The following is a 57671-nucleotide window of genomic DNA, read 5'->3' as shown; positions in this document are numbered from 1 at the left end:
ATTGAATCGTTGCCTCTCCTGATTAAAATCCTGTACCGCATCATACACAGCGGTGGCAATATCATGATCAATTAAATTTGCTTTCTGCTGGTCGAAGACATTAATCAATTCAATGTAGTTAATACCGAAATATCCTAATGCATTGGCTGTTCCCCAGTTCTCGTGTTGACCACCTAATTTAAAAATAACGCCCTCATTGGCAAAAAAATCAATACTTTTTGCCAATTCCGGTACATTAATCATTGTGTGATCCCAATCTACTAATACCATACAATACTCTCCTAACATGATTTTCGTTCGTTAATTTTCCTTTTTACTGAGTACGCGACCTTCATTTACTTATGATCAGAAACCACCCAATAGTTATCTTTATTATGTGCTGCTAAATATTTTTGGAACGATTTCGACTGGTAGGCTTTCTTAACGTCAAGCGTCCATTGTTTATTAGCATTTTCTTTATTTATCACAGCAACTAACTGGTAATCACTACGAATATTTTCAGCCAATATTATTTTTCGTGTCGAAATTTTTGCGTTATAAGCAACGGAACCAGGCAAAATAATATAATCAAAATCTTTAATTGTACGTGGAATAGTTGACGAATCTAATTCTGTTATTTTTAAATGATACTTATTAGTCGCAATGTCTTGAGTTGTTGCATGAATCGCTACAGTCCCTGTTTTAAGTGTGATCCACCCAGCTTTGACAAGCAGATTATAGGCACGAGCTGCGTTAGCCGGATCGTTTGGAATGGCAATACGGTCACCAGAACTAATTGCGTTTAGTGATTTTTTATTTCCTGAATAAATACCTGTGGGAACTGTTGGTATCTTAGTCAATCCAACTAAATGTGCGTTTTTCTCCTGATTAAAATTATTAAGATAGGCAGTATGCTGATCAACGTTCAGATCAATTTGATTATCACTCAAAGCAATATCTGCATTGAGTAAATTACTAAACGATTTGTTGACAACATGGTAGCCCTGTTTTTCAAGAATGGGTTTTATCCCCTTGATAAATAATTCACTGTAAGGACCCGGAGAGCTGCCTAACTTAATCGTTTTTTTCGTGCCAGTCGTTGGCGAATTTGAAGATTTATTTGATAACAAGCCAACCACAGCTAGTATAATCAAGATAACAATCACGGTTAGTGTCACTGTTTTATTTTTTTTCATAGCAATTTACCTACTTACTTGATTTAATAATATTTTCAACATCAGAAAAACAAAAAAAGTCCCATATTTCTTGTAAAAAACACAAGAAATATGGGACGAAAAAGTCGCGTTACCACCCAAATTTTATAAAGTATTACTACTTTATACTTAACAGGTACGTCTGAAGAGATACCCTAACGCAGTAACGGGCGCACCCGAGTGGCATTTACTAGACAGCTCATACCACTATTCACTCCAAGACCATTTTCAAATTCATTGTAATGCTAACTTTCACCACGTATTAGCTCTCTTAAATTACGTATTAAATTTTACTTATCTTTTCAACGTTTTTAATCATTTTATTATATATCTATCATTTTATCTTGTCAATGATAAATAATTTTAATATTACTCACATGAATGAATATTGATCCTACTATCATACGTTAACGTTAAATCGTCTGACTTTGTTGACGACTTTGTATTTGCAGCGTTTCACCACCTATGATGACACGATCACAAACATTTAAAAACAAACCATGTTCAACAACACCAACTTGGCTTTCAAAATACTCGGCTAGTGCATATGGATTATTAATTGTTTGCATATGACAGTCAATAATGTAGTGTCCTGCATCAGTAATAACAGGCTGATTATCATCTGGGCGTCGTCGTAATTTGGGAAATAAGCCTTTATCAGCAAATTGACGTATCAGCTGCCCGCTGCCATAAGGGATTACTTCAACAGGTAGCGGAAATGAACCTAAAGTATCGTGTACTTTACTACTATCGACAATCCAGATGTTTTCTCGTGAATTTTTGGCAACAATTTTTTCCATTAGTAGCGCGGCGCCACCACCTTTGATACCATTCAGATAAGTATCCACCTCATCAGCGCCATCAACAGTCACATCAATATGATCAACTTCATCAATATCAACAATAGGAATATTGAGTTCGGCACAACGTTGACTAGTTAATTTGGAGGTTGTCACACCAATAATGCGGTGTTCTGATTGTGCTAAAGCTTCTAAAAAATAAGCTACTGTGGATCCAGTTCCTAACCCTACTATCATATCTGATTGAATATACTGCATTGCAGCTTCTGCTGCTTGTTTTTTTTGCAAATTTTTTGTATTCATAACAAATTCCTCACTCAGCAACGCTATTTTCTTGCAAACCAGCATCAACTTCTGCCTTTGTTGGGATGGAAACCAGAGCGCCAGGACGACTAACTGTTAATGAACTTGCAAAACAACTCCGTTTAATAATCGATGGCAAATCAGACATGTCTTTAGTTATATTGGCGGCTACTGTACCGATAAATGTATCACCAGCAGCAGTTGTATCAACGGCCTCAACTTTAAAAATTGGTACCTGCCCACTTTGATTGTTAACATTGTAGTAGACACCTTCTCCGCCAAGCGTCACAATCGTATGTGACATACCCAAACGTTGCAATTTTTCTGTTAGCTGATCCAATGCTTGTCGATCTGTTGTCGGTGTCACATCTGCTAGCGCTGCTGCTTCGGTTTCATTTGGGATCAACAAATCGGTTGTTGACATAATTTCGGTGCTCAAATGTTTTGTTACTGGCGCTGGATTCAAAATAGTTAAGGCGTCAACTTCGCGCGCAATGGCGAAAGCCTTTGCCACTGCATCAGGTGGTACTTCAAGCTGTGCGACAACAACATCGGCTTGCGCGATCGCTGTATGAGCTTGCGCAATATCATCAGCATTCAAAGCCATATTGGCCCCACCAAATACCATAATCGTATTGTGCCCATCTGTTTCTAACATAATCGTCGCAGAACCAGTGGGTTGATTTTTTGTAAAGATGTAGTCTGTTTTAATGCCTTCATCTATCAATAACTGTTTAAATGCACGACCACGATCATCATTACCAACAGCACCGATGAAAGTCACATCCGCTCCTTGACGAGCAGCTGCGACAGCTTGATTCGCCCCTTTGCCACCAAAAGTACTTGCTTGATTATTCACCGCAAGCGTCTCACCACGTTTTGGTAATCGATCAATCATTTGAATGGTATCTATATTGAGACTTCCAATAATCACAACTTTATTTTTCATGTCAAACACTCCTTAATATATAAAATGAGGTTAAACGTTTTACTAATAAGGGTCGAGTTTATTCTACGTCGTTTAGAAAAAAAAGTCAAGAAAAAGCAATGTCATATGTTGACATTGCTTTTATTGTTTAACTGGACCGGTTGATTCTCGAACAACCAATTTAACATCAAAAAAGGCAGTTTGAAAGGGTAAATTGGGATGATCCAAGCGTCTGAGTATCATATTAAGCGCGGAACGACCAATTTCTAACACAGGCTGAGCTACGGTGGTTAACGTTGGAATCATAAATTCTGCATAATCTGTATCATCGTAACCAACAACTGATATATCCACTGGTACATTCACATTTTGATAGGCTAATCCGCGCAATACTCCGATTGCCATTTCATCGTTTAATACAAAAGTAGCCGTGGCTTGACTTTGTATTAATTGATGGACTGCTGCTAATCCACCATGTTTTGACAATGTTGAGGTTATAATAGTAGTAGGCGCTAGATTAGCTGTAGAAAGTGTATCCAAAAAGCCAGCCCGCCGTTGTCTCATATTATCCGTTAATTTATTTGGTAGAATTAAGGCGATTTTTCGATGTCCCAAAGATAACAGATGGCTCGCCACCAGGCTGCCACCTGTAAATTCGTTCGTCTGCACCATGTCTTGCGCATTAATATCAGCATTTTGATCAAGTACCAGATAAGGAATATGTCGTTTCTTCAAAAAATCATTTACTTCTGTACGATTTGGGATGGGTCTACCAAATATTAGCGCCTGCACACCACGCGCAACAAGTGAATAAATCGCGCTCTGCAAATTTTCATCGGTTGATCCAAGAAAGACAAGGTTAACATTGTCCGGCGCGTTATCTTGCATACTTTGAATAACATCTGCGAAAAATGGCATACGAAAAGATGGTACAATAATACCGATTAGACGATTTCTTGTACCTTTAAGGTTACGCGCCGCACTGTTGGGCACATACCCGAGGTCATCACGTGCTTGTAACACCTTTTCGATTGTATGGTCTGAAAACCGCTGCCCTTTATTATTTAAAATTTGGGAAACCGCAGCGATAGAAACATCTGCTTTTTTAGCAACATCTTTAATTGAAGTTTTACGCATGAAATCTATTCCTTGTCGTAATGGTATACTTTAATATATCTATTGTACCTTAAAAAATATCTGGAAGCGCTTTCAATTCATAAAAAAATATGGTACGCTATCTTATGGTTAAACGTTTTACTCATCAAATCTTCTGTTTACAGAGAGGAAAAAATTATGTTTTTATTTGCTAATGTACTTGGTATCTTTGTGTTCATTGCTATTGCAGCCTTGTTCTCAAGAGATAAGAAAAATATCCAATGGCGGTCTGTCGGTATTGTCTTAGTCATTGAATTGGCTTTGGCTTGGTTCTTTACCCAGTTCAAGGCTGGGCAACTTGCCGTTCAAGGCGCAGCTGATGGGTTCAATTGGCTCGTATCGGTTGCATCTCAGGGAATCGCATTTGCGTTACCTGAATGGTTAACATCAAATAATGGTGGTCCAAACTTTGTCACTTCTGCCTTGTTACCCATTCTACTTGTTGTCCCTCTGTTCGATATTTTGACATATATTGGCGTCTTGCCTTGGTTAATTAAGTGGATTGGTAAAGGACTTGCCTTTGTGACTGGTCAACCAAAATTCGAAGCATTTTTCTCCATTGAAATGATGTTTCTTGGTAATACTGAAGTATTAGCTGTATCTAAATCACAATTAGATCATATGTCTGCAAGCCGAAACTTTACCCTAGCCATGATGTCCATGAGCTGCGTCACGTCAGCAATCATCGGTTCATATACCCAAATGGTTCCTGGCAAGTATGTTTTGACAGCTATCCCACTCAATATTTTAGGCGCAATCATTATTACTTCTATTTTAAACCCTAACAAAGTAGCACCGGCAGATGATGTTATTGTTAACATTAACGAAAAAGGCACTAAAAAAGAACCATTCTTCTCATTCTTAGGCGACTCAATCCTTGGTGCTGGTAAGTTGATATTAATTATCACTGCAACAGTTATTGCCTTTGTTTCCTTAGCTGCCCTGATCAACCAACTCTTTAGCCTCACTGGCTTACACTGGTTGACCCTTGAAAATATCTTTGGCGTGATCATGTTCCCATTTGCTTGGTTCCTTGGTTTCAATGTCGATGATGCCTTTAAATTAGCACAATTCATGGGCACAAAATTAGTTACTAATGAATTCGTTGTCATGGGTGAAGTATCAAAATCAATCATGGCTGGTAAAGGTTTATTTGCAAATGAACATGCCCGTATTGTACTCACTGTCTTCTTAACTAGTTTTGCTAACTTTGGTACAATTGGTATGATCATCGGTGCTTTCAAAGGCTTGGTCGATAAGGAAAAGAATGATTACATTAGTTCACGCGTTCCCTACATGTTGTTGTCAGGTATCTTAGTATCCTTGTTATCAGCAGCAACTGCTGGCTTGTTCGTGTGGTAAGCAATATAATTACTATTTAGAGAGGTATGAACATGACTCCGATTATTTTAGATATGGATCCAGGCATTGATGATGCAGTTGCGCTGTCAATTGCATTGACTAATTCGGCGATTGATATCAAACTACTAACAAGTGTTGCTGGCAATGTTTCTGTTGATAAAACAACTACTAATCTTTTAAAACTCACAACATTTTTTAAACAACCCCAATTACCGGTAGCACGTGGGGCTGCCGCACCACTAAAAAAAGCATTCGCAGATGCCTCATACATTCATGGTGCATCAGGTATGCCTGGTTATGAATTCCCAGAAATCACGGCAAAACCTCTCACAACTGATGCAGTTAGTGCTATGGCAAAAGTATTATCAGAAGCGCCTGAACCAATGACGATCGTTGCGACTGGTTCTTACACCAATATTGCTTTATTAATTCAAACACATCCCGATTTGCTTAAAAAAATCAAAGAATTTGTTTTGATGGGTGGGTCTTTGTCTGGTGGTAATGTCTCATCAGTCGCAGAGTTTAACGTTTTTACAGACCCAGACGCTGCTAGTATCGTTTTTAAAAGTGGTGTCCCCATTGTCATGATTGGTCTTGATGTGACATTAAAAGCTTTGTTATCTTTAGAAACGATTGATGCCGTTGCTGATATTGGTGAAGCCGGTAATATGCTTCATAAATTAATGACGGCCTATGGTGATAGCGAGCCAGGCGGCAAACCAATGCACGATGTCAATACGATTTGCTATTTACTCAAACCAGAATTTTATACAACAAAAGATTACTGGATCGATATTATCACTGATGGCCCAGCTGCTGGCGCGACCATCGCAGATACACAAAATCGCTGGTCAAACGGTAAAACGAACACAAAAGTAGCCATTAATATTGATGCAAACGCATTTGAAAAATGGTTTGTTGCACAAATTCCAGTGATGAATCACTATCGGGAAGGAGCAGTATAGTATGGCCGCAACAAAGATGATTTTAGATTTAGATACTGGTGTTGATGATGCACTTGCTTTAGCATTGGCAATATGTGACCCCCGAGTTGATTTAATTGGCGTGATTGCTTCGTATGGTAACACACTTGTCGAGACTGCCGCTCAAAACACACTCAACTTATTACAGTTACTTGGTGCGACTGATGTCCCTGTTTACTTAGGGGCATCACATTCATCTACAACTGATCACTTTGATGTCATGCCAATATCTCAAGCTATTCACGGTGATCAGGGTGTTGGTAATCTATTATTAACTACTGCAACGCGCAAAGTTGAGACAACAAATGGTATACAATTTCTAGTTGACATGGCACACAAATATCAAGACGAATTAATTTATGTGCCGACCGGTCCTTTGACAAATATGGCCAAAGCTCTAGAAATCGACCCGGAAATTGCCCACTTAATTGGTAACACAACATTAATGGGTGGTGCACTGACAGTTCCTGGCAACGTGACGCCTTTTACCGAGGCCAACATTAACCAAGATCCTCAAGCAGCAGACAAAGTCTTCACAACACAAGAAAATTTAACCATGGTTGGTTTAGATGTCACGCTACGTACTCTGTTAACCAAAAAAGACACACAGCTATGGCGTGAATTAGGCACAAAGGCTGGTACTGCATATGCGGATTTAATGGATTTTTATATCGAAGCCTATGATCGCTTAGACATCGATCATCGTGGTGCGGCCTTGCACGATCCGTTAGCCGTTGCTGTGGCTATTGATCCCAGCTATGTCGTCACGATTCCATTGAATATGCGTGTGACTTATGACAAGGATACACATGATTATGGCCGCACAATTGGTGACCGCCAACGATTACTAGACCCAACAACCACAAATGTTGCTGTTGGCGTCAACGCTAAACGCTTTGTCCGTGATTTTATGGACTTTATGATTTCCGTGTTAAAAGCTTAGTCTATAAAAAATGCGTATTTATCAGTAATTTGATAAATACGCATTTTTTTGTGTGGCAAACTTTGACTTTAATATCATACAATCATTAAAACCGTAGAATTTCATGTTTTATCTTGAATTCTGCTCTAGAAATAAAGTCGTTCGGAATTTCCGTATAGGAACAGAATATAATTCATAAAATATAACTTTATTTTAATTGGCTGAGTTGTACTTTTGAATACCTTTTTGCCACATGACATAGGAGACAGTAAATAAGAAAATACTGATACAGACCAAAGGTATTAATAACTGAAAAACACTAGTTGTTGTTTGTAAGTGTGTGCTCCTATACTGAAATTCCGAACGACTTTATTTCTAGGGCAGAATCCGAGATAATAGCGTATAGGAGTTTTTATGAAAAAATATACCCCAGAATTCAAATCTTCAATTGTCACCTTGTACAACCAAGGTCGTTCGGCTAATTCATTGGCCAATGACTACCACTTAGCTATCCAAACTGTCACGGGTTGGGTTAAAAAAGCTGAAGTCATTGGGACAGATGATCAGGGGCAACCGGTCACTCGCGCGCAATTTAATACCCTGCAAAAGGAAAACAATCGTCTCAAAGAAGAAAATGAGATATTAAAATTAGCGGCCGTTTTGCTAGGCGAACATCACAAGTAACGCGTAAGACCCATCTACCAGTCATTCAAAACCTTTTAAGAAGAGACTTTAAGCTAGTCACGGTGCTGAAAATGTTGGCTATTCCAAAAAGTACCTACTTTGATTGGACACATTATCATGAGCCGACTCGTCAACGTGAAGATATTATTTTGACAGAGTTATTGCTTGAAATTTGGCAGAAAAACTATCGTGTTTATGGCGCACCACGCTTGCAAATCGCCTTAGCTGACTTGCAGTTACACCATGGCATTAGACGTATTAGACGTTTGATGAAAGCAGCTGATATTTATTCTGTGATGGTCAAACGCTTCAAACAGCCAACAACAACAGTTGATTACAAACAACGACCAAATTTGATCAAACAGCTCACGTCAGTGAATGCTTGGAGTATGGACATTACTTATTTAAAATTAACTGATGGGCAATGGGGGTATCTTGCGTCCGTTTTGGATCTAACTAGCCACAAAATTTTGGCTCATCAAATCAGTGCTACGATGGACACAAAGTTAGTGGTATCAACATTACAAAGGGCTTTATCGCAACACGCTAAACCAGATTATTTGCACACCGATATGGGCAGTCAATTTACCAGTTTTGGCTTTGAACAAATATTACAGCAACAAGGTATTGCACATTCTTATTAAAAATTAGGGCATCCATATGACAATGCCAAAATTGAGAGTTTTCATTCACTTTTAAAACGAGAAATGATTTATCAATTCCGATTTGCCTCGCTGGCACATTTAATTTTAGCTGTTTCAAACTATTTAGACTGGTACAATGACGAACGTATCAGTGTGGTCCATCGCAAAATGCAAGTCGCTTAACCGAACGGCCCTAGAGAAAAAAGAGTCCGAACTATTGACTTAGGAGCACATCTGATGTTTCCATTTTTTTTGAAATATAATTAATATTACTATTTTTCAAAAATTCCTGGGCTAATTTAATAGCATGTTCTAAGTCGTATTCTCTCTCTGTATACATGTCATCTCCTAAAATAAAAAATAACTCGATCAAAGTTTTATTACCTTGAACGCGTTATTAAAAAATTAGCCTTCAGCAGAACTTAATTCTTGACTGTTTAGAATCGAATTAAGTTGATTTGTTGATTGAGTCATAAAATCTTGTAAAGAAAAATTTTCTAATGACTGCAGTGGTCTATTAGTTATTTCTGATCTAGAGCTTCCCATATTGAAATACCGCCTATATTTTATTTTCAATCACAAAACGTCTTTTATGATTAAACTTAATTTACTACTCCGGCTGATTAATGTCAATAAAATTAGTATTAATATAAAAAGATTATATAAAAATAAGTTAATTTGTCATTTTTATTCAAAATAACTTATTTACAGATTACCATTTTTTTGTTCAAATATGTTAAAAGATGGGATAGTTTAAATCAAAATCAGTGTATCATAAAAAATCAAACTTTAGATTGTCAGATGAACAGGATTTAGTTAGATTGTAGATTAGCTAATATCGTAACCAATATGCATAACACGAAAATTTTAGATTTTTAAATAAAATTAAGCAGAAACAGTGCAAAAAACTTACAAGTATCTTGCACTTTTTTCAATCCTTGATATAATATGCAACTTAATGAGGTTAAAAATATTCAGACATCACTACCACCATACGGCCGCAAGTTGGAAAAATAGTTCAATTATTTGGAGCAACTTAACTTTAATTGTTACAAAATTAAAGTTCTCCTAAATCAATAGTTCGAATTCTTTCTTGCTACAGTTGGCATTAGGCTGCTAGTCATTTACGACGCACAACAATGCTATCGTGAACATATTTTATGCCACTTTATACGACAGCGTATAAAGGATTAATAACATTGAAAGTACAATCATACTTATCCATGCGCTATTGAGCGACACCGAGTTAGCAATTGTTAGGAAAATAAGTTGTCCAATAGGCACACTAAGTGTTACCAATGTATTCATAAATCCGGCAATTTGTCCTAATTGTTTTTCCGCAACACTGGTCATGACATATGTGCTGACACGTGGACTAATTTTGCCAAGTGTATAACCAATACCAAAAAAACTCATGACGATCACATAAATACTTGGAGATAAAACAAGGTTTAAGCTAAGTAATGTTAAAAATAGTAGTAAAATGATGATCAACATATTCAATTTGATTCTTTTTAAAAAATCATTAGTGAAAAAAGATCCTGAAACAAGTCCAATTGCTAACATCGTGTTAACAATTGATAATGAAAAACCATAATTTTTGATATAAATGCTGGGATATTGTAATAATGTTAAGCTGATGAGCCCATCAATAGAGCCTACTAATAAATTCAGTAAGGTAAATAAAAATAAAATGTGCAACAATTTTTTATTAGTTTGAATAATGCGTCTATTGATCTGCATAGATGACCAAAAGCGCGCTTCTGGCAACGTAGAAGTCGCGTTCTGATGGCTGGTAACCTTCAGTTTTTGATTAAACTGCCGGCGAGAAACAATTAAAATGATACCACTTATTAAAAATAATAACGCATTAAATAACGAAAAGTACAAAAAATGATTATCTAAAAAGGTTAATAAGGTGACACCAATGACCTGACCAATCACATTAACCAAAGACATGACGGAAACTTGCAACGAACGCGCAGCGAGTAAATCTTGTGACGCTACAATATGTTTTATAATAGGCAGCGCCGCCAATGACGTCAGGCCACTTAGTAAATCGCTGGCGACATTGATAAAAATGATAAACGAAAACAGCAACCAATCATTGGTTGTTAACCCAAATAAGATCGTTAAAATACTATACAATATGGCTTGAATAATGCGCGTTAAAATCATTAACCGCAACTTATCATGTGCCTTATCAGCAATATATCCTAGCCCAATTTGTAAAATAGTCGGTAAAGTATTAGCGATGACAACAACAGTGGTTGCCAGTTTAGGATTACTTGTTTGTGATGCGTAAACAAGTAATGCGATATTAAAAAATGCTGCCCCAAGTAATTCGATAAATTGGGACAGTGTGAGACGACGTAATAGCTTATTCGTTCGTAATAGTAACATGATTGAGTTCCTCTGTTTTCTTATATCTTCTTAGTTTAAGTGATATAATTGAATAACTCTCAATAACCGGCATATATGACAGATAAGCGTAAATACAAAATGACAATTGAAGAAACTTTTCATCAACTACGAACATCAAAAAAATTGACCCTCACAGCATTGGCTGACCAAAATGCTTCTGCTTCATTCATAGGCAAATTTGAAAAACATGAAACGAATATGTCTGTTTCACGCTTTTTTAAACTATTAGAAAAAATGCATGTCAGCCAAGCTGAATTTGAATTTCTACTTCAAGAAAATCAAGGCACTTATTTGACGCGCCGCATTCATCTTATCAATGATCAACCCCTAACGTTACAGTCATTAGCGTATTTTCGTGACATCGTCGAAAAAGATCGAAACAATGATTTGGACAATCAGGCCTCTCAATTTTTGGTGATATTAGCGGATGGCTTAGCATTATTACTAACTCATAACGTTAAAAAATGGCCTGATAGTCAGCTATCGGCACAAGCTAAACCTATACAAAATTATTTACTTAGTGTCGACATTTGGGGCATTTATGAACTGCAGCTATTCATCTTATTCTCATTTATGCTACCAGTTGATATTTTATATTTATTAACAAAAGTGGCCATCAAACGTGTCCGTTCATACGAAAATTCATTGTTAAACATTCAAACCCACTTAATGCGTGTCATTTGGACAGCCTTTTCCACACTTGTATACGAGGATCTTTCAGCTGCTCATCAATTATTAGACATGGCGGACACCTATTTGATAGATCATATAGATGTGACTGAAAAAATCACATTAATGTTTAATAAAGGATGGTATGACATTGAAGCCGGACACATTGAAAAAGGCGAACAACGCGCTCGCACAGCAATAAACATATATCATTCATTAGGCTACAACAAAAAGGCGTCTAATTTAGAACGACAATTAGCACACCACATAAAAAGACAAGAAGAAAAAAAGCAAGGTTACAAACCTGATGGTGAAGTGAACCCAATAACTTGGACAGAATAGAAAATCTGTTCAGAAAGTTATTGGGTTTTCTTATGTCAAAATATTCAAATGAATTTAAACTAATGGTCGTTAAGGAATGGCTGTCTGGCGGGACTATGGGAACACCTGCTTTAGCTAAAAAGTACACTATATCATCACCTGCGTTACTTGCACAATGGCGCGATGAGTATCTGATAACTGGTTCAATTGGTTCTAAAAACAACAAATTCTATTCACCAGACTTCAAAATAACCGTACTTAATTACCTTAAAACTCATTCCCTCTCTGAGGCGGCATGCCATTTTGCCATCTTTCCAAGCACAACGATTGCTAATTGGTTGAGAGCCTATCGTATTTTCGGTTATACTGGGTTAAAACCTAAACCGAAAGGCAGACCACCAACTATGGGACGCAAACGCATTCATCCACTCACACCCGCACAACAAGAACTCGCTGACTTGAAGCAAGAAAACTATCAACTCAAGATGAAAGTAGCGATCTTAGAAAAATTAAAAGCCTTAGTGGATCAACGAACCGAGAAAAACAAACGGCAGTAGCGTCACTAAGGCGGACTAAATTATTCAAATTAAATGATCTATTGACGCTGATTCACTTAAAACGTAGCACGTATTATTATTTAGAAGCACATCCAATCAGTACGTCATCAGATGATAAACTAGCAGTAGTCATCCGCCAAATCAAATCACCACAATTTCAAACGGAATATGGTTATCGTCGGGTGACAATCTTGTTACATGATCAAGGTTATTTAATTAATCATAAACGCGTGCTTCGCATTATGCGGCAAAACGCTTTATTGAGTACCACTTATAATACGCGTAAGCGTCGCTACAATTCTTATCGTGGTACTGTGGGACGTGTTGCCGAACGTGTCATCAAACGTGACTTTCAAGCTGAATCACCTTATCAAAACATCGTGGCGCCATTATTCATAGCGATCAAGGTTTTCATTATCAAACGCCAATGTTCATCAACACGTTGAAAGATTTTGGTATGACGCAAAGCATGAGCCGCAAATCAACACCAGTCGATAATGCACCAATGGAGAGCTTTTTCCATATTTTGAAAGCTAATATCGTGCATCATAAACAATACGCATCATTTCATGATTTCAAAGTTGTCGTTGATGCCTTTATTAATTATTACAACAATCATCGTATCAAACAAAAACTCAATGGCCTGTCGCCGGTTCAATATCGGCAACTCACCACTGAGTATGTTAGTTAATTCTATTTTGTCTAAGTTTTTGGGTTCACTTCAATGGCTCACGAGTGATTTCACTTTATATTTAATTTTCTTTCCCCAAAGGCGACAAACGAGCCAAAATCCCTGCTAATGTCCGAATGATCCCAGCCAGCATAATAACTATAAACATTGAGTTCCCCCAGCTTAATAACAAACCACCAAACCAGGAACCTACTGGAATCGAAGCGTAAGAAATCATACGTGTGACCGAAATTACCCGACCCAGTATCTCTTTTGGCACAGTCCGTTGTCGCAAAGTAAAGTATGTTATGACATTGATCGTTCCAAAAAAGCTCATTAACCCTAAAATGACGCCAATATAAAGATAATTTGTATTCAACAGCAATAATAATGTGCTCAAACCAGCCAATATTGTACTTGACGACAATAACATACCTGCCTTATAGTGCATAACAACAGGCCCAGCGAAGATACTGGCCATAAGTGATCCAACGCCACCAATTGCCATCGCCAGCGTTGCATCAACTAGTCGATATTTCAATATCTTAGTCATATAAAAAATAAAATTTGCTTCAAACATATTCAAAGCTAAGTTAGTCATTAAAAACATCATTGCACCACTCAAAATAACACGGTGATGGTAACTGTACCTGGCCCCCTCAATCATATCAAGCCATAATTTTCGCATGATATGTTGACTACGTGGGGTGTTTTTTTGTTGTGGCAAGCAACACAAAATCAAAACTGCTAACATGAAAGAAAACGTATCAATCCATAATGCATTAATACCACCAATCAACATCACTATTGCCCCGCCAGCTAATGGTCCCATGATGGATAATGTGTTCTCAATCGTCTGAAGCGTTGCATTAGTTTTTACAAAATGTTCTGACACGGTAATTTCTGGAATAATACTTTGAAAACTGGGATGGATTAAAGGATCAACAGATGCCAAAACAAACACTGCAGCATATAATAAATAAAAATTAAGTGGCGTAACGCTGAGTACTATAATTAAAAATAAGCTAGCAAAGACAGCGAAAGTATTGCCTAATATCAAAATTTGTTTTTTGGGGTAGTTATCTGCCAAACTCCCACCAATTAATGACAATAATATCCAAGGTATAAAAGTAATTCCAAAGATAGTCGCTGCATGATACGGCGATTCTGTTCTTTGTAAAATAATAATAGGCAGGGCAAGACGATATAACCAATCACCAACAGACGAGACAAGAAAGCTCAGCCATAAATAATGAAAATTCTTTTGATTTGCCAATGTTAACCCTCACTTTTCTGATACCTGATTATTTTCAATATCATCTATGATAAACTCAATGTAAGACAACAATTAGAAAATGTGCATATAGGTTAAATAATGACTGAAATTGGCGAAGTATTTAGAATATTTAGAACTGGTAAAAACATAACGCTAAAAGAAGCAAGTAGAAATATTGTCTCCTATCCCTTCTTATCCAAATTCGAACGGGGCTTAACAGATATTTCATTCACCCATTTACTCGAACTATTAGATAGGATCAATGTACAACTATCTGAATTTGAATTTCTATATCAAAAGTACAACGCCAATAATAATGATTTATTGCCTAGCTTTCAAAAAGCCTATCAAACTGGTGATACAACAACATTAAAAAATCATTTGAGAATTTGGCAACATAAACCAGGGTCATTTGCCAAATTACAAGTCATTCAAATAAAAATGATGCTCGCGACATTAAATGTCGCGAGCATCAACCATGACGAATTATTAGTTCTTGAAGCTTATTTTAAAAATATCCGTAATTGGACTTTTTTTGAGCTATATCTATTTGGACACGCAATTCCCTTCCTTGAAGAAAAATTCATGTTTAATCTTTTTCAAGAATTGCATCAAAAGGGTATCTTATATGATAACCTTCGTTATGATAATTTTTCAATGCTATTTTACATTTACAATAACATGATTTTGTTTATGTTAGACCATAATCATCTTGAAACGGCTGATCTATTGATTCAAAAACTAACCGTTTACTTCAGGCAACAAGAAAAAGATTATTATCATCGTGCACGCTTGTTTAACCTTCAAGGTTTAGCATTATATTTACACGGTAAAAAGAATTTGGGGCTAACTTTGATTCAAAAATCAAATCTAATATCTCATCTCTCAGAACAATCATCAACATTTATGAACAACGAGAAAAATTATTTATCACACTATTTAACTGCCAATGAGTTAGTGCAAGTTTTTGATTTTTCGATCGTTTTACCAATAGATGAAACCAACAATACTAACGGAAAACAAGGTTTATAAATTTTTAGGATCAAATGTTTCATCAATCACACTATTGGGGGCTAACTTTTTTAATGTTTTTAAACTCATCTTTAGTGTGCTTGTGCCACTGGTCATAAATGGTTTGATCACCTTACTAGATAAATCATTTACTTGTAAAAATCCTCGCATAGCATGCGCCATATCCATCCCAAACATCGGATATCCTAAATAAATGACATCGTCTGCTAGCACATCAGCCGGTGCTTTTTTGACTGACGGAATCGTCTGTGTGGCAATCTCTCGGCTAATTCTTGGTATGGCTTGTATGGTCTTGCTGGGATAAGGTTCCACCGGTTCAATAGCATACAATTGATCGCCAGTTTTTTTAGCAATCTGCTCTGCAACTTTCTTAGTATGCCCACCTTGTGAAAAATAAATAATCATACTGACCCTCCAAAATTTTCTTTGCCCTTTTACGCAATGCTTGTAACCCACTAATTATACTAAACGTTCGTCCACTGAGATACAAGGACAAGGTGATAATCAACTTAAAAAGTCTTCTCACAATTGAAACCTTTTAAAATTCTAAATGACATACCGTTTGTTCATGATACACATCATATAACGCTTCTACCTAATTAGAAACCGCTTTCTATTGCAAAAATTACTACTAAGAAATATGTTAGATATGTGATATACAAATTTATTATACACTGGAGATAATCAAATGACATTTGCTCAAATCATTAAAACGAAACGCCAAGAGTTAAACATAACACAATCCGAACTTGCCGAAAAACTTTTTGTTTCCAACAAAACAATTTCTAACTGGGAAACAGGGAAAACCATGCCTGATTTAGACAATGTTCTTTATATAGCTAAAACATTGCGTATTTCATTGGATAAACTATTATTAGAAGATAATCATATGATTGACCACGTGAAACATATTCAAGAAATAAGAGCGACTAGAAAAATGACGTGGGTTGCCTCCATCACTAATATCATTTTTTTCCTCATGTTTTCAACCCAATCCTTTTTTGGGCAATTACCCGTTCCGTTTCTTGTAATGATGTTAATTGGTGCCTGGGCAAATATATGGGTTTTGTTTCACTTTTTGTCTAAGACAGATTCACTCGAAGATAGAGCGCTAAGTATGATTAAAGTGACTAATAATAAAGCACTCGTTGTCACAGTAGTTCTTGCTGTGATAGCATTAATTAGTGCAATATTAGTACGCTAATGTTATTGTTTTGATGTTCATTTAATCCATTGGGTTTATTATAAACACATAATCAATTACTTGGTTATACCATTTTCTCCCTCATTTTTCATAATAAAGTATCCTCCCTTAAAATAAAAGGCCACCTTACTCCCAAAGGTGGCCTTTTATTGTCGTGTTACTGATAGTCGTATAGGTACATTATGTTATACTAGATTAACTCATTATTTACAAAGGCGTATTCGCATGTTAAAACTCAGACCAATGGGAACTAATCACTTTCAAAAATATTTAAATTTTGCAGTCAATGACTATGCCATAGAAAAAATTGCAGCCGGCACTTGGACCCCTGAAACTGCGCAAAAAAATGCGCAATTAGCTTATGATCGGTTATTACCAAATGGTCTTGAAACACCAAACAATTTTCTTTACTCAATTTTCAATGATTCAGAAATCATCGGCTATATCTGGTTCGGCACTGACAATGAAAATTCATCCATAGCGTTTATCTTTGATTTTGAAATTTATAAAGTTTATCAAAACAGAGGCTTCGGTTCAAAAACGCTCGATCTTGTTTCACGTGAAACAAAAAATATGGGATACACGTCATTAGGGTTACATGTTTTTGGTAGCAATAGTCGCGCTATGCACGTTTATCAAAAAAGCGGTTTCAACATCACAGACATCAACATGCAGAAGAAACTCTGATGTACAAAAGGTGCCAATACAGTGAGGCAAAATCTCACTGTATTGGCACCTTTTATACGATTTTTTAACCACTTACCTTACCGCATACGTCTCTTTCACAAAACACTTAATAGCTGTTATTAATTCAACAACAGAGGGCGACATGACTTTACTTTTATTTATCACTAATACAATTTGCCGTGTCAACGACTGATGAAAAGGGTAAATAGCCACATCCCCTTTGATTTTTTTCAACGCTAGTTCTGGTAAAATTCCAAATCCAATACCGGCTTCAACCATCGCAATAATCGACTGGTCATCAATTGAAAAATTGATTGAGTTGATCGTCACATCATAATTGTCCAAAACTGACTTTGTTGCCCGGTCATAATCTATTTTTTGCAAAATAAACTTCTGATTAGCAATATCGTGTTGCGTAATCGTTTGTTTATTTTGAGGTATAAAATCAGCAGGCGTCACGCAAAATATTGGATCCGCGATTAATGGAAATATCGTTAAATTATCCGTCACTGGTAATGTTGTGAAACCAACATCAATCTCTCCAGTTTTAACCTGTTTACTGATTTCTTCAAAACTATCCTGAACAATCGATACCTCAATGTCAGGATATTGTTTCGAAAAAGTACTTAAAATATTTGGGAGCCAATTGACACAGACACTGCTAAAAGCCCCTATTTTTATTGAACCTGAACGTAGCCCGTTAATATTCTGACTCATCTGAATTAAATCAGCTTCATCATTCAATATTTGTTGAATAACCGGCAAAACTAACGCCCCATCACGCGTCAATTTTATGCCAGAACGATTACGTATGAGTAACGGAAACCCTAATTGTGCTTCCAGTTGATTAATTGAATGGCTAACAGCACTGGCTGTCACATTAAGCACTTGAGACGCCTGATAAAATGACTGATAACGGACAACTGTGGCAAATACTTGATAAGAAAACGTCAATTTAATACCCCCTTAGAATACTTTTTTTCATGTAAAAATGAAAAAGATTAGTTTTATTTATTATACAAGATAATTTACTATAGAACATAGTGACTAGGAGGGAAAATCATCATGACAGAAAAACCACAACTATCTCGTACATTATCTGGGCGTCATATCAATATGATTGCATTAGGCGGTACAATTGGCACCGGACTTTTTTTGGGTGCTGGTGACTCCATTCAAAAAGCTGGTCCGGCTATTTTATTAATTTATATTATCACAGGCTTTTTCGTATTTTCCATGATGCGCGCCTTGGGGGAACTCTTATTAACTGATCATAATCAAACTGTTTTCATCGGCTTTATCAAAAAATACTTAGGTGATCGCGCTGGTTTTATTATGGGTTGGACTTACTGGCTGGGTTGGATTATTATTGCAATGGCTGAATTAACTGCTATTGGTAAGTACATGCAGTTTTGGTTACCACAAACACCTGCTTGGTTATGGGAATTACTATTTCTTGGTGTACTCTATAGTATGAATATTATCGCTGTTAAAGCCTTTGGCGAAACAGAATTTTGGTTTGCTTTAATTAAGATTATCGCAATTGTCGCAATGATCTTAATCGGTATAATCATGGTCGTTTTTCATATACGTAGTGAAGCTGGTATGACCCAATTATCAACTTTATGGCAACATGGTTTGATTGCAAATCATGGTCACAACTTATTAGCAGCTTTTCAAATGGCATTTTTCGCATTTTTAGGCGTTGAATTTGTCGGTATCACAGCTGCCGAAACAAAAGATCCTTTGAAAACAATTCCAAAATCAATCAACTCGATTATTATCCGTATTCTTATTTTTTATATTGGTGCTTTATTAGCCATCATGACGATCCAACCTTGGACAAACTATAGCGCTAACACGTCACCTTTTGTTCAAGTCTTCTCTGGTATAGGTATCCCCGCAGCTGCAGGAATTATCAATTTTGTTATTTTGACGGCAGCTGCCTCATCACTAAATAGTGCCCTGTTTACAACTGGACGCATGATTTTTTCATTATCACCAAAAAACAGTTTTTTTAGTCAATTAAATAGCCATTATATTCCAATGCGTGGTATCAATCTATCAACCGCTTTGATTGCTACTGTCATTGGTTTGAATTATATCTTTCCAGAGGATGCATTCAGTATGGTAACCGCAACTGCTTCGGCTACTTTTATTGTCATTTACATCTCTCTTTTGATCACACATATTCAATATCGCAAATCAGATCATTTTATCAACGGTCAAAAAAAATTCTTGATGCCGTTTGCACCATTTTCAAATTACTTGACTATCGTATTTATGGCAGGTGTATTCCTGATATTGCTACTCTCGCCTGCTACAATGATGACCACCATACTATCAATCATTTGGTTTGTTGTTCTGTTTATAATTAGTCTGTATAAAGTACGTGTACAGTAATAGAATAAAGTCTTACAACGTAAAATTCCTCAACTCACGAATTGTGAGTTGAGGAATTTGTTCATTATTCTCCAGAATAATAAACATAATACACCTGATTCCCTAAATAGCTTAATTTATTTTCGTTATTTTTATATGAAAATTGTTCTAATTCTTCCATAGCATCATTTGCCTGACTATGTAAGCATAAATACTGTCGTATTTAAGTCTATTACTGATCATATTTATGCCATAACACATAGTATTGAATATCAGGGATAATCAATGCACAAGCAACCCAACCATTTAGAACATAAAACAGCATTGCCATTGACAAACTATCCATACCCCATAAGATACTTAATAGTAGCCACAATGCTATAACTAGCAGAGAAAAAGTACTAATGAGTGCACTATCTAATAACGTATTTAACTTTGCCTCATACCAGTATTTAAACCAACAATTCTTCTAGTCCTTTTCAAGACTAATATGCTGCTAATTAGAGACTTTTTGTGACCTAATAAGTTAAAAAAATTATTATATATTTAATCACTGATTAGTGGTATAATTAAAATTATTATTTATATTATAAAATAGAAAAAGAGCGAAAGAGCTACGTTTTAAAAACTTATCCAAAATTTAGTAGAGTAAATGAGCCGTCTAAAGTCTACTTTGTCTGGGATGGGTCTAGGTGTCCTCGGAACAATGATTAGTGCTGGTCTAGACTTTGCACTAGATTACACGAGCCCTAGTACGATGCTAGCTAAATTCTTCGATTCCCACAATAAGAAAAAGAATGGTGGTAATGTAATATGAAATTTGTCATAACAATGATAATCAGTGCCATAGTGATGTTCCTGATTGATTTCAACAAAGAGTCTCTCCCTAATCACTCAATGGGGATATTCTACTTCATATTTATAGTTATTATTGGTTATTGCGTATTTAAATTGATAGACAACAAGCAACGCTTGGATTGATCCAAACGGTAGCGGTTATTATTTTGGCGATGGTCCTTTCGATGTCCCTGATCAAAATGGCCATCATCAGTGGATTGATCCGGAAAAAGCTGGCTGGACTAAGACGCCAGATGATGATATAAACGAAGGCTACGATAATGCTGGTAATTAACTTGTTCCAGTATTGTTTAAAAAGCCTCAAGCTAACAGTTTGTTAGTTTGAGGCTTTTATATCTTTTCAGTTGTGCGCTCTTTTACGGATTATGATAATCTCATATGAACGGTAAAAAAGTACCACAATCCCTATTTCAAAAAAATATGATGACATAAAAAAGGTAAACAGGGACTGTCTTTGTAACACATTTCCTGCTTACCTTTTTTCTTACAATTCACCATGTTTTTTACCGATAATAACATGTTTAACATGATTCTTTGTAGAATCAATAACATTTAAAATATGAGGATCATCTAACTGATAGAAATTACGTTTACCAACTCTTTCAGAATTGATAAGTTGGTGTGCCTTTAGAATTGCTAATTGATGTGATACTTGTGGTTGTGACAATTGCAGTTTCTCCACAATATCATTAACACTTAGTGGGTGATTTTCTAACAAGACTAAAATGTTTAAACGCGTGGGATTACTTAACAATTTAAAGATACGTGCCATTTCGTCTTGCCAAATATTGTCTGAATTTTCATTCATATGTTGACTCCTTTATATGTTAATGTTAACATATGTTTATATTAATATATGTTAAGTATATCATGAAAGAAGAAAAGCTATGCAGAATATACCACTAGTAACAATGTTATTTATTGGAGTCAACCTAGATTTTTTTGTTATTCTATTATTTTTATTACAAAAATATAGTTTTAAGGAAACGTTACTAGGATACGAATTAGGCATGCTTTTTGTTTTTGGTGTCAGTGCGCTTGCTGGACAACTCATTCAAAGCTTTATACCAGAATGGGGTATTGGGTTCCTTGGTTTAATTCCAATATATATGGGAATTAAGGGTGAAGCAGACGATGATGAGGAAACAACAAGTCACTCACGCAAAGGTATCATTGCTGTTTTACTCATGTATCTGGTCAGTTGCGGTGCAGATAACATAGCTGTTTATGTCCCTGTTTTAGCCACGATGCCCAGCACTAGTATTATTATAACCATGATTTATTTTATTATTTTAACAGTGATTTCCCTAACACTTGCCTACTTTTTTGGTCAATTACCAATCATCAAAAATATTTTTGAACGTTGGGGTGCACCATTAAGCCGAATAATATACATTTTAATCGGTTTGTTCGTTATGATTGATACTGGACTCATTAAACATGTTATTCAATTAGTTTAACGCTTAATAATAGACGACAATTTATTTTCATATCAAGCAGTAATCAGTACAAGTCATGCCAGAAAAAACGTTCAAATTGATAAACTCTCACTATCAATTTGAACGTTTTTATAGTTTCAATAAGCTTATATTATCTTAATATATCAATCAAATTCTTATTACTTGCTGTTTTAGCTGGTAATATACCAAATACTAACCCAACAATAGTTGATGTACCAAAAGCTAATAGGAAAGTTGATATAGAAACACTAGCCTTAAATGGCAGGAAGGCAGAGACGCCCATTGCCACACCAAGACCTGCAAGGTAACCAATCATGCCGCCGCTCAAGGTCAACATCACAGCCTCTATCAAAAACTGCCATAAAATTTGCTTCTGTGATGCACCAACCGCCATACGAATCCCAATTTCTTGTGTTCGTTCACTAACAGCAATATACATCATATTCATGACACCAATTCCCGCAATAAACAGTGAGATACTCGCCACTGCAACAATAAAGTACGTAATCCCTTTAATCACAGTGCTAACACCTTTGAGCATCGCAGCCATATCAAAAAAATCATACGAGCCAGCATTATGTTGCGAGCCACTGCTATTCAATTGATCAGCAATTTTTTGCGTTTCTTTGGATACATTAGCGCCGGCAACAAACGTTAATTTTAGTGTATTAGCTGATACGTCAGCGTTATTCGCCTCAAATACTTGTCGTGGCACAACCACATTGTAAGTATTATAGCTACCGCGTGACGCGTCATTACTAATAATACCTACAATCGTATAGGTTGTGCCATTGATCTCAATACCAGCATTTATCGCATTACTGGTAGTTTTATAACCTTTTTTAGCAATAGATTGGCTAACAAGCGCCACTGGATTACTAACTAATACATCTTGTTTACTAATACCATGGCCTGTTACTAAATGGTCATCATTCGTACTTTGGCTCAAATAAATAGCTGGTGAAATATTCTTACCATTCACAGACCCACGTGCTGATAACATCCCTTGATCATCTGACTGTATCTTGGCTTTAGTCACTTGCTTATTTTCACGAATACGATTCAAATCATCATCCTTGAAGCCAGCAATGATGTTCTCACCTTTCGGTGAAAAATTAATTTCCGTGGATTGCTCCCCACTGGTGCTGGCTTGCAAATTTTTCATCATTGCTACACGAGCACCATCCCCCAATGCCAAAATGGTGATAACTGAGGCAATACCAATGATAATGCCAATCATTGTTAATATACTACGCCGTTTATTGGACAATAATGATCGGAATGCACTAACAAATAATTCACGTGTTTGCATGGCGCACCTCCTCATCACTCTGTATACGACCATCTAAAATCTTAATTAATCGATTGGTTTGTCGTGCTACTTGTTCATCGTGCGTGACCATGATTACAGTTGTCCCACGATCATTCAAATTTTTAAATAGCGCCATAATTTCTGCAGATGTCGCTGAATCTAATGCCCCTGTGGGCTCATCAGCAACTAAAAAGTTAGGCGCTGTGACAATAGCTCTCGCGATAGCCACACGTTGCTGTTGTCCACCAGATAAATTTTTTGGCAATTTTTTGTAACTGTCAGGTAGGCCAACTTGTGTCAGCACCTCAGTAACACGAGAAACAATATCTCGTCGCTTCATACCAGCATACAATAATGGTAATCCAACATTTTCACCAACGCTTTGATTTGTAATTAATTTAAAATTTTGAAATATAAAACCAACTGATTGATTTCGTAACTGTGCGTGTTGCTTGCGTTTCAGATCACTTACCTTAACATTGTTGAACATATAATTACCATCAAAATGCTGATCTAAAAACCCTATAATATTAATTAAAGTTGATTTACCTGAACCAGATGGTCCCATAATCGCTACAAACTCACCAGCTTGAATGTTCAAATTAATGTCATGTAACACTTGATAATCATCATTACCTTGACGATAACTTTTACTAATCGCTGACAAATTAATCATTAATCGCCTCACCATTTTTCAAATGACTGTCTGGGTTAAGAACAACTTTTTCATTCTTTGTGATCCCTGATTTAACAAAATAGCTTGTGCCTGATTTAGTCACATCAGCATTGATACGACTAGCTTTACCATCAATTATCTTATAGATATTCCCCTTATAAACAGCAGAACTTGGTACTTTGAGATCATTTTGTGGCACTTTCACTTTCACACTTTGACCATATAAAAAGTCTCCTGACACATTAGCTGAGAAAGGATAATAGGTTGTGCCCTTACTTTCATCTGCAGGTATCTGTTCAATTTTGTTAATTTCTGTTGTTTGGTTTGGTGTCCCATCAATACCACTCACTGTAACCTTGTCGCCACTATGAATTTTATTATAGTCATACTCTGATATTGTTGCTTGTAAAATCTTTTGTACGGCATTCATAGTTAATGAAGGTATGCCATCTTTTGTATTATTATCCACGGAAACAATGCCATCAAAAGGTGCTGTCACATTCACATTAAGTTTATTTTGTAACTCAACTAGCTTATTCTGCGCATCTTGAGCGTCTGCGTTGGCATCAGTCACCGCTTGTTGTGCCTGGGCAACACCATCTTTTAACGTTGCTTTCGATTCTGGATAAGCTTGATTATAGCTCTGTTGTGCGCTTTTTAGTGCACTTGCAGCACTATTCACCGCACGATTTGATTTAGAAATCATATCGTTTTGATTATCAATGGCTTCTTGCATGTCTGTATTCGTTACAGTCAGCAAAATATCGCCACTTTTGACATTTTGACCGTTATTAACATTAATTTGTTGTAGCTTACCAGTTGGTATATTCAATGTTTGTGTCTTGCTAGCAATGACTTTACCTGACATTGATAAGTCAGGGGATGTCGTTACTGTGTAAGTCTGATAGCCTGCTTTTACTGTTGCTTCTGACTTGTGTGTCATTTTCTGATACATTGTCACCCCAGTCACTGCTAATAAAGCAACAGCGACAACACTGCCTGTAACAATTAAAGTGACTTTAGTTCGTCGTTTCATACTACTCCCCTCAATACTTGTGAATTCAGTTTGTTATGCTTTAAGCAATGCGCCAGATACAACGATCAACGCAACAGTCAGTACAACCATAATTACAATATAAATGATTTGTGTGCGTTTTGTAATCACTTTTTCTTGACGTAAAAGTAATGTGTAAATCACTGCACTAACCACAGCATTAATAATTGAAGCCACTGTGTTGCCTGACTTGTATAGGCTCAGTACAGTCACTAAAAAGATATTAACGATAGCAAATGGTAACCCACTAATAGCTGTTGCGTACCATGATGTTAGAAACGAAACAGACTGCCTGTCTTCTTGTCCCAGTTGTGACAACCAAATAAATAATTTATTAAACAATGCGCCTACGATTACACTAACGATACCAGACACAATTGCTGTGATCATCATAAGTTGTGATGCGTGTTCGTCTACTTTAACACCATTAACTTCTGTCACACCAAGTGTGCTCATCACGCCAATACCCATCATAACCAATGTTCCGACAATGGCAATGATTACTTTGTTCTTCTTACTCATTTCTTTTCCCCTTTGTAATACGTTCGTCAAAAAACCAATAGTAATATTATATCAATGTTTACTGTAAATTTATAGCTAAAGTGGCTACAAAGACGAGATATTGTGATTTTATATGCAAAATTTAAATATTTTAATATTCCCATAATCAAGACAACTGCAAATTTTTAATATATTAACATCATTGTGCCTGCCTGATTATTAAAGTAAAAAATGTACCCTCAAGCTTGTTAAACTTGTGGATACATTTTTACGCATGGGATTTTTTTCTGTATATCAAATTAACAACTCTTACTACCAAGGTAATCAAAGTGCTTGCTTATCAAAAAAACCTGATATTATAATACAAACCAAAAAACCAATTACTACGGTTTAACTGTTTCAAAAGAATTTTGCCATCATCTGATAATTTGCCATAAAGCGACAACTTTTGAAGTTCGTTGGTCATTGCCGTCATTTCACGATATGGTAATACTTTTGGCTCATTCAGACTATTAATCATACCTGAAATAACTTTTTTTTCATCATGATTTAGGTTTGGATGGTTTTCTAGAAAGTTTCGTAAATATTTTCGTTTATCAGTTATTTTGAACATATTTTTTCCTTTAACTTTTAATGTCATGGCACGTATTGTCCCCGCAGCCATCTGTCATATGTTTTCTGCTACCCATCAACCATGACATTAACCGTATGATTTGACATACCATTCGACACCTTAACAATAATAACATTATTAACATCTGTAAACACTTTTGACTCTAGCTTCTGATAAAATGCTTTAAACTCAACCACCCAGTGAGATCTGCACCACTTCAACTTACCAATATCAAAATGTAAAAATGTAAGATTTTACAGAAAATAGTGTACTTTTTTCTGTAACTTGATTATTATGAATAATGACCTAAAAATTTAAAACTTAAGGATGAACTAAAAGGCATGATTTACTTGGACATTGCAATAAATTTGTTTCCAAAACCTAATACTAGTGTTCATTATCCCATCACTTCAATTAAATTTAGTTCGTGGAATACGTTTAAAAAATATATTCAACTGCAATATCATATAACGAGAATTTTTTTGAGAAAGGTCATTCTCAATGGAAAATAGTGCAATATATTTAATACTCTTTGCTGTTTTATCAGCGTTATTACAGTGATTGACCGCTATCAGATGGGCTATCGTAAAAGTTCTGTTATGGTTGTCAATTTTTATAATAACCTGTTAAGCATGTTGTTGGTCACCGGTCTATTGGGAATTGTTGTTGCGCGATATGGCTTTGGATTATCATTCACGCCATTGTTAATGTTTCGTTTATTAATTTATGCCGGACTAGTTCAGGCTGTAGCATATGGCTACAGTGCTATCTTTAAAAAAGTAACAGTCATGGAATCTGTGTTGTTGAGTAAATTAACAGATTTTATTATTCCACTAGGTATTTTTGCAACAACTTGGTATTTTAACTGGCATTCATATATTATCTCCATTGTATCAACCTTGTTAGTCATTTGGTTATTTTATTCAACGACTCAAAAATCAACCAATAACAGTCAAACATTATTTAAGTATTTTTGGTTGATTGGTCCCGTTTTAGTTATTCAGGCTGCAATATCACCGTGGTTAGTGACCGACATTAAAACGACTCACGCATTAATTATTTTTACTATTTTAACAATCTATTTACGATTTTTAATCACATCAATTGCCCTTTTACGTAGCAAAAAATATCTACCTGGCGGTAAAAGTAAAGTTTCAAAACATATTTTAATGTTGTACAGTATGAGAGCGATACTAACAATTGTTGCTCAATTATCTTTCACATTAGCAACGTCAAGTAAAAATTCAAGTATTGCTTGGATTTTCTTGAATATGACATCATTATTTAGCGTTGTCATCTCAGGCGTTGTGTTGCAAGAAAAAGTTCGACTACGAGAGTTTTTGGTTCTGATTATAATCGTATGCTTAGGTATACTCACTAGCTTTATATGAATGATCTATTTTATAAAAATCAAAAAGATGGCACAACTTATCATGAAATTGTGCCATCTTTTTGTTACCTGAAATTTATTTTTTGACTATAGTTAACTTCTTATGTGCAACATACCGATTATAAATATTATTACCAATTAACGCACTGATTGTGATCAAGCATCCAATAATCTCAAAAGCTGAAACCTTGTAGCCATTGATAATTGTGATAACAAATGCCACAATTGGCACTAAGTTCATAAATAAAATACCGTTTATTGCACCAATCACCCGATTACCCATATTCCAAGCAAATACTGCAATAACCCCAGCTAACGTAATCATATATATTAACGCATTTTGAACACCGCTCACTTGGGTCATTGTTGATACTTTTAACCAACCTGCTGCTGTCGCCACAACTAAGACAACAATCACTGAACAGACCCCTAAAATTGCGGTTAGCGTCGAGTAACGTAAAATCGACCACTCCGGGAAATCCGCACCACCAGCAGTATATATCACCCAGCATAAAGCGCCAAGTAAGATAAATACGACTGCCAACAGCGTATGATGTCCTGATATTAAGACACTAATATGCCCTTTAGTCACAACCATAAATACGCCAATTGCTGCGATAACCATTGAAATAAGTGATGCTACAGTTGGTTTTGCGCCGCGATATAGCCAACCTACTAAAACACCCAGCAATGGTTGAATAGCCATCATGACAGAGGCAATAATTGAACCGGATTGTCCCGCAAGCTGTTGTCCTAAGAACACAAGAAAACTAAATCCTGCAAAGGCTGCTGTCCCAAACACCCAAAGTTTAATGGCATGCCCTTCTGTTTTGAATGCTTTGGGGCCTTCCACAATAATCAGAATAATTGCAAAAATGATAGCAACACTCCCATAACGTAATAATGTAAAATAAAATGGATCCATAATTTTTAATGCTGGTGCCATGACTGGAAACATACCACCCCAAGACAACACTGCTATTAAACACAAAATTAAGCCGTACACATATTTCTTAGACATATTTTAAACCCTCCTAGGTTTGATTATTAACATCTCAACAACCTTGTTAAAAGTTTATCATTGTCCCTTGCAAAGCGGAATAAATGATTTATACTAAGGGCTATAACGTTATGGCATATGTTGCTAATGTTTTCTCAGGGGGAAGAAATTTATGATAACTGACACTTCTTTTAATATAGAACTGTTATACGTTTTAGTGGCTGTCAATGATGCCCACAGTATCAATAAAAGTAGTGACACTTTAAGGATGACGCAACCAGCTATTAGTAAAAAAATTAAGCAACTCGAAACCTATTATGGCAAACAACTTTTTTTAAGAAGTGCTCAAGGTATGACTTTAACTTCGGCCGGACAAAATCTCTATTTAGAAACCAAAAAATTAATCCAACAATTCGAAAACATGCATGCCTTAATGACTGAATCTCAAGTGTCCCTAGCTGATTTAAAATTGGGCTCTTTAGACAGTATTGCTTCCAATATGTATCCCAATTTTTTTAGTCACTATTTATCTGACCTGAAAGAAGTCACCTTGACTAATAAGATTTATGAACTCATTACACCATTTAATTCAGGTCAATTAGATGCTATTTTAATTGACCACGAGTTTAGTAAAGAAGTTACTGGTCAATTCGAAGACATACAATTATTTGAAGAACCGTATTATTTAGTCTATTCACAAAAAAATAAGGATCTAGTCACTCTCAACAGGCCGACACTAGATCCGACACGTTTAGCAATGAAACAGCTGGCCGAACCCTTCACCAGAACTGTCTCCCTGTTTACACGTGACAAGGCCACGCGTCAATTAATCCATGAGATGTTAATCAAATCCTAACGTCAAAGTCATCCCTTTGGGAGGCTTTTTTTATATCATAAAACAAATTACTTTGACAACCACAGTAATTTGTTTTATGATATAGTTAGAATCCATAGAAAGGTGATAAAATGGCTATTTCTAAAGAGCTAATTCGTGGTCATACTGACACGATTATACTAAATATTCTTAGCCAAGGTGATTCCTATGGCTATCAAGTTTCTAAATCTATTCGTCTGCTAAGCCATCAGCAATATGAACTGAATGAAGCCACACTATACACAGCGTTTCGGCGTTTAGAAAAAGGTGGTGCCATCGCAAGTTATTGGGGTGACGAAACACAGGGAGCACGGCGTAAATATTATAAAATTACAGCGTCTGGCCAACAACAATTAATAACCGCCTTACAGGAATGGGAGTTTGCGAAGGATGTTATTAGTCAGCTGATTACTGGCAATATGCATGAAGGAGTATCACTATGACATCAATTGAAATGGAAATACGCACACGTTTAGACATTATTTTTTCAAAGTACACGCCAAACGCGCAACTGACCGAATTTAAGGAAGAGCTGATTGCTGATCTCATGGAAGCCTATCAGGATTTTGCTAAGCAAGATAAGTCTCACGATGAGGCACTTGACGATGCTTTTGATCAGCTAGGTGATATTGATGTTGTCCTGCGTGATTTAAGCCAAACAAATCGTACTGACGAGGCAACTCACAATGACGAACCCAAAAAGGCGCCTTTTATTGATATTTCAGATGACGGTTTCCATATTGGTAACTTACATATTGATGGTCAAGGTGTTCGCTTAGGGGATGATATCGTTATTGATGGGAAACATGACAAAGTTCAATTTGGTGATTGGCTACATGTCGATCATGACGGTGCACGTGTTGGTAAAAAATATTACAAGTTCGATGATGATACCAATATTAACCAATCTCACTTTGACGACACAGTTGATGATGTCAAAGTACCAAGTTGGGCTGCTGCTCACCATAATGCTCAAATTCCTATTAGTGACAAACAATTTGTTTTTGATTATCACGATGCCATCGTGAATTTCTATACCAATGATAAAACAGATTTAATAACTGTCGATGAATATTTTAACCGAGACAATGCGCGTTATTTTGCACATATTGAAGAAAATGATGATCGTGTCCTCATTTCACAAGGCGATCATCCCCTATTGTTCCACGTTAGAACACGAATCAATATTGGCTTTCCAAAAAACTTTGATACTGGTCATATTACAAGTATTAACCACAGCGGTCGCGTCATAGCACAAAACTTAACCCTTGACACATTTAATCTCATCATTCACTCTGGCGGGTTTGAAGGTCAGCAAATTAAAGCTAAAAACGCATCTTGGGAAGTCCACTCAGGCACCATCAAAGCGGACAAACTCACATTTGATAAAGCTGAAATATTTGATAAATCCGGCAACGTCAAGTTAAAAAATGCCACAATCCCTCACGCCAAAATCAGTGCGACATCTGGTTCTGTTCAAGTTGATCATTTTATTGGTGGTGGGCAATTCAGTGCTAATTCTGGTTTCTTGCGGTTACGTATCGATGAACTAACTGATGATTTGAAATTGCACGCACATTCGAGTTCACTTCGCGTTACTGCACCAGAAACACAACATTTTAATTTTGATTTATCTTCTAACAGTGGCATCGTCACAGTGGAGCGTCATAATAATATTCATTATGATAAAAACACACCCAGCTACAAACGCGGATTCTATGGTACGAATCCTAAGTTCACAATTGATGCTAATGCCAATTCTGGTACAATTAAGGTGTATTAAAGCACCATCACAACCGAAAACACAATAGAAAGGAGCTCATTTGATATGAAAGAAAACTACCACCATATTCACACAGCACATGGTATGCAAGCATATGGTGTTGGTATGATGCTTGCTGCTGGTATTGAATTTGCAACCTCTCACGACTGGTTTTCAACATTCTGGCATGCACTGCTCAGCTGGGCGTCAATTGGTTACTACATTGCAAATACACTACAACATATCATTAAATAAGGAGCATTTATCATGACAAAAAAGAAAGCATTTACACGTTCACGTGACAACCGTATGATTGGCGGTGTCATCGGTGGTATATCTGATTATTTTGGGTGGGATGCCACTATCGTCCGAATCATATTTGTCCTCATTTCAATTTTTTCAGCAGCGTTTCCTGGCACATTAGTTTATATTTTGGCTTGGATCATCATTCCTGATGCACCAAGAAAAACACACTATTATTCAAATAGTGCGCCCAAAGATGTCACGCCTGATGATGATTATGATCGCCCTTAATAGTAAAAAGGCACGCAATTTCGTATAACATAGTATCCCACAATTAAGGCGGTACATTATGTTTAGCTATCTAGCATCTCTCATCACTAATAAAAAAGGTTTATCATAAAAAACGATGATTTATTATAGTCATCGTTTTTTTTGATATCAATGATAGTTACATCGCATTAATCTTATTCTTCTTCTGTTTCATCAGAATTTGCGCGATCTAATAATTCAGTGACTTGTTCAATTTGTGTGTCGTTTAACGGTGTTTCACGTGAAACATTCTGAGTTGTTTCATCAGAAACGATCTCTTCATGGTCTACTTTTGCTAGTGTTGCAACCGTGGCGCCATCTTCTAAACGAATTAAACGCACACCCAATGTTGCTCGACCAGTTTGACTGACAGATGAGGCAGTGAAACGAATCATCACGCCTTGTGTCGTCGTTACCATAATGTCCTCATCACCGTGAATAATTGTCATACCAGCTAACACACCATTTTTTTCAGTAATATTAACCGTTTTAATGCCTTTACCACCACGACCCTTTATTGGATACTCGCTTACTGGTGTTTGCTTACCATAGCCTTTTTCTGTAATAACTAATACATTATCATTGAGGTTCACAACATCTGACCCAATAACAACATCCCCATCACGCAATCGAATACCACGCACACCTGCTGCGGAACGACCCATGATACGCACATCTTTTTCAGTGAATCTAACTGAATAACCGTCTTTGGTTGCAATCAGAATACTTTGTGTGCCGTCTGTGATTTGAACAGATAACACTTCATCATCGTCCCGTAATGTTAAGGCTCTCAGACCGTTCGTACGAATATTTGAAAATTCATTCACAGCAGTTCGCTTAACAACACCTAACCGTGTGACAAAGAATAGATAATCTTTACTCTCGCCGGCTTCACCACGAACATTAATCACCGTTTGGATTTTTTCGTCACCTTCAAATTTGAGTAAGTTAACGACTGGAATACCCTTAGCCTGACGGCCATATTCAGGTACTTCATATCCCTTCATGCGGTAAACTTTACCTTTATTCGTAAAGAACAATAATGTATCGTGTGTTGACGTGGCAACCATTTGATCCACAAAGTCTTCATCATTAACATTCATGCCTTGTACGCCACGTCCACCACGATTTTGTGCTTTAAATTCAGCTTGAGGGACACGTTTGATGTAACCATTGCGAGTTAAGGTAACAATGACATCTTCTTCTTCAATTAAATCTTCATCCTCCAAATTTGTCACATCGCCAACTTGTAATTCTGTCCGACGCGCATCACCAAATTTGGTTTGAATTTCTAATAGTTCATCATAAATAATTTGGTCAACACGTTCTTCGTGTGCCAAAATATCCTTCAAATCAGCAATCAAAGCCACTAATTTTTGATATTCATCCTCAATCTTGTCGCGTTCCAAGCCAGTTAGACGAACTAAACGCATATCTAAAATGGCTTGTGCTTGTTTGTCAGAAAGTGAATAGCCATCAATTAATCGCGTTTTGGCTTCTTCTGACGTTGCTGATGAACGAATAATACTAATAATTGCATCAATATGATCAAGGGCAATTCGCAAGCCTTCAAGGATATGTGCACGTGCTTGTGCTTTCTGCAAATCAAATGCTGTACGGCGACGAATCACTTCACGTTGATGGCTTAAATAAGCCACTAAAATTTCTTTGAGGCTCATTGTTTGTGGCTTACCACCATTAATGGCCAACATATTGAAACTAAAGTTAGTTTGCAGTAGTGTTTCTTTGTATAAATTGTTTAAAATAACACTAGCTGAAGCATCACGACGAACATCAATTGACACGCGTAACCCGTCACGATCTGATTCATCGCGGATGCCCGTAATACCCTCAATTCGCTTATCTCGCGCAAGCTCTGAAATACGCTCAATCAAACGCGCTTTGTTAACAGCATAAGGTAACTCGGTAACAATGATTTGTTCTTTGCCAGTTTTAGTTTGCTCAATGTCAACCTTAGCGCGAACAGTTACACGACCACGGCCGGTTTCATAAGCACGGCGAATACCTGATTTTCCCATAACGATCCCACCTGTTGGAAAATCAGGTCCAGGAAGTGCTTCCATCAAGTCAAGCGTGGTGGCTTCTGGATTATTCATTAACACATGAAGCGCGGAAATGACTTCTCCCAAGTTATGTGTTGGAATGTTAGTTGCCATACCGACAGCAATACCAGTCGCACCATTCACTAATAGGTTAGGAAAACGCGCTGGTAGTACTTCTGGTTCACGTTCTTCGCCATCATAGTTGGGTATAAAATTCACAGTATCTTTGTTTAAATCACGTACCATTTCCATGGCAACTTTAGACAAACGTGCTTCAGTATAACGCATAGCGGCTGCGCTATCCCCATCGACTGATCCAAAGTTTCCATGCCCATCAACAAGCATATGTCGATAGGAAAACGGTTGTGCCATTCGAACCATTGACTCATAAATTGCTGAATCACCGTGAGGATGATACTTACCCATCACATCACCAACGATACGCGCTGACTTTTTATGTGGCTTATCTGGTGTATTTCCCTGCTCTATCATTGAATACAAAATACGACGATGAACAGGCTTCATGCCATCACGAACATCAGGTAAGGCGCGCGCTACAATAACTGACATAGCGTACGACAAGAATGATGTTTTCATTTGTTCTGACAGGTTCGCATTATGAATGCGCGAGTCGTTTTGTTCAGACATTTTTTACTCCCTATAACATTATTTTGAAATGATGAGTCACCATTTGATGATATATGACCTACTATTTTGACCAGAATATGTTTATACCACACCGCAAAGTAGGCAAGTAACACACTGATTTAAATATCTAAGTTTTCTACGAATACGGCATTTTCTTCGATGAATTCTCGACGTGGGGCAACATCGTCACCCATTAACATATCAAAAATACTGTCAGCTGCTTCTGCATCGGTTGGATCAACTCTCAATAGACGACGATTTAATGGATCCATTGTTGTATCGGCAAGTTGATCGAAATCCATTTCACCTAATCCCTTATAACGTTGTACTTTTGGTTTAATATTTGATGGCAACTGCGCTAAATAAGTCTCTAATTCTTCATCAGTATCCAAATATTCACGTGTTTTTGAATTACCAAGTGCGACCCCATACAATGGTGGTTGCGCAATATAAATATATCCTGCGTCCACAAGTGGTCGCATATAACGATAAAACAACGTCAATAATAATGTACGAATATGCGCACCATCGACATCGGCATCGGTCATGATAATGACTTTATGATAATTGGCTTTTTCAACATTAAAATCATCACCAAAGCCTGTTCCCATGGCAGTAAAAAGTGATCGAATTTCTTCGTTAGCCAACACCTTATCTAACGTTGCTTTTTCAACGTTCAAAATTTTACCACGAATCGGCAGAATTGCTTGTGTCACTCGGTTTCGTCCTTGTTTAGCAGAGCCACCGGCCGAATCACCCTCAACAATAAACAATTCTGATAGTGCTGGGTCGTTTGATGTATTATCCGCTAGCTTTCCAGGTAAATTACCAATCTCTAAACCAGACTGTTTACGTGTCATTTCACGTGCACGTTTAGCAGCCAAACGTGCCTTTTGCGCTAAAATGCCCTTTTCAACGATTTGCTTAGCGACCACTGGATTTTCCATCATAAAGCGACTAAATGTCTCTGAAAACATCCGATCAGTTGCTTGACGCGCATCCGAATTGCCTAACTTTGTTTTGGTCTGTCCTTCAAATTGTGGATCTGGGTGCTTGATAGACACAATAGCTGTCATACCCTCACGAACGTCTTCACCCGTCAAACTTTCAGCATTATCCTTCAATTGACCATTTTTGCGTGCATAATCATTGATAACACGTGTCAAGGCAGTCTTAAATCCCGTCTCATGCGTACCACCTTCGTAGGTGTTAATGTTGTTAGTAAATGTGCGTAAACTATCTTTAATGTCTGTCGTATATTGCAATGCAGCTTCGACAACAATACCATTTTCCTCACCTTCAACATAGACCGGTTCAGGGAAAATAACTGTTTTTTCAGCATTTAGGTATTCAACATATTCTTTGATGCCACCTTCAAAATGAAAACTCTCTACAACAGGGGTCTCCATACGATTATCAGTAATTGAAATACGCAAACCCTTGTTTAAAAAGGCAAGCTCACGAACTCGCGTTAATAATGTGTTGTAATTAAAGGTTGTCGTTTCACGGAATATGTCCGCATCTGGATTAAAGTGCACAATCGTGCCACGATCAATGGTTGGCGTCTCATCCAATTTAACCATGCGCGTATTAACACGACCTATTTTGAAGTCCATATAATACACTTGCCCGTCACGGACAACTTTGACATCTAGGTTTGTTGATAATGCGTTAACGACTGAAGCACCAACACCATGTAAACCACCAGAAACCTTATAACCGCCACCGCCAAATTTACCACCAGCGTGTAGTACAGTAAAGACAGTTTCAAGCGCTGGTTTTCCCGTTTTTGTTTGAATGTCGACAGGAATACCACGACCATCATCTGTCACTGTAATGGAATTATCTTTTTCAATTGTCACTGTAATATGTGAGGCAAAACCAGCCAAGGCTTCATCAATACCATTATCAACGATTTCCCATACTAAGTGATGCAACCCTTGTGCTGTGGTTGTGCCAATATACATTCCTGGACGCTTACGTACAGCCTCTAAGCCCTCTAAAACTTGAATTTGATCAGCATTATAGTCACCAGCTTGTGCTTCGACTGTGCTAGCATGACGAATTTCTTCATCATCTGTGACAATACCATCAATATTTTCTATTTCGTTATTAATTTCTTCAGACATATTAAACCCTTTATGTACCTGCTGACTATAGTCAGCTTTACTTTTCTAACGTAATATTACCTTGCTGCACGTGAAAAATCTTCGGTGTGTGAATGAGTTGACGTGCAACATCACTTAAAGTTGGTGACGTTATAAATGTTTGTACCTTATCTTGAATAGCTAATAATAAGTGTGTTTGTCGATTAGCATCAAGTTCACTTAACACATCATCAAGTAACAAGACTGGATATTCACCAGTTTCTTGCTGCATGAGATCAATTTCAGCGAGTTTAACTGCCAACGCCGTGGTGCGCTGTTGACCTTGTGACCCAAAAACTGCCACATCATTATCATTAACGATAAACTGTAGGTCATCTCGATGCGGTCCCACTAATGTTGAGCCTTGCATAATTTCCCTCGCCTGTTGTTTTTTTAACGCTTGTTCAAATGCCAATTTAACCGTCGCTAACGCATCCCCTGATACAAAATCAACGCTGGTTTGATAAATCAAAGTTAGTTTTTCACGCTGGTTAGCAATTTCAGCATGGATTGGTTGCGCAGCGGCCTGCAACCTTTCTGTGAACGCTTGGCGTGCCAAAATAACTTGCGCACCAACATCAACTAATTGTTCAGTCAAAACGTCTAAGAAAATGGTATCTGTTGTTTGTTTCATTTGTAATCGCTTTAAGTACGCATTACGTTCCTTTAATATACGACGATACTGCGTTGTATTATATAAATACAACGGATTCATCTGCCCAAATTCCATATCAATAAATCGGCGTCGCACACTAGGGGCACCTTTAACCAATTCTAAGTCCTCTGGTGCAAATAAAATAACATTCAGTTGACCAATGTACTGCGATAATTTAGATTGCTCTAAGTGATTCACACGTGCCCGCTTACCCTTATTTGAAAAATGTAACGATAGAGGGGTCTCACTGATATTTTTCTTAACACGCCCGCTAATAGTCGCCTCTTTTTCATGCCAACGAATTAATTCTTTATCACTACTCGTTCGATGAGAACGCGCTAAAGCTAGGACGTAGATACTTTCCAATAAATTCGTCTTACCTTGTGCATTTTCACCTAAGAACACATTTACACCATCACTAAAATCTAGCTCTAAGTCAGCATAGTTACGATAATTAACTAATTTTAACGATGTGAGTTCCAAGAACCTGGTCCCTTTGGTCCTTTACTACGACCACCTTGATTGGGTCGACCAAACCCACCTGATCGTGTGCCATTTTTTTTACGTAATTCAGCAAAACGCGCTTCCTTGCGTTCCTTGGCAACTGCAGCTTTTTGTGCCTTAATTCGATCATCACGAACTGTCTTTTTGGCAGCAACAGCACGCGCTTCTTTTTCTTCTTGTGCCGCTGCAATAAGCTCATCAGCGTTATCTGCTAACGCAATTATGTAGGTTTCGCCATCTATGATAATTTCATCGTGATGGTACAATTTTTTACCACGACGATTTTCGGTTTCACCATTTAATAGCACTGGAAAATCCATTAAATAGTACTTTGCTTGACCACCAGACGAGATAATATTCTCTTCTTTGAGTAATTGTGTGAGTGTGATATATTCAGTTGTGATTTTTATACTTTTCGTCATATTAGTTACTCTTGTATTATACCATTTTTTGATAGCTATTTCCTAAAAAAACAGCCTAAAACCGTTTTTAAGCGATTTTAGGCTGTTTTAGGGATAAATGTTTAATTCTTAATAACTATATTTAAAAGGGCTATGAACCATCAAAACGTTCGAACTGGTGTGATCAACTGAAGCTGTTTGTCATCCGTTTCACCGGCAGGTGTCAATGTAAATGGTCGCAAGTTACTTGTAAATTTAACATCTACAGGCTTACCACTAAATACACGTAATGCATCACGAACGTAATCAGGATTAAAAGAAATTTCTAGGTTTTCGCCTTCGACTGATGTCGTCACTAGCTCTTCCTGTACACGTCCCACTTCTTGAGAAGTACCTGTTAGTGTCACGACACCGTCCGCCAGTGTGAGTTGGACCACATTATTGCGACTTTCATGACTCAACAAGCTCGCACGGTTAATTGCCCCAAGCAAAGTGCTGGCCTCAATTGTCAATTGTGTTGTACTTTCTGTTGGAATCAAACGATCTGTCTCTGGATAGTTTCCTTCTAATAGACGTGAGTAAAATGTTGTGTGTCCTAAGTCAAATACAGCTTGATTAGCAGCTAACTTAATATCAACGCGGTCCTGCCCTTCTAACAAGCTTTGTAACTCATTAAATGATTTAGCTGGAATAATAACATCTGCATTAACGGTTGTTTCTGTTCCAGTCAACGTGACAATTCGTTGTGACAAACGATGTGAATCCGTTGTGACAGCTTTCACGTCATTGCCGTTAAGTGCCAAATGAATACCTGTTAAGATTGGTCGACTTTCTTGTGTTGAAGCAGAAATTTTTGTTTGGGAAATAATATCAACTAATTGTGCAGCCGAAACGCTTAATGTTTGGACATCTGTCATTTCTGGCAATTGTGGATAGTTACGCACATCTTGTCCATTAATCGTAAAGTCTGAAGCACCAGATGTAATATGTGCTCGCACACCATCAACTGCAAGTGTCATGTCATCAGCAGGTAAATTCTTAACAATATTCGAAAAGAAAGTTGCTGGTAATGTAATGCCACCTGTTTCCTTAATAACTAATTGTGCGCCAGTGTCTGATTGTTCAATACGTGTTTCGATTGAAATATCACTATTTGAGCCGGTTAACACAAGTTCTTCATCATTTAGCACAATTTTAACGTTAGTTAAAATTGGAATTGTTGTACGCGATGAAATCGCGCGTGAGACATCATTTAAAATTTTTATGAAAGCTTGACGATTAATTGAGAATTGCATAATTATGCTCCTTTATGTTAGCAATTTGCGTAGCAGCTTTTTAAATAAATATAAATAAAAGATCTAATAGTAATAATAAGGGGTGTTTAAGTTGGGGATAACTGCCTGTTCATAAGCGGCTGTTAAAAGTAACTTGTTGACAATGTTGTGGGAAAACGCACTACTTTTTAACTTGTTTTCCACAGTGCTTTATTTGCCATTTTTGATTTCATCGGTTAGTGCAATTAGCATTTCTTTTGTACGAGGATCTGATTCAGCTTTTTCTGTAATCTTGTTGGTTGCATGTAGTACCGAAGAATGATCTCGTCCGCCAAAGGAACGCCCAATATCAGGTAAACTTTCATTAGTTAATGTGCGCGTGAGATACATAGCCACATGGCGCGCAGTAACGAGATCTTTTTTCCGACTAGTGCTTTTGAGGTCATCAATCGTTTGCATGTAATAGTCAGCGACAACCTGTTGGATACGTTCAACAGTCACTTTGAAGCCTTGGTTAATATTTAAATCACCCAATATTTTTTGAGCTGTTTCTTTGGTTGCAGGTTTATTTCGGTAGCGCAGCATGGCCTCAAAACGATGAAATGTCCCCTCTAATGTTCGTATGTTTGAATCAATTTTATCAGCAATTAATTCAAGCACATCATTAGGAATATCAAGATTATCCGTCTCTGCCAAGTTTTTGAGGATAGCAACACGCGTTGGTAAATCAGGCTTTTGAATGTCCATTGAAATTCCTGCTTCAAAACGTGAGGTCAGTCGCGATTGTAAATCAACAATTTCAGTGGGCAATTTATCTGAGGTCATGATAATTTGTTTGCCTGTTTTAGTAAGCACATTAAAGGTATTGAAAAATTCCTCTTGTACCTTCTCTTTACCAGACCAAAATTGAATATCATCAATGAGCAACAAATCAACTGTACGGTACTCTTTTTTAAATGCGGCCGTAGCACCCTCTCCAGCACGTAACGACTCTGTAAAATCATTTAAAAAATCTTCAGCCGTAGCATATTTAATGCGAGCTGAGGGCGTTGTTTTGGAATAAGCGTTACCAATTGCCTGCATCAGATGTGTTTTGCCAAGACCAACGCCACCATAAATTAAGTAAGGATTGTAAACTTTACCAGGGTCTTCGGCAACGGCCCGTGCAATTGCATAAGCATTTTCGTTACCAGTACCCACGACAAATTTATCAAACGTGAAAGCTTCATTTAAATCAGATTCACGTGTAAAAGTGAGGTTTTCTGTCTGCAGTGTTGATGCTCTGGGTAGTGTATCCGCAACGCGAAGCTCTGGTTTGATGAACCCTTCTGCAATCTCCATAGCGTACTGGACAAAGCTCATGGCATAAGATTTATTCCATTTATCAATGATATTTGTACTTTCATCAATTGGAACCTCTAGGATAATGCTCGAATCGGTTAATGTAACGGGTATAAGCGGTTCAATATAAGTGTCAAAGGAAACAGGACCAATTTCTTGATAGAATTTAGCTTTCACCTGATTCCATAATTCTTCTTGTGTTATGGGTTTTGTCACGGAAATCTCTCCTATTATTCGGCAAGTCTAAAAATAACGACAAATTTGGATAATATGACGTCACAGGCCGATCAACTTTTCTATCTCAAGAAGAAGTAGCAAAGATTATTATAACAGTAAGAAAAGGAGTTTTCCACAGGATAATGATAATTTTAGATAATATCAACAGTTGTGGACAAAAGAATCAACAGTTTGTGGACAAAAGAACGAACAAATGTGCGAGTTATCCACAAAGTAACAAGTTTGTTCACACGTAAAAGTGGGTAAGGACAATATTTGAGGTTCGTTATAAACATTATCCACAGTTTAGCAATAACAACTTGTGGATATGTGGATAACTTGTGAACAGCCCTGTGTTTAATGTTTTTAGAAATGTAGTTAGTACACAGGCTTGTGGCCTATTTTGGATAAGTTTGTGAATATTAAAGAAAAGGTTAAGGACTTCACTATTTCTTCTATTTTCATCAAGTTTATTTGTTATACTTAAACATATGATTGTACTATTTAACAAACCCTATAATGTTTTAACAAAATTCACGGATGATCAAGGTCGAGCAACATTAGCCGATTTTATTGATATACCACGTGTTTACGCCGCTGGTCGTTTAGATATGGACAGTGAAGGTTTATTGCTGTTGACAGATAATGGCCAATTAAACCATGCGCTCACGGATCCCAAAAATAAAGCGTATAAAACTTACATCGTTCAAGTTGAAGGTGTGCCAACTAAGGCACAAATAAAAATACTTGAAACTGGCGTTGAGTTAAAAGATGGTATGACGTTGCCTGCTAAGGTGAAGCGCATACCGTATCCAAAATGGTTGTGGGAAAGAGAAAAGCCTATTCGTGTACGTCAAAATAAGCCAACCAGCTTTTTACAAATTAAAATTAAAGAAGGGCGCAACCGGCAAGTTCGCCGTATGACAGCGGCCGTAGGGATCCCGACATTACGCTTGATTCGCACGCATATTGGTGATTATCATATTGCTGACCTAAAGCCTGGTCAGTACCGTGTTGTAAAATGACCCTAATTTTTGGTGCAAAATAATGGGAAACCGTTATAATGATAAAAGATATAAATATAAATGAGGTGCACGCATGGGACGTAAATGGGAAAATATTAAAATGAAGAAGGCGCAGACCGACGGTGCTGCTGCCAAAGTTAACAGTAAATATGGTATTGAAATTTATGTGGCTGCTAAACAGGGTGGTAGCATTGATCCAGAGGCCAATTCAACATTGAAGTTTGTTATTGACCGTGCCAAACAAGCACAAGTCCCAAAGCATGTCATTGAACGCGCCCTTGAAAAGGTGAGTGGATCTGGTGATGAGACATTTATTGAAGGTCGATATGAAGGATTTGGTCCTAATGGCTCACTCATTATTGTTGACACGTTAACATCAAATGTTAACCGTACAGCGACAAATGTCCGTACAGCATTTAACAAAAATGGTGGCACATATGGTGCGGCCGGCTCAGTGAGTTATTTGTTTGATGAAACTGGTATCATTGTTTTTGAAGGTAGTGATGCAGATGCTGTTTTGGAAACATTGTTAGATGCAGATGTGGATGTTCGTGATGCCGAACAACAAGATGATCAAATTGTTGTTTATACGGAACCAAGCGCACTACACAAGGCTATTGAGGCGCTTCGTCAAAGTGGTGTGTCAGCATTTTCAACGACAGAAATTTCAATGTTACCACAAGCAGAAACAACGCTTGAAGGGGAAGATTTAGCAACTTTTGAAAAACTTGTTGATGTGCTCGAATCAGATGAAGATGTGCAAACAGTTCATCATAACGTGGCATTGTAATTGATCAAAAAATAGGTGAACGTCTCAGTTTAGATGTTCACCTATTTCTGTTTGCGATAATTACGGAAACGTATTTGCAGCAGCCAGTAAAATTGTTTTTGTGGTTGTTTATAGCTATTGCTATGATGTCAATTATTATTGATGTCGTTAATTTGAAAAAAACGAATGTATAATGGGGTCACACCGTCACATTTGTTGACTGACTATTGTCCTTCCTCATAATAAAGGGTACAATGTTAGTATTGCATTTACTAAAAACATTTTTAGACATAAAAACGGGTGAATTTGCTTGCTTACGTAGTTGATTCATGTTATGATTAAAATCGAATTGCAAAGTTTTTGCAGGTAAAAATCGCGAATGGAGGTGAACACACATGAAGCGTACATACCAACCAAAGAAACGCCATCGTGAACGCGTACACGGATTCCGTAAGCGTATGAGCACGAGCAACGGTCGTAAAGTTTTGGCTCGCCGTCGTGCAAAGGGCCGCAAGGTTCTATCAGCCTAACAAGGTCGCTGCTATGCAGTGGCTTTTTTATTTCATAAAGAGCTGTGGCTGTATACGGTGTGCAATATATAGATAGGGAAGGCTGATTGCCGTAACGACATGATGTCACGGTCAATTGCACGTACATATCCTCAAGAGAGACTGATTCTAATGAGAAAAACTTTTCGAATTAAAAAACCAACCGAATTTCAGATTGTCTTTAACAAACATCGATCGGTTGCCAATAAATACTTTATTGTTTATCAACTTGATAAACAAGAGCAAAAGCACTTCCGATTAGGTATTTCTGTCAGTAAGAAAATCGGGAAAGCGCATGACCGTGTTTGGGTTAAGCGCCGTATTCGACAGAGTATGCTTGAATTAAAGCCGCAGATATCTCAAGAAATTGATATTTTAGTGATTGCTAGACCGGCTGTGGCCAAACAAAGCCAACAATTTATTAAAGAACAAATGATTCACGTCCTTAAATTAGCTCATATTCTGAAAGTAGAAAACTAATGAAACGTTTTATAAATATTTTGAAAAAAATTGGACCGTTGCCACTCATTTTAGCTGTTGTTGCCTTGGTGATTATTATCATTGCCAGCTTAACTTTTCAGGGGCACGTCGCCTCACATAGTTTCTGGAGTGCGGTTGTTGCAGCCTTTACCTCAGCTATTTTAGGTGCTTCTGGCTGGTTTGGCAATAATTATGGTGTTGGTATCATTGTTTTCACAATTTTGATTCGTTTTTTGATTTTACCGTTAATGGTTTATCAGATTCAATCGATGATGAAAATGCAAATCGTGCAACCAGCGCTTAAAGCACTACAAACGAAGTACCCTGGGAAAGACACTGAAAGTCGTCAATTGATGATGGCCGAGCAACAAGCACTATATAAGGATGCAGGTGTTAATCCTTTTGCTTCGATGTTACCTCTAATTGTCCAAATGCCAGTATTGATTGCGTTGTATCAGTCAATTTATAACTCACCAGTATTAAAATCAGGTAAGTTCCTATGGCTACAACTAGGAAATAACGATCCATATTATGTGTTACCCATATTAGCTGCGCTCTTCACATTTGCATCTTCATGGTTATCAACACAAGCAACACCTGAACAAAATGCGATGACGAAGGCTATGCCTTATATTTTCCCAGTCGTGATTTTCTTTTCCGCGATGGCTGTACCAAGCGCCTTATCATTGTATTGGGTAGTTGGAAACCTATTTCAAACGATTCAGACATTTGCCTTGCAAAATCCATTTAAGATTCGTCGCCAACGAGAGTTGAAGGCGCAAAAAGAGCGTGATTTGCAACGTAAAATTAAAAAAGCTAAGCGTAGTAACAAACGTTAATGACAGCAAACCGTATACCCTATAAGGGATGTACGGTTTTTTGTTGCTTTAGCTAATCAAATAGGTTAAAAAACAGGATATAATGTTATCCTTAGAGTAAGTAAGTTGACTTAAAATTGGAGGTTTTGAGATGGTTAAGCGTCAGTTTAGTGGGTACAAAGTTTCAGTAGGCTTGATTTTGGCACTATTTTTATTTAACTACGTGTCTTCAAAATTAATTGATATTATTCAATCTAATCAACCCAGTGCTTATCGCATTGCTACAGGAAGTCTTGGTAAATTTATTGCATATTTCCAACAAAATTGGTTAGCCTATGGGATGACCTTAGTGGGGTATCTTGTGATATGGGTTGCGCTGATTTTACTAGTCAGTACTGTGATGCTGATGATATGGGGCATGGTGAGTAAAAAAAATTATTTACGCGCATTAAAATCACCACAGCTTCATTTATCGGTCCTCAGTATGGTATTTCTTGTAATCCCTCTTAATCAGATAGGGTTTAAATTTCCAATTGCCTATTATTTAACAGTGCCAAAAACTTTTATTGATCCAATTGGTCAGCCTATTATTGGAATTATACTCGTTTTAGTCAATATTAGTTTGCTATTACTAGCATATCGTTTGCGATTTGTGCCGTATTTTGCAATAACAACACAACATCATTTAAAAAATAATATACAACACAGTTGGCAGCAGACACGGGGTCAAAATGGCCAATTTTTCCGGCATATTGGTCAAATTATAGGATTAGCCATTTTGGTTATGGGAAGTATTTTTCTATTGCAATGGTTGGCTGATCACATTTTACAAACACCATTGAAAAGATATACGGCCAATGGTTTAATTGCCATTGCGGTTGGTTATTTTTATTTTGCAACAAGTCGTCTTTGTTTGCTATTTATATCTAAAAATCAGGATAATGAGCAGCGTACAAACTTTTATTGGCCAATGAGTTCAGTGATTATTGTGATTTTTGTTGGATTCTGCAGTAGCTGGACCTCAGGTAAAATGATCAATCCACCCGTTAAGAACTATCTTGTGATTGCTCATAAAGGCGTGTCTTCTGAAAATGATGCTGCTAATACAATGGTTACCTTGGGTAAGGTTGCTGAAACAAAACCTGATTATATCGAAATTGATATTCAAAAAACAAAAGATGGTGTTTACGTTTTAAGTCATGATAGTAGCATTAAATCAAAAGATGGTAAGCACTATAAGATTGATGAAACATCTTGGCACGATTTAAAAAAGGTACACTATGAAGAAAATGGTCGGGTTATCACCCCCACAGCATTCAAATCATATATCAAACGTGCTAATTCATTGCAGCAAAAGTTACTAATTGAACTAAAAATAAATACCACAATTACCACCTCAGAGTTGAAAGCGTTTCAAAAAAAATATGGTCAATATCTTACTCAAAATCATGCACAGTTGCAGTCAATGAACCAAAATGCCATTAAACGATTGGCCAAATACACGAACAGGCCGATTGGTTTACTGTCACCAGTTGTTAACAGCGTTAATAGCGCACCATTTAATACGTTTTATGCCATAGAGTACTCTAGTGCTAATGCTAATATTGTCCAACGAGTCATTAAAAATGATAAAAAATTGTACGTTTGGACGCTTAACAGTCAAGCAGATATTAGTAGCGCTTATGCATTAGGCGTGACAGGATACATTACAGATTATCCCAAGGAGACACGTGCCTTTTTGAAGCAACTCTCTCATCGGGCCCAGTACGCAAATGCCGTATGGCATATTGTTATGTTACAAAAAACAAGTAGTTAAGTGGTGAATTTTGTCATATAAGATGAAAAACTGTTATAATGAATTTTAATATATCCGAGGTAATGCTATGAATGTCATCAAAAATTGGATACTACCAATCCTTGTTGGACTGGTTGTTGCTGGTTTAATTCGCACGTTTTGGTTCACATTAGTCACGGTTGATGGTCAATCAATGCGTCCGAATTTAGAAGACAAGCAAGTTATTATTGAAAACAAACGGGCAACAATTAGACGTGGTGATGTTATTATCTTTAATGCAACAGATGAGGATCCGCAATTAAAATCACAGCATTATGATTATGTTAAGCGTGTGATTGGCGTTGCAGGTGATCAAATCGTGCATCGTGGTTCGGATTTATATGTTAATCATAAGAAGATCAATCAAAACTATATTAATTTATCTCAACAAACAGCTGGGACGTGGGGTGATTGGACATTAAAAACGTTATCGTCACGGAATATCTGGCAAAAAAAAGATCAGAACAAATCAGTTGTGCCAAAAAATTCATATTTTGTGTTAGGTGATAATCGCGCGATATCAAATGATAGCCGCACGTTTGGGTTTATTGAAAAAAAGCATGTCTTAGGTAAAGCTTATGTGCCGATATGGCAGTCAAATAAAAAATTAAAAGAGCATATCAATGACCAATCAAAAAACTATTTTGCGAAATGAATTCTTGAAATTACGCGCCATGCAGCCAAACGATTCGGATGCGCTGGCACGCATTTATTTAGATGCTCGCGTCAATTATTTTCCTTGGGTCAAACAACCCAAATTGGCTGATTTTGACCTAGCAATTTTAGGAGAAAAAGTTGAGATTGCGATAATTGATGCTGAAATCGTTGGTTTTGCATCCTTATCGGAATGGGATAGCTTTTTACATTTATTATTTGTCAAAAAAGGTAAACAAAGTCAAGGTATTGGCGCAGTTTTATTGAATTGGGCACGAGAAATAGTGCAACAACCACTCGAACTAAAAGTTGTGACAGATAACAAAGATGCGCAACGATTTTATGAGCGTGAAGAGTTTAGCATCGTTGGACACTCTAATTTATCAAATCCAAGAAATGTGACGTATAGAGATGATCGAAACAGTAAAAAAATTCAATAAATTTACATGGTATCATGTGTCGAATCTAACGGCAGAGGATAACCAGATATTAGTCGATGAACATCATCTCACAAACGAAATTGTGGGCTATGCTGTTGATCATAACGAGGCTGTCCGTATGGAATATGATGCTGCTGCTGATGAATCTTTAATGGTCATTGATGTGATATCATATCGAGATAATATTGTGGAGACGCGACCTATTGGTATTTTGTTTGCCCATAATGACTTATATACGTTTTCACATTCAGTAACAGATTATGTACAAGCTGTGATATTAGACCCTAAAAACCGTCAAAAACGTGGGGATGATAGCGAAATTAGTGCGATTGATTTTATAATGACTGGTCTATATTCGTTAATGACACGATATGTTGATCAAGTCACTGAAATTAATCGTAAGCGGCGTGTGATTCAATCACAATTAGGGCACCATAAACGTACGACTAAACAAATGAATGATTTACTACGCCTCCAAACGCAAATGATTTATATTCAAAATTCGCTGGCTAATAATCAAGTCATGCTCAATGCGTTTAAGCAAGATTTTAAATCTAAAATACCACATTTTGAAATTGAACACATTGATGACGTCCGTGTTGAAGTTGGACAAGCTGAGCATATGGCAGATCTCGCAATGGCAGTTATTAATTCAGTATCAGATGCTTATGGTAATTTGAGTAATCGAGATCTAAACTGGACGATGAAAGTGTTAACAGTTTATTCTATTGTGTTGACGGTGCCAACGATTGTTAGTGGTTTTTATGGTGAGAATGTGAAGTGGTTACCTTACGCTGCAACACAAGATGGCTGGTGGATAACACTAGTCATCACGCTTATTTTGATGGCGCTAGTCAGCTTAATATTAGCATTAAGTGGTTTTTTTAGAAAATAAAGCTGATATTTGAGGCAACCTGTTTTTTATACCTAATACGCGAAGGGAAGCATATGAAATTATTGGAAGAACGTATTCGTCAAGATGGCCAAGTGTTAGGAACTGAAATATTAAAAGTTGATACATTTTTAAATCATCAAATCGATCCGGAACTGATGTTGGCTATTGGTGAGGAATTTGCACGAGTGTTTGCTGATAAGAAAATTGATAAAATTTTGACAGTGGAATCATCCGGTATTGCACCGGCAGTTTTTGCCGGTTTAGCGCTACATGTTCCGGTTGTATTTGCTAGAAAAAATAAATCGTTGACGTTACCCGAGGGTGTGTTGTCAGCAGATGTGTATTCATTTACTAAGCAAGTCACAAACCATATAATGATTGACCAACGTTTCTTAAAATCCGATGAACAAGTCTTACTAATTGATGATTTTTTGGCTAATGGCCAAGCTGTTGAAGGACTATTGACCATTGCACAACAGGCGCATGCGCATGTTGTTGCTGTAGGGATTGTAATTGAGAAATCTTTTCAAAAGGGTCGTCAAATATTAGATGAACGTGGCCTACAAGTTGAGAGTTTGGCACGCATAAAATCGCTTCATTCAGAAAAAATTGAATTTATGTCATCATAACAATGTTTCACGTGAAACATTGTTGCTGAGAGGATACATCAGTAGGTTGCGTAGCACAGTTTTGCATGATAGCAGTCTAAAGTAAGCTGTTTATGAAATGATTGGCTATTATAAAATCAGAATCGCAATCGATCAAGCAGGCGCTTATATAAGCTATCAGCACCACAAAAAACCAGCTATGGCGTTTTAACTGAGCTGGTTTTTTGTTATTTTAAGGTATTTTATTTTTAAATGATCGTTCAAAACCAGGCATCATAAAAAATTATGTGCAGAATTGGTATAATAATATCAGTGGTTGTGAAACCAGAAGATAGGGTCTGTTTCTAGTTCCAAAGCAAACAGTTAAAAATATAACTCATATAAAAGAACAACATAATTAAGAGGTGATATATGAATTTGCACATCATGCCGGATTGGCACGCGTATAGTATGACATTACCAGAATTTAATGATACGGTTCATCAGACACAACTATTTTTATCACAAAGCCAACAAGTTGAATTAATTTTAGTAGACTACTTACCCCAATTACGTGAAATATTGTCTCAAAAAAGAATTGAGTCAGCTGTGACTTGGTCAGCCTATGATCTTTTTCAACGGATTACTTTGAAAGATGAAAAGCCAGTCGCTTTGGCAGATTTTTCCTGGCCAGATGATGCAGAGTTTATCCGTATGAATGACCGTATTGAAGTGTGGGTAAAAAACACGCATTTTGCGACAGTGTGGGTGCAACAGTCACCGCTCATGCGTTTTGACCGTATCGATCTATTAACAGACGATATTCGCCGCCAAGAATTAATCATTGACGATCGCGGTTTTATTTCACGTGTGACAACGTTTAATGACGATAATGAGCCTATACGACGTGATTACTTAACACCAAGCGGCGGGGTAGCCGTGCAAGAAGATTGTGTTTCTGCTGTCGTGACAACCCAACAGACATGGACGCCACAAACAACGTTTACTAACATGGCTGAGCTTGTTGCAGCGGGTCTAGCCCATCATTTGAAATCAGTTCCCCAAAATGATTATTTGATTGTTTCACAGAGTGAAATGACAACATTTTTGATTCATAAAGTGACGCCAAAACAACCCGTTATTTTAAGTTATCAAACTGAACGCACAGATAGACAACTTGAACAACATGTGCCATTGCAAATCTCTGGTAACGTTGACTTTTCAGTGATAGACACGCCGGAACAAGCTGAAAAACTGAGTGCACAATCAGAACAGCAGTCGACATTTGCAATTATACCGCCTTACACGGTAACAGCGCGTCAAAATAACGTCGCAGTACAACCAGTCGCAACAATCTATTGGTTTGCCCCAAGCATAGCAATGGCAGATTTTGAGGTGGTTAGTACATTGTTAGCTAGTCATCCCAATGTCTTAGTATTAATTGAAACGACACAATCACACGCGTTATTTGATGCTATGATTGAAGCGGCTAGTAAAACAGCAGCGAATGCACATGGCATCATAGATGTAGATAGTCAGTTAGCGTATAAGACACGTTTTCAATTTATAGCATCCCAAAATGAAGCGCAAAAAATGCAGTATATGGCAAATAGTCGTGTGTTATTGGACTTAGGAGATACACCTAATCAATATTTGCAAACACAGGCGATTGCATATGCTGTTCCGCAAATTAATCGTATACAAACCGCTTACTTACAGCCCAACCAAAATGGCAAATTAGTAACCGATAGGTCAGAATTAAGTGGTGCATTGAATTTTTATGTTGACGATACGCATTGGGTATCAGATGTAAAGGAATCAACACATGACATTGCAGCTGAGTATAGCGATGACATGGTGTGGATTAAATGGCAACAAATTTTTAACAAGATTAAGTAAAGGAACGTGTGATCAACGAGTCATGCCACAATAGTTAGCGTTAAATAACGATAGTTTAGCACTAATACTTGGCACAAGAGGATCCAGGTCGAAGGAATTAAAAATGGCAGATATTTCAGTGCTTCAAATTGGTGCCAAAGATTGGACACCACACATTCATGCGCCAAATATTGACTGGCAGTATACCACTATTTTGGATCTACCTACGCGGTTAGCTTATCAAAAAGATCCCTATGTTTTAGAACAAACCTACGTTGTGCTGACAGACGATGTGCTGACAAGTACATTGTTATCGAGTCAAATTAATGATTGGCCTGCGCGGCGAACGATTTATTTTGCAAAGCAGCTGACGCCTGATTTTCAGGCTATATTAGATGAGCGTCAAGCCTTCTTGATACCAGAAACAACGCCAGAGGCAATCGTGGCGCATTTGCAAAATGATTTGCATTTTGAACAGATAGGGTTTGCCACACGATTTAGTGAGCAGCAATTCATCCCTATGCCACCTGCAGGGATACATTTTAAGCGAGAAGGTCGGTTTTCAGCACAATTTATTGGCGATTTTGGTCAATCATGGCAACAAATTGGGACGCTTAACACATTTATTGATGATTTAGCGCCAACAATTGAAAATTTAGTCTGGCTTGATTATACACAAACCGATACAGTTGCTGTCAAGTTAGTATTTGTGTATTATCAAGATGGCCATGTTCAAAAAAGGCAAAGCATTTCTGGTGATGCTTTGCGTGAATTAACGGCAATTGATGGGTTAGAAAATGATCAAAACTACCAAATTTTAGTTTTTGCTAGTGGTCAAGGGACACTAGATTTACACGTTTTACATCAACGGCGCTCACGACATGGTTTGGGCTTGTTACTGCCGGGGGATGACTGGCAACTGACAAATGAAAATGAAGAAGTATTGAGTTATTTTAATCCAGGAGATCGACAAGCACCATTGGTTGTTAATTTTTCTAGCAGGCATGCACATGCTGATGGCTTTGACATGCGGGAGTCGTTGAATACGCTAGAGTCACCTTATTTACTTTTCTCGGATGTCAGAATGCAAGGGGGCGCTTTTCATATAGGCACTGAAAACTATGAAAAGACAATTATTGAAAAAATTCAGAAAACGATAAAAATACTGCACTTAGAACCTAAAGATGTCATTTTAACAGGGTATGGAATGGGTAGTTTTCCAGCCATGTACTACGCGGCAGATATTAAACCCCAAGCTGTTGTCCTAGCTAAACCAATTGTTAATATTGGAACCTTAACGGCAAACATTGATTTCCCACAAGCAGTGAATCAGGATTGGACGCTAGATGTCCGACGCTTTTTGGCTGGACGAATGCATCCAGATGATACGAGCGGGTTAAATCAAATTTTTTGGGACCACATCAAACAGGTCGACTGGCAAAAAATATCAGTCTCATTACTGACGTTAACGCAAGATGAGTATGATGGGCAGAGTTTGCCACAATTATTAGATTTTTTTTCAGCACAACATACACCGCTGACTCATGTTCAAGAAATTGGGGCACATATGGCAAAAACACCTGAAATGATTACATTTATGATGGCGCGATTAATGTATCTAAAAGACCACATGAGGGAAGGTAGGTGAGTAGCTAACTATGGAGTACAAAATATATTGGACGCCACAAACACAGTTACGCCAATTACAAGGCGCAACCGTAGATTTTCAAGCGTTAGATCAAGTCACTTATGAACACTTTTTTTTACCGAGTGGGCAGGTGATTGCAACATGGCATTCTAGACATCTTTATCAAGTCGAAAAACGTATATCGGATCTCCCACAGTTACTGCGCGGGGAAACTTACGTTATTGAAAGGCGTATTGATGCCAGTGAACGTATGTTTGCTTACTTGATAGTGACTTTTTTTGATGATCAGTATCAACGTTTAGAGATGAACAGTCAAAATACTGATAAGATGACAGTCACTGTACCAGAGAATTATGCTTTTTACACCATTGATTTGGTGTCAGCGGGTAATGGTCAGTTTGTCTTTCATGACTTCGTGATTCGACAACAAAAAGCGGGTATTTTACGAGAGAATGATACGGCAATAGCTTCCAAACTATATACCGATGTTGAGATACCAGCAAAAATAACAGCGAATACCCTACGAGTGGTATTTTCTGAACCTGAAACAAGTACGACTGACTACATGTCTGAGTGGATAAAAGAAACGCAACAAGCGGTACAATATATTGCTAGTAGCGACTTAAACGCTGGCTACTACCGTCATCACGAGGCAGCATTAATAGCCTCTGTGAAATTGGCACGTAAACAAGCACATGCACGACAAATTGAATTTGTAGGGTACGGTCCAATATCAAGTTACGCTGCTTTGTATTATCAAAGTCAGTTTAAGGGGAGTCTGGCTGTTATTAGTGATGATGTCAACCTTGAACCAGAGCCAACATTAAAAGTGACTCGAACCGTTGACAAGGTACGTTATCTTGGTAACCCTATTGTGCCAAATTATCAAGCGCCCATCACTATTCCACACCCCAAATATGAAAGACTTGGCATGTTAACTTATGACACACCGACGCCAGAAGAAGTGCGTCGCCAGCAAGCGTATAATGCAGCACATCCTAAAAAAAGTGCGATTTCTTTGTTTTTTACAAAAAATAAAAATAACACGCAGTAGCGTGTTAGTCGTTTAAATGCTGATTTTTAAGTGTCACGGTACTCGTGCTTGTTAGTGTATTTGTTTTTTGCTCATGGATCACAACCGCCCAGACTTGTAGGGTATGTCCAATGTTAATTGGTGTTGCAGTTGCGACCAACACGCCTTGACTGACAGCTTTTAAATGGTGTGTTTGAATGTCAACGCCAACAGGAACAAGATGGGGTGGGAGTGCCTCGTTTGCGCCCAATGAAGCAGCTGTTTCAGCTAACAAAGCATTGATACCCCCGTGCACAATACCAAATGGTTGCATCAGTTTTTGACTGATTACCACCTCAACAATTGTTTTTTCTGATGACAATAAGGTGGTTTTTAACCCCAAAAGTTCTATAATATTCATAAGAACAAAATCCCCTTTCTGAATGGAGTATAACACATGACAACTTGGAACGCCGTTAAAACATACGACGAAATATTATTTGAAACAAACGCAGATGGCCAAAATATTGGTAAAATCGCTAAAATTACGATGAATGATATTGCTACGCATAATGCTTTTACACCCGGTATGGTTTCTGAAATGATTGATGCGTTTACGATTGCTCGAGATGATGCAACAATTGGTGTGATTATTATGACTGGTGCGGGCGACCAAGCCTTTTCATCTGGTGGTAATCAAAAAGTTCGAGGCAATGGTGGTTATGTTGGATCTGACGGCATTCCACGATTAAATGTTTTAGATTTACAACGCCTCATGCGTGTTATCCCTAAACCAATTATTGCTATGGTTAAGGGCTGGTCTGTTGGTGGCGGGAACGTCTTGCAGTTGGTAGCTGATTTGACTGTGGCGGCAGATAACGCTAAATTTGGTCAAACAGGACCAATGGTTGGCTCTTTTGACGCAGGATATGGCTCAGGCTACTTGGCACGTGTGATTGGACATAAACGTGCCAAAGAAGTGTGGTTTTTGAATCATTTTTATACGGCTGAAGAAGCTTACCAAATGAATTGGATTAATAAAGTGGTCCCTTTGGCAGAGGTTGAAACAGCAACAATTGAATGGGCAGATGAATTATTGACGAAATCACCTACGGCGTTGAGATTTATTAAAGCAGCGATGAACGCTGATACAGATGGTCTAGCAGGTTTGCAACAATTTGCTGGAGATGCCACGATGATGTATTACACGACAGACGAAGCCAAAGAAGGACGAGATTCATTTAAAGAAAAACGCGAACCGGATTTTGATCAATTTCCAAAATTTCCTTAAAACACCAGTGAGGTGTTTTTTTATTATAAATAATGAGTTAAAAATGATATAAATTTGACAAAATATATAATAAAATGCACAATAATACATAAGAGGATTGGTTATGAAACTTAAAATTGGTATTGCACAAGTGGATATATTCTTAGGAAACCCACAAGCAAATCAACAGACAATCATTGATTATGCGCAAAAAGCAGCACAAACTGGTGTTGATGTTTTGTTGTATCCAGAAATGTGGCAGACTGGCTATGCCTTAACAGAACTAGATAGGTTAGCTGATCACAATGGGGATGAGAGCCAAGCATTACTAAGCCAGTTAGCAAAACAGCATCATATAAATATTGTTGGTGGCTCTGTTGCAACACAACGAGATCATAAATTTTATAACACGATGTTTGTTTTTGATCGATATGGGCAAAAAGTTTCTGAATATGATAAATTACATCTTTTTGGACTGATGAACGAAGAAAAATATATTACTGCTGGGAGCCATAGCAATGTTTTTAATTTAGATGGTGTTCCGTCTGCTGGTGTTATTTGTTATGATATTCGGTTTCCAGAGTGGGTTCGAACGATGATGGCAACTGGGCCACAAGAACTGTTATTTGTTACCGCGGAATGGCCAGAACAAAGAATTGCGCAGTGGCAAACATTACTACAAGCACGTGCCATTGAAAATCAGTCATTTGTTGTTGCAGCAAATCGTGTTGGACATGATAATGACAATGTTTTTGGTGGTCGATCATTAGTCATTGATCCATTAGGTAACATTGTTAAACAAGCCAGTGATTAATGAAGCGACGTTACTTGTTGCTGAGATAGACATTGATGATGAACGGGCCGTTCGTGGCCAGATACCTGTTTTTTCAGATCGTAGACCCACGTTATATTATTAGGAGAAATTATGCATTTTGAGCAATCAGATTTACTAAAAACACTACCAAAACAATTTTTCGCATCGTTAGTGGCAAAAGTGAATGCAAAAATTGCTTCTGGGGCCGATGTCATTAACCTAGGACAAGGTAATCCTGATCTACCAACACCAGATTATATTGTCAAGGCAATGCAAAACGCAACGGCTAATTCAGCAGATCATAAATACGCTTTGTTTCGTGGTGAACTACGTTTTAAAGAAGCTATTGCTGAATTTTATTTATCTGAATATGGTGTTCACATTGACCCTAAAACAGAGGTGGCTATTTTAGCTGGCTCTAAAATTGGATTGGTTGAGCTACCTTGGGCGTTGATGAATCCAGGTGAAACACTCTTACTACCAAACCCAGGTTATCCAGATTATCTATCTGGTGCGGCTTTGGGGAAAGTGAACTATGAAACGCTGCCACTTGAACCATCAAATGATTTTTTGATCAATTACGAAGCCATATCAGCTCAACAAGCTAAAAGGGCTAAGTTTCTCTACATGAATTACCCTAACAATCCGACTGGTGCGGTTGCCACACCAGAATTTTATGAGCAAACAGTCAGCTTTGCTAATCAGCATGAAGTCGGCATCTTATCAGATTTTGCTTACGGTGCTATTGGCTTTGACGGACATAAGCCATTGTCATTTCTACAAACACCAGGCGCAAAAGATGTTGGTATTGAAACGTATACATTTTCCAAGACATTTAACATGGCTGGTTGGCGCGTTGGTTTTGCAGTTGGTAATGCTGATATGATTGAAGCACTGAACTTAATTCAAGATCATTTATTTGTTTCGATTTTCCCAGCCATTCAAGATGCTGCTATTGAGGCGTTGCAAAACACAGTGGCCCGTCAAAAGGCTGTCACAGAATTGAGTCAAACCTATGAAAATCGTCGTAATGCATTCATTGCAGCAGTACGTGAATTTCATTGGGAACCCTATGTACCACAAGGTGCTTTTTATGTACTCATGCCTGTGCCAAAGGGTTATACTTCCACTAGTTTTGCAGACTTACTACTAGAGGAAGCCAATGTGGCGGTAGCAGATGCAGCTGGTTTCGGATCAGAGGGTCAGGGATATGTTCGTATTGGTCTAACAATAGATGAAAAGAGATTAGTTGAGGCAGCTGAACGGATAGGAAAATTAGACATTTTCAACCCTGATAATTAAACACGAACAATAAGATTCAAAATGCAAAAAATAAATGAAAATAACGACAAATAAAAGCGTTTTCAAAAAATATTTTAGCAATTTAAAATAAAACAAAAAAAGGTAAAGAAAGTAGTTGACGGGAGGGCGGGAAGTTGGTATATTAGTATATGTTCTTACGAAGGACGCGAGGCGAAAGAGGCAATTAATTCAAGAAGATC

Annotated in this window: 61 protein-coding genes, 2 pseudogenes and 1 other annotated feature (1 of these 64 running past the window's edge); of the genes and pseudogenes, 38 read left to right on the top strand and 25 right to left on the bottom strand. The window is 37.3% G+C overall.

Annotated features, from left to right (window positions below; translation table 11 throughout):
* From JOD28_RS07380 to rbsR, 5 genes are all read right to left on the bottom strand, one after another.
* Window positions 1-270: the start of a VOC family protein gene (locus tag JOD28_RS07380; protein WP_204770186.1), read on the bottom strand. Its footprint begins 492 nt before the window's first position; the window shows 270 of its 762 coding nt (coding positions 1-270); its start codon is at window positions 268-270; its stop codon lies off the left edge, out of view.
* A 65-nt stretch (window positions 271-335) separates the two neighbouring features.
* Entirely contained in the window at window positions 336-1175 is an 840-nt protein-coding gene (locus JOD28_RS07375) for a MetQ/NlpA family ABC transporter substrate-binding protein (protein WP_204770185.1), read from the bottom strand.
* Window positions 1176-1263: 88 nt separating this feature from the next.
* Window positions 1264-1508, bottom strand: a binding site (T-box leader).
* Between the two features lie 98 nt (window positions 1509-1606).
* Window positions 1607-2296: a ribose-5-phosphate isomerase RpiA gene (rpiA, locus tag JOD28_RS07370; RefSeq protein ID WP_204770184.1), complete on the bottom strand. Its 690-nt coding sequence runs from the start codon at window positions 2294-2296 to the stop codon at window positions 1607-1609.
* Between the two features lie 10 nt (window positions 2297-2306).
* Window positions 2307-3245, bottom strand: coding sequence for a ribokinase (gene rbsK / locus JOD28_RS07365; RefSeq protein WP_204770183.1), 939 nt, complete (start codon window positions 3243-3245; stop codon window positions 2307-2309).
* Between the two features lie 120 nt (window positions 3246-3365).
* Window positions 3366-4361: a ribose utilization transcriptional repressor RbsR gene (gene rbsR / locus JOD28_RS07360; RefSeq protein WP_204770182.1), complete on the bottom strand. Its 996-nt coding sequence runs from the start codon at window positions 4359-4361 to the stop codon at window positions 3366-3368.
* 156 nt (window positions 4362-4517) lie between these two features.
* Between rbsR and JOD28_RS07355 the strand changes: the two genes are divergently transcribed.
* The 6 genes and pseudogenes from JOD28_RS07355 to JOD28_RS07330 form a co-directional block, all read left to right on the top strand.
* The gene (locus JOD28_RS07355; RefSeq protein WP_204770181.1) at window positions 4518-5741 is read left to right on the top strand and encodes a NupC/NupG family nucleoside CNT transporter; all 1224 of its coding nucleotides are present in this window, start codon (window positions 4518-4520) and stop codon (window positions 5739-5741) included.
* A 32-nt stretch (window positions 5742-5773) separates the two neighbouring features.
* Complete coding sequence (gene rihC / locus JOD28_RS07350; protein WP_204770180.1) at window positions 5774-6706, top strand: ribonucleoside hydrolase RihC; 933 nt, start codon at window positions 5774-5776, stop codon at window positions 6704-6706.
* A gap of 1 nt (window position 6707) precedes the next feature.
* A complete protein-coding gene (locus JOD28_RS07345) occupies window positions 6708-7667 on the top strand; it encodes a nucleoside hydrolase (RefSeq protein ID WP_204770179.1) in 960 nt (319 codons plus the stop codon).
* Window positions 7668-8060: 393 nt separating this feature from the next.
* Window positions 8061-8330, top strand: coding sequence for a transposase (locus JOD28_RS07340; protein WP_204770178.1), 270 nt, complete (start codon window positions 8061-8063; stop codon window positions 8328-8330).
* A gap of 71 nt (window positions 8331-8401) precedes the next feature.
* Window positions 8402-8974, top strand: coding sequence for a DDE-type integrase/transposase/recombinase (locus JOD28_RS07335; RefSeq protein WP_204770177.1), 573 nt, complete (start codon window positions 8402-8404; stop codon window positions 8972-8974).
* An 18-nt stretch (window positions 8975-8992) separates the two neighbouring features.
* Window positions 8993-9157: pseudogene (locus JOD28_RS07330) on the top strand (IS3 family transposase); the annotation flags it as partial.
* A 31-nt stretch (window positions 9158-9188) separates the two neighbouring features.
* On the opposite strand, the gene JOD28_RS09875 reads toward JOD28_RS07330, so the two are convergent.
* Complete coding sequence (locus JOD28_RS09875; protein WP_259650400.1) at window positions 9189-9314, bottom strand: hypothetical protein; 126 nt, start codon at window positions 9312-9314, stop codon at window positions 9189-9191.
* 818 nt (window positions 9315-10132) lie between these two features.
* Window positions 10133-11377: an MFS transporter gene (locus tag JOD28_RS07325; RefSeq protein ID WP_204770176.1), complete on the bottom strand. Its 1245-nt coding sequence runs from the start codon at window positions 11375-11377 to the stop codon at window positions 10133-10135.
* 99 nt (window positions 11378-11476) lie between these two features.
* Between JOD28_RS07325 and JOD28_RS07320 the strand changes: the two genes are divergently transcribed.
* From JOD28_RS07320 to JOD28_RS07305, 4 genes are read left to right on the top strand one after another with little or no spacing between them, the layout of a single operon-like run.
* Window positions 11477-12409: a helix-turn-helix domain-containing protein gene (locus JOD28_RS07320; protein ID WP_204770175.1), complete on the top strand. Its 933-nt coding sequence runs from the start codon at window positions 11477-11479 to the stop codon at window positions 12407-12409.
* Between the two features lie 32 nt (window positions 12410-12441).
* Window positions 12442-12945 carry a helix-turn-helix domain-containing protein gene (locus tag JOD28_RS07315; RefSeq protein WP_204770174.1) on the top strand — a complete coding sequence of 168 codons (504 nt, stop codon included), beginning with the start codon at window positions 12442-12444 and terminating at the stop codon, window positions 12943-12945.
* 41 nt (window positions 12946-12986) lie between these two features.
* Entirely contained in the window at window positions 12987-13391 is a 405-nt protein-coding gene (locus tag JOD28_RS09780; RefSeq protein ID WP_239531141.1) for an IS3 family transposase, read from the top strand.
* Window positions 13373-13636 carry an IS3 family transposase gene (locus JOD28_RS07305; RefSeq protein WP_204770173.1) on the top strand — a complete coding sequence of 88 codons (264 nt, stop codon included), beginning with the start codon at window positions 13373-13375 and terminating at the stop codon, window positions 13634-13636. Before JOD28_RS09780 ends, JOD28_RS07305 begins: the two co-directional genes overlap by 19 nt.
* Window positions 13637-13697: 61 nt before the next feature.
* On the opposite strand, the gene JOD28_RS07300 is transcribed toward JOD28_RS07305, so the two are convergent.
* Window positions 13698-14891, bottom strand: coding sequence for an MFS transporter (locus JOD28_RS07300; protein ID WP_204770172.1), 1194 nt, complete (start codon window positions 14889-14891; stop codon window positions 13698-13700).
* A 99-nt stretch (window positions 14892-14990) separates the two neighbouring features.
* Here JOD28_RS07300 and JOD28_RS07295 point away from each other — a divergent pair, with 99 nt between their 5' ends.
* Window positions 14991-15923: a helix-turn-helix domain-containing protein gene (locus tag JOD28_RS07295; protein WP_204770171.1), complete on the top strand. Its 933-nt coding sequence runs from the start codon at window positions 14991-14993 to the stop codon at window positions 15921-15923.
* Here the strand turns inward: JOD28_RS07295 and JOD28_RS07290 are convergent.
* Entirely contained in the window at window positions 15918-16328 is a 411-nt protein-coding gene (locus JOD28_RS07290) for a flavodoxin (RefSeq protein ID WP_204770170.1), read from the bottom strand. The two genes, JOD28_RS07295 and JOD28_RS07290, sit on opposite strands and share 6 nt — an antisense overlap.
* A gap of 283 nt (window positions 16329-16611) precedes the next feature.
* Between JOD28_RS07290 and JOD28_RS07285 the strand changes: the two genes are divergently transcribed.
* Window positions 16612-17127, top strand: coding sequence for a helix-turn-helix domain-containing protein (locus JOD28_RS07285; RefSeq protein ID WP_204770169.1), 516 nt, complete (start codon window positions 16612-16614; stop codon window positions 17125-17127).
* Between the two features lie 225 nt (window positions 17128-17352).
* Complete coding sequence (locus tag JOD28_RS07280) at window positions 17353-17814, top strand: GNAT family N-acetyltransferase (protein WP_204770168.1); 462 nt, start codon at window positions 17353-17355, stop codon at window positions 17812-17814.
* A gap of 72 nt (window positions 17815-17886) precedes the next feature.
* Here JOD28_RS07280 and JOD28_RS07275 read toward each other — a convergent pair whose 3' ends face one another.
* Complete coding sequence (locus tag JOD28_RS07275) at window positions 17887-18768, bottom strand: LysR family transcriptional regulator (RefSeq protein WP_204770167.1); 882 nt, start codon at window positions 18766-18768, stop codon at window positions 17887-17889.
* 111 nt (window positions 18769-18879) lie between these two features.
* Between JOD28_RS07275 and JOD28_RS07270 the strand changes: the two genes are divergently transcribed.
* Together JOD28_RS07270 and JOD28_RS07265 are read left to right on the top strand one after the other, a co-directional pair.
* A complete protein-coding gene (locus tag JOD28_RS07270) occupies window positions 18880-20217 on the top strand; it encodes an amino acid permease (RefSeq protein ID WP_204770166.1) in 1338 nt (445 codons plus the stop codon).
* 631 nt (window positions 20218-20848) lie between these two features.
* Window positions 20849-21013 carry a hypothetical protein gene (locus JOD28_RS07265; RefSeq protein ID WP_204770165.1) on the top strand — a complete coding sequence of 55 codons (165 nt, stop codon included), beginning with the start codon at window positions 20849-20851 and terminating at the stop codon, window positions 21011-21013.
* A gap of 525 nt (window positions 21014-21538) precedes the next feature.
* On the opposite strand, the gene JOD28_RS07260 is transcribed toward JOD28_RS07265, so the two are convergent.
* Window positions 21539-21862 (bottom strand): ArsR/SmtB family transcription factor, encoded by a 324-nt coding sequence (locus JOD28_RS07260; protein ID WP_204770164.1) that lies wholly within the window; start codon window positions 21860-21862, stop codon window positions 21539-21541.
* Window positions 21863-21941: 79 nt separating this feature from the next.
* On the opposite strand from JOD28_RS07260, the gene JOD28_RS07255 reads away from it, so the two are divergent.
* Complete coding sequence (locus tag JOD28_RS07255; protein ID WP_204770163.1) at window positions 21942-22514, top strand: cadmium resistance transporter; 573 nt, start codon at window positions 21942-21944, stop codon at window positions 22512-22514.
* A 130-nt stretch (window positions 22515-22644) separates the two neighbouring features.
* On the opposite strand, the gene JOD28_RS07250 is transcribed toward JOD28_RS07255, so the two are convergent.
* The 6 genes from JOD28_RS07250 to JOD28_RS09870 form a co-directional block, all read right to left on the bottom strand.
* Window positions 22645-23826: an ABC transporter permease gene (locus JOD28_RS07250; protein WP_204770162.1), complete on the bottom strand. Its 1182-nt coding sequence runs from the start codon at window positions 23824-23826 to the stop codon at window positions 22645-22647.
* Window positions 23813-24502, bottom strand: a complete 690-nt coding sequence (locus tag JOD28_RS07245; RefSeq protein ID WP_204770161.1) for an ABC transporter ATP-binding protein — start codon at window positions 24500-24502, stop codon at window positions 23813-23815. The genes JOD28_RS07250 and JOD28_RS07245 overlap by 14 nt, the downstream gene beginning before the upstream one ends.
* A complete protein-coding gene (locus tag JOD28_RS07240) occupies window positions 24495-25538 on the bottom strand; it encodes an efflux RND transporter periplasmic adaptor subunit (protein WP_204770160.1) in 1044 nt (347 codons plus the stop codon). The genes JOD28_RS07245 and JOD28_RS07240 overlap by 8 nt, the downstream gene beginning before the upstream one ends.
* A gap of 33 nt (window positions 25539-25571) precedes the next feature.
* Complete coding sequence (locus tag JOD28_RS07235; protein WP_204770159.1) at window positions 25572-26078, bottom strand: MFS transporter; 507 nt, start codon at window positions 26076-26078, stop codon at window positions 25572-25574.
* A 319-nt stretch (window positions 26079-26397) separates the two neighbouring features.
* On the bottom strand, window positions 26398-26670 hold the full coding sequence (locus JOD28_RS07230) for a hypothetical protein (protein WP_204770227.1): 273 nt from the start codon (window positions 26668-26670) through the stop codon (window positions 26398-26400).
* 68 nt (window positions 26671-26738) lie between these two features.
* Entirely contained in the window at window positions 26739-26867 is a 129-nt protein-coding gene (locus JOD28_RS09870; RefSeq protein WP_259650399.1) for a hypothetical protein, read from the bottom strand.
* Window positions 26868-27245: 378 nt separating this feature from the next.
* Between JOD28_RS09870 and JOD28_RS07225 the strand changes: the two genes are divergently transcribed.
* The gene (locus tag JOD28_RS07225) at window positions 27246-28061 is read left to right on the top strand and encodes a hypothetical protein (protein WP_204770158.1); all 816 of its coding nucleotides are present in this window, start codon (window positions 27246-27248) and stop codon (window positions 28059-28061) included.
* A gap of 75 nt (window positions 28062-28136) precedes the next feature.
* Here the strand turns inward: JOD28_RS07225 and JOD28_RS07220 are convergent, their stop codons facing one another.
* Window positions 28137-29081: a DMT family transporter gene (locus JOD28_RS07220; RefSeq protein WP_204770157.1), complete on the bottom strand. Its 945-nt coding sequence runs from the start codon at window positions 29079-29081 to the stop codon at window positions 28137-28139.
* A gap of 151 nt (window positions 29082-29232) precedes the next feature.
* Here JOD28_RS07220 and JOD28_RS07215 point away from each other — a divergent pair, with 151 nt between their 5' ends.
* From JOD28_RS07215 to JOD28_RS07195, 5 genes are all read left to right on the top strand, one after another.
* Window positions 29233-29916, top strand: a complete 684-nt coding sequence (locus tag JOD28_RS07215) for a LysR family transcriptional regulator (RefSeq protein WP_204770156.1) — start codon at window positions 29233-29235, stop codon at window positions 29914-29916.
* Window positions 29917-30026: 110 nt separating this feature from the next.
* On the top strand, window positions 30027-30377 hold the full coding sequence (locus JOD28_RS07210; RefSeq protein WP_204770155.1) for a PadR family transcriptional regulator: 351 nt from the start codon (window positions 30027-30029) through the stop codon (window positions 30375-30377).
* Window positions 30374-31717 (top strand): DUF4097 family beta strand repeat-containing protein, encoded by a 1344-nt coding sequence (locus tag JOD28_RS07205; RefSeq protein ID WP_204770154.1) that lies wholly within the window; start codon window positions 30374-30376, stop codon window positions 31715-31717. The genes JOD28_RS07210 and JOD28_RS07205 overlap by 4 nt, the downstream gene beginning before the upstream one ends.
* Before the next feature lie 45 nt (window positions 31718-31762).
* On the top strand, window positions 31763-31951 hold the full coding sequence (locus JOD28_RS07200) for a hypothetical protein (RefSeq protein ID WP_204770153.1): 189 nt from the start codon (window positions 31763-31765) through the stop codon (window positions 31949-31951).
* A gap of 12 nt (window positions 31952-31963) precedes the next feature.
* A complete protein-coding gene (locus JOD28_RS07195) occupies window positions 31964-32230 on the top strand; it encodes a PspC domain-containing protein (RefSeq protein WP_204770152.1) in 267 nt (88 codons plus the stop codon).
* 173 nt (window positions 32231-32403) lie between these two features.
* Here JOD28_RS07195 and gyrA read toward each other — a convergent pair whose 3' ends face one another.
* The 6 genes from gyrA to dnaA form a co-directional block, all read right to left on the bottom strand.
* Window positions 32404-34959: a DNA gyrase subunit A gene (gene gyrA / locus JOD28_RS07190; protein ID WP_204770151.1), complete on the bottom strand. Its 2556-nt coding sequence runs from the start codon at window positions 34957-34959 to the stop codon at window positions 32404-32406.
* 119 nt (window positions 34960-35078) lie between these two features.
* On the bottom strand, window positions 35079-37088 hold the full coding sequence (gene gyrB / locus JOD28_RS07185; protein WP_239531139.1) for a DNA topoisomerase (ATP-hydrolyzing) subunit B: 2010 nt from the start codon (window positions 37086-37088) through the stop codon (window positions 35079-35081).
* Between the two features lie 37 nt (window positions 37089-37125).
* Window positions 37126-38244, bottom strand: coding sequence for a DNA replication/repair protein RecF (gene recF, locus JOD28_RS07180; protein ID WP_204770150.1), 1119 nt, complete (start codon window positions 38242-38244; stop codon window positions 37126-37128).
* Window positions 38226-38687, bottom strand: a complete 462-nt coding sequence (yaaA, locus tag JOD28_RS07175; protein ID WP_204770149.1) for a S4 domain-containing protein YaaA — start codon at window positions 38685-38687, stop codon at window positions 38226-38228. The genes recF and yaaA overlap by 19 nt, the downstream gene beginning before the upstream one ends.
* Before the next feature lie 140 nt (window positions 38688-38827).
* The gene (gene dnaN / locus JOD28_RS07170) at window positions 38828-39961 is read right to left on the bottom strand and encodes a DNA polymerase III subunit beta (protein ID WP_204770148.1); all 1134 of its coding nucleotides are present in this window, start codon (window positions 39959-39961) and stop codon (window positions 38828-38830) included.
* A gap of 189 nt (window positions 39962-40150) precedes the next feature.
* On the bottom strand, window positions 40151-41497 hold the full coding sequence (dnaA, locus tag JOD28_RS07165) for a chromosomal replication initiator protein DnaA (RefSeq protein WP_204770147.1): 1347 nt from the start codon (window positions 41495-41497) through the stop codon (window positions 40151-40153).
* A 491-nt stretch (window positions 41498-41988) separates the two neighbouring features.
* Between dnaA and JOD28_RS07160 the strand changes: the two genes are divergently transcribed.
* The 13 genes from JOD28_RS07160 (at window position 41989) to asp3 (ending at window position 54127) form a co-directional block, all read left to right on the top strand.
* Window positions 41989-42522 (top strand): rRNA large subunit pseudouridine synthase E, encoded by a 534-nt coding sequence (locus JOD28_RS07160; RefSeq protein WP_204770146.1) that lies wholly within the window; start codon window positions 41989-41991, stop codon window positions 42520-42522.
* 73 nt (window positions 42523-42595) lie between these two features.
* Window positions 42596-43312 carry a YebC/PmpR family DNA-binding transcriptional regulator gene (locus tag JOD28_RS07155; RefSeq protein ID WP_204770145.1) on the top strand — a complete coding sequence of 239 codons (717 nt, stop codon included), beginning with the start codon at window positions 42596-42598 and terminating at the stop codon, window positions 43310-43312.
* A 374-nt stretch (window positions 43313-43686) separates the two neighbouring features.
* Window positions 43687-43821 (top strand): 50S ribosomal protein L34, encoded by a 135-nt coding sequence (gene rpmH / locus JOD28_RS07150; RefSeq protein ID WP_002816117.1) that lies wholly within the window; start codon window positions 43687-43689, stop codon window positions 43819-43821.
* Window positions 43822-43971: 150 nt separating this feature from the next.
* A complete protein-coding gene (gene rnpA, locus JOD28_RS07145; protein ID WP_204770225.1) occupies window positions 43972-44319 on the top strand; it encodes a ribonuclease P protein component in 348 nt (115 codons plus the stop codon).
* Window positions 44319-45158 (top strand): YidC/Oxa1 family membrane protein insertase, encoded by an 840-nt coding sequence (locus tag JOD28_RS07140; RefSeq protein WP_204770144.1) that lies wholly within the window; start codon window positions 44319-44321, stop codon window positions 45156-45158. Before rnpA ends, JOD28_RS07140 begins: the two co-directional genes overlap by 1 nt.
* A 130-nt stretch (window positions 45159-45288) precedes the next feature.
* Entirely contained in the window at window positions 45289-46953 is a 1665-nt protein-coding gene (locus tag JOD28_RS07135) for a glycerophosphodiester phosphodiesterase family protein (RefSeq protein ID WP_204770143.1), read from the top strand.
* 67 nt (window positions 46954-47020) lie between these two features.
* The gene (gene lepB / locus JOD28_RS07130) at window positions 47021-47626 is read left to right on the top strand and encodes a signal peptidase I (protein WP_204770142.1); all 606 of its coding nucleotides are present in this window, start codon (window positions 47021-47023) and stop codon (window positions 47624-47626) included.
* Window positions 47595-48065: a GNAT family N-acetyltransferase gene (locus JOD28_RS07125; protein WP_204770141.1), complete on the top strand. Its 471-nt coding sequence runs from the start codon at window positions 47595-47597 to the stop codon at window positions 48063-48065. Before lepB ends, JOD28_RS07125 begins: the two co-directional genes overlap by 32 nt.
* Entirely contained in the window at window positions 48037-48960 is a 924-nt protein-coding gene (locus JOD28_RS07120; RefSeq protein WP_204770140.1) for a magnesium transporter CorA family protein, read from the top strand. The genes JOD28_RS07125 and JOD28_RS07120 overlap by 29 nt, the downstream gene beginning before the upstream one ends.
* 53 nt (window positions 48961-49013) lie before the next feature.
* On the top strand, window positions 49014-49589 hold the full coding sequence (locus tag JOD28_RS07115; protein ID WP_204770139.1) for a xanthine phosphoribosyltransferase: 576 nt from the start codon (window positions 49014-49016) through the stop codon (window positions 49587-49589).
* A 390-nt stretch (window positions 49590-49979) separates the two neighbouring features.
* Window positions 49980-51446 (top strand): accessory Sec system protein Asp1, encoded by a 1467-nt coding sequence (asp1, locus tag JOD28_RS07110; RefSeq protein ID WP_204770138.1) that lies wholly within the window; start codon window positions 49980-49982, stop codon window positions 51444-51446.
* Between the two features lie 103 nt (window positions 51447-51549).
* Window positions 51550-53073, top strand: coding sequence for an accessory Sec system protein Asp2 (gene asp2 / locus JOD28_RS07105; RefSeq protein ID WP_204770137.1), 1524 nt, complete (start codon window positions 51550-51552; stop codon window positions 53071-53073).
* 10 nt (window positions 53074-53083) lie between these two features.
* Window positions 53084-54127: an accessory Sec system protein Asp3 gene (gene asp3 / locus JOD28_RS07100; protein WP_204770136.1), complete on the top strand. Its 1044-nt coding sequence runs from the start codon at window positions 53084-53086 to the stop codon at window positions 54125-54127.
* Between the two features lie 4 nt (window positions 54128-54131).
* Here the strand turns inward: asp3 and JOD28_RS07095 are convergent, their stop codons facing one another.
* A complete protein-coding gene (locus tag JOD28_RS07095) occupies window positions 54132-54506 on the bottom strand; it encodes a PaaI family thioesterase (protein ID WP_204770135.1) in 375 nt (124 codons plus the stop codon).
* A gap of 36 nt (window positions 54507-54542) precedes the next feature.
* On the opposite strand from JOD28_RS07095, the gene menB reads away from it, so the two are divergent.
* The 3 genes and pseudogenes from menB to JOD28_RS07080 all read left to right on the top strand — a co-directional run bounded on the left by menB (window position 54543) and on the right by JOD28_RS07080 (window position 57471).
* Entirely contained in the window at window positions 54543-55376 is an 834-nt protein-coding gene (menB, locus tag JOD28_RS07090; protein WP_204770134.1) for a 1,4-dihydroxy-2-naphthoyl-CoA synthase, read from the top strand.
* Between the two features lie 103 nt (window positions 55377-55479).
* Window positions 55480-56272, top strand: a pseudogene (locus tag JOD28_RS07085) (carbon-nitrogen family hydrolase).
* Window positions 56273-56280: 8 nt separating this feature from the next.
* Window positions 56281-57471: a pyridoxal phosphate-dependent aminotransferase gene (locus JOD28_RS07080; protein ID WP_204770133.1), complete on the top strand. Its 1191-nt coding sequence runs from the start codon at window positions 56281-56283 to the stop codon at window positions 57469-57471.
* Window positions 57472-57671: the final 200 nt, after the last annotated feature.

Source organism: Leuconostoc rapi (assembly GCF_016908715.1).
GTDB classification, from domain to species: domain Bacteria; phylum Bacillota; class Bacilli; order Lactobacillales; family Lactobacillaceae; genus Leuconostoc; species Leuconostoc rapi.
This window is presented reverse-complemented; position numbering and strand designations above follow the sequence as displayed.

What these genes read in the sequence shown, in the direction of transcription:
- JOD28_RS07095 (WP_204770135.1), bottom strand. Translation starts at nt 54,506, where the DNA reads ATGAATATTATAGAACTTTTGGGGTTAAAAACCACCTTATTGTCATCA.
- gyrA (WP_204770151.1), bottom strand. Translation starts at nt 34,959, where the DNA reads ATGTCTGAACAAAACGACTCGCGCATTCATAATGCGAACCTGTCAGAA.
- asp2 (WP_204770137.1), top strand. Translation starts at nt 51,550, where the DNA reads ATGGCAGATATTTCAGTGCTTCAAATTGGTGCCAAAGATTGGACACCA.
- JOD28_RS07080 (WP_204770133.1), top strand. Translation starts at nt 56,281, where the DNA reads ATGCATTTTGAGCAATCAGATTTACTAAAAACACTACCAAAACAATTT.
- JOD28_RS07220 (WP_204770157.1), bottom strand. Translation starts at nt 29,081, where the DNA reads ATGTCTAAGAAATATGTGTACGGCTTAATTTTGTGTTTAATAGCAGTG.
- JOD28_RS07335 (WP_204770177.1), top strand. Translation starts at nt 8,402, where the DNA reads ATGTTGGCTATTCCAAAAAGTACCTACTTTGATTGGACACATTATCAT.
- JOD28_RS07125 (WP_204770141.1), top strand. Translation starts at nt 47,595, where the DNA reads ATGACCAATCAAAAAACTATTTTGCGAAATGAATTCTTGAAATTACGC.
- JOD28_RS07260 (WP_204770164.1), bottom strand. Translation starts at nt 21,862, where the DNA reads ATGAATGAAAATTCAGACAATATTTGGCAAGACGAAATGGCACGTATC.
- rpiA (WP_204770184.1), bottom strand. Translation starts at nt 2,296, where the DNA reads ATGAATACAAAAAATTTGCAAAAAAAACAAGCAGCAGAAGCTGCAATG.
- JOD28_RS07245 (WP_204770161.1), bottom strand. Translation starts at nt 24,502, where the DNA reads ATGATTAATTTGTCAGCGATTAGTAAAAGTTATCGTCAAGGTAATGAT.
- JOD28_RS07120 (WP_204770140.1), top strand. Translation starts at nt 48,037, where the DNA reads ATGATCGAAACAGTAAAAAAATTCAATAAATTTACATGGTATCATGTG.
- JOD28_RS07285 (WP_204770169.1), top strand. Translation starts at nt 16,612, where the DNA reads ATGACATTTGCTCAAATCATTAAAACGAAACGCCAAGAGTTAAACATA.
- asp1 (WP_204770138.1), top strand. Translation starts at nt 49,980, where the DNA reads ATGAATTTGCACATCATGCCGGATTGGCACGCGTATAGTATGACATTA.
- JOD28_RS07345 (WP_204770179.1), top strand. Translation starts at nt 6,708, where the DNA reads ATGGCCGCAACAAAGATGATTTTAGATTTAGATACTGGTGTTGATGAT.
- JOD28_RS07200 (WP_204770153.1), top strand. Translation starts at nt 31,763, where the DNA reads ATGAAAGAAAACTACCACCATATTCACACAGCACATGGTATGCAAGCA.
- JOD28_RS07210 (WP_204770155.1), top strand. Translation starts at nt 30,027, where the DNA reads ATGGCTATTTCTAAAGAGCTAATTCGTGGTCATACTGACACGATTATA.
- dnaN (WP_204770148.1), bottom strand. Translation starts at nt 39,961, where the DNA reads ATGCAATTCTCAATTAATCGTCAAGCTTTCATAAAAATTTTAAATGAT.
- JOD28_RS07355 (WP_204770181.1), top strand. Translation starts at nt 4,518, where the DNA reads ATGTTTTTATTTGCTAATGTACTTGGTATCTTTGTGTTCATTGCTATT.
- JOD28_RS07265 (WP_204770165.1), top strand. Translation starts at nt 20,849, where the DNA reads ATGAGCCGTCTAAAGTCTACTTTGTCTGGGATGGGTCTAGGTGTCCTC.
- JOD28_RS07115 (WP_204770139.1), top strand. Translation starts at nt 49,014, where the DNA reads ATGAAATTATTGGAAGAACGTATTCGTCAAGATGGCCAAGTGTTAGGA.
- rihC (WP_204770180.1), top strand. Translation starts at nt 5,774, where the DNA reads ATGACTCCGATTATTTTAGATATGGATCCAGGCATTGATGATGCAGTT.
- JOD28_RS07240 (WP_204770160.1), bottom strand. Translation starts at nt 25,538, where the DNA reads ATGAAACGACGAACTAAAGTCACTTTAATTGTTACAGGCAGTGTTGTC.
- menB (WP_204770134.1), top strand. Translation starts at nt 54,543, where the DNA reads ATGACAACTTGGAACGCCGTTAAAACATACGACGAAATATTATTTGAA.
- JOD28_RS07140 (WP_204770144.1), top strand. Translation starts at nt 44,319, where the DNA reads ATGAAACGTTTTATAAATATTTTGAAAAAAATTGGACCGTTGCCACTC.
- JOD28_RS07325 (WP_204770176.1), bottom strand. Translation starts at nt 11,377, where the DNA reads ATGTTACTATTACGAACGAATAAGCTATTACGTCGTCTCACACTGTCC.
- rnpA (WP_204770225.1), top strand. Translation starts at nt 43,972, where the DNA reads ATGAGAAAAACTTTTCGAATTAAAAAACCAACCGAATTTCAGATTGTC.
- JOD28_RS09875 (WP_259650400.1), bottom strand. Translation starts at nt 9,314, where the DNA reads ATGTATACAGAGAGAGAATACGACTTAGAACATGCTATTAAATTAGCC.
- JOD28_RS07295 (WP_204770171.1), top strand. Translation starts at nt 14,991, where the DNA reads ATGACTGAAATTGGCGAAGTATTTAGAATATTTAGAACTGGTAAAAAC.
- JOD28_RS07135 (WP_204770143.1), top strand. Translation starts at nt 45,289, where the DNA reads ATGGTTAAGCGTCAGTTTAGTGGGTACAAAGTTTCAGTAGGCTTGATT.
- JOD28_RS07155 (WP_204770145.1), top strand. Translation starts at nt 42,596, where the DNA reads ATGGGACGTAAATGGGAAAATATTAAAATGAAGAAGGCGCAGACCGAC.
- rbsR (WP_204770182.1), bottom strand. Translation starts at nt 4,361, where the DNA reads ATGCGTAAAACTTCAATTAAAGATGTTGCTAAAAAAGCAGATGTTTCT.
- yaaA (WP_204770149.1), bottom strand. Translation starts at nt 38,687, where the DNA reads ATGACGAAAAGTATAAAAATCACAACTGAATATATCACACTCACACAA.
- JOD28_RS07320 (WP_204770175.1), top strand. Translation starts at nt 11,477, where the DNA reads ATGACAATTGAAGAAACTTTTCATCAACTACGAACATCAAAAAAATTG.
- JOD28_RS07215 (WP_204770156.1), top strand. Translation starts at nt 29,233, where the DNA reads ATGATAACTGACACTTCTTTTAATATAGAACTGTTATACGTTTTAGTG.
- rbsK (WP_204770183.1), bottom strand. Translation starts at nt 3,245, where the DNA reads ATGAAAAATAAAGTTGTGATTATTGGAAGTCTCAATATAGATACCATT.
- lepB (WP_204770142.1), top strand. Translation starts at nt 47,021, where the DNA reads ATGAATGTCATCAAAAATTGGATACTACCAATCCTTGTTGGACTGGTT.
- JOD28_RS07290 (WP_204770170.1), bottom strand. Translation starts at nt 16,328, where the DNA reads ATGATTATTTATTTTTCACAAGGTGGGCATACTAAGAAAGTTGCAGAG.
- JOD28_RS07270 (WP_204770166.1), top strand. Translation starts at nt 18,880, where the DNA reads ATGACAGAAAAACCACAACTATCTCGTACATTATCTGGGCGTCATATC.
- JOD28_RS07205 (WP_204770154.1), top strand. Translation starts at nt 30,374, where the DNA reads ATGACATCAATTGAAATGGAAATACGCACACGTTTAGACATTATTTTT.
- gyrB (WP_239531139.1), bottom strand. Translation starts at nt 37,088, where the DNA reads ATGTCTGAAGAAATTAATAACGAAATAGAAAATATTGATGGTATTGTC.
- JOD28_RS07375 (WP_204770185.1), bottom strand. Translation starts at nt 1,175, where the DNA reads ATGAAAAAAAATAAAACAGTGACACTAACCGTGATTGTTATCTTGATT.
- JOD28_RS07160 (WP_204770146.1), top strand. Translation starts at nt 41,989, where the DNA reads ATGATTGTACTATTTAACAAACCCTATAATGTTTTAACAAAATTCACG.
- asp3 (WP_204770136.1), top strand. Translation starts at nt 53,084, where the DNA reads ATGGAGTACAAAATATATTGGACGCCACAAACACAGTTACGCCAATTA.
- JOD28_RS07305 (WP_204770173.1), top strand. Translation starts at nt 13,373, where the DNA reads ATGTTCATCAACACGTTGAAAGATTTTGGTATGACGCAAAGCATGAGC.
- JOD28_RS07250 (WP_204770162.1), bottom strand. Translation starts at nt 23,826, where the DNA reads ATGCAAACACGTGAATTATTTGTTAGTGCATTCCGATCATTATTGTCC.
- rpmH (WP_002816117.1), top strand. Translation starts at nt 43,687, where the DNA reads ATGAAGCGTACATACCAACCAAAGAAACGCCATCGTGAACGCGTACAC.
- JOD28_RS07280 (WP_204770168.1), top strand. Translation starts at nt 17,353, where the DNA reads ATGTTAAAACTCAGACCAATGGGAACTAATCACTTTCAAAAATATTTA.
- JOD28_RS07230 (WP_204770227.1), bottom strand. Translation starts at nt 26,670, where the DNA reads ATGTTCAAAATAACTGATAAACGAAAATATTTACGAAACTTTCTAGAA.
- JOD28_RS07225 (WP_204770158.1), top strand. Translation starts at nt 27,246, where the DNA reads ATGGGCTATCGTAAAAGTTCTGTTATGGTTGTCAATTTTTATAATAAC.
- JOD28_RS07235 (WP_204770159.1), bottom strand. Translation starts at nt 26,078, where the DNA reads ATGAGTAAGAAGAACAAAGTAATCATTGCCATTGTCGGAACATTGGTT.
- JOD28_RS07340 (WP_204770178.1), top strand. Translation starts at nt 8,061, where the DNA reads ATGAAAAAATATACCCCAGAATTCAAATCTTCAATTGTCACCTTGTAC.
- JOD28_RS07315 (WP_204770174.1), top strand. Translation starts at nt 12,442, where the DNA reads ATGTCAAAATATTCAAATGAATTTAAACTAATGGTCGTTAAGGAATGG.
- JOD28_RS07255 (WP_204770163.1), top strand. Translation starts at nt 21,942, where the DNA reads ATGCAGAATATACCACTAGTAACAATGTTATTTATTGGAGTCAACCTA.
- JOD28_RS07195 (WP_204770152.1), top strand. Translation starts at nt 31,964, where the DNA reads ATGACAAAAAAGAAAGCATTTACACGTTCACGTGACAACCGTATGATT.